Source organism: Streptomyces sp. NPDC002896 (assembly GCF_040295225.1).
In the GTDB taxonomy this organism is placed as follows: domain Bacteria; phylum Actinomycetota; class Actinomycetes; order Streptomycetales; family Streptomycetaceae; genus Streptomyces.
In genome coordinates, this window is record NZ_JBEOVA010000011.1 from 343518 (window position 1) to 388612 (window position 45095).

40 protein-coding genes are annotated in these 45095 nt (G+C 70.9%); 25 read left to right on the forward strand and 15 right to left on the reverse strand.

The window, feature by feature from the left end; all coding sequences use genetic code 11:
- Positions 1-24: 24 nt before the first annotated feature.
- On the reverse strand, positions 25-1062 hold the full coding sequence (locus ABT009_RS23130; protein WP_351297912.1) for an ABC transporter ATP-binding protein: 1038 nt from the start codon (positions 1060-1062) through the stop codon (positions 25-27).
- A gap of 143 nt (positions 1063-1205) precedes the next feature.
- Between ABT009_RS23130 and ABT009_RS23135 the strand changes: the two genes are divergently transcribed.
- Positions 1206-2036, forward strand: a complete 831-nt coding sequence (locus tag ABT009_RS23135) for a FadR/GntR family transcriptional regulator (RefSeq protein ID WP_351297915.1) — start codon at positions 1206-1208, stop codon at positions 2034-2036.
- A 4-nt stretch (positions 2037-2040) separates the two neighbouring features.
- Entirely contained in the window at positions 2041-2796 is a 756-nt protein-coding gene (locus tag ABT009_RS23140) for a cache domain-containing protein (RefSeq protein ID WP_351298057.1), read from the forward strand.
- Between the two features lie 21 nt (positions 2797-2817).
- Here the strand turns inward: ABT009_RS23140 and ABT009_RS23145 are convergent, their stop codons facing one another.
- Complete coding sequence (locus tag ABT009_RS23145) at positions 2818-3969, reverse strand: cation diffusion facilitator family transporter (protein WP_351297918.1); 1152 nt, start codon at positions 3967-3969, stop codon at positions 2818-2820.
- A gap of 107 nt (positions 3970-4076) precedes the next feature.
- Between ABT009_RS23145 and ABT009_RS23150 the strand changes: the two genes are divergently transcribed.
- On the forward strand, positions 4077-4406 hold the full coding sequence (locus tag ABT009_RS23150; RefSeq protein WP_351298060.1) for an ArsR/SmtB family transcription factor: 330 nt from the start codon (positions 4077-4079) through the stop codon (positions 4404-4406).
- 25 nt (positions 4407-4431) lie between these two features.
- Here ABT009_RS23150 and ABT009_RS23155 read toward each other — a convergent pair whose 3' ends face one another.
- Positions 4432-6246 (reverse strand): LamG-like jellyroll fold domain-containing protein, encoded by a 1815-nt coding sequence (locus ABT009_RS23155; protein WP_351297921.1) that lies wholly within the window; start codon positions 6244-6246, stop codon positions 4432-4434.
- 316 nt (positions 6247-6562) lie between these two features.
- On the opposite strand from ABT009_RS23155, the gene ABT009_RS23160 reads away from it, so the two are divergent.
- Positions 6563-8221 carry a PHP domain-containing protein gene (locus ABT009_RS23160; RefSeq protein WP_351297924.1) on the forward strand — a complete coding sequence of 553 codons (1659 nt, stop codon included), beginning with the start codon at positions 6563-6565 and terminating at the stop codon, positions 8219-8221.
- A 77-nt stretch (positions 8222-8298) separates the two neighbouring features.
- Here the strand turns inward: ABT009_RS23160 and ABT009_RS23165 are convergent, their stop codons facing one another.
- Positions 8299-8973 (reverse strand): MmyB family transcriptional regulator, encoded by a 675-nt coding sequence (locus ABT009_RS23165; protein ID WP_351297927.1) that lies wholly within the window; start codon positions 8971-8973, stop codon positions 8299-8301.
- A gap of 372 nt (positions 8974-9345) precedes the next feature.
- On the opposite strand from ABT009_RS23165, the gene ABT009_RS23170 reads away from it, so the two are divergent.
- From ABT009_RS23170 to ABT009_RS23185, 4 genes are all read left to right on the forward strand, one after another.
- Positions 9346-10017 carry a helix-turn-helix domain-containing protein gene (locus tag ABT009_RS23170; RefSeq protein WP_351297930.1) on the forward strand — a complete coding sequence of 224 codons (672 nt, stop codon included), beginning with the start codon at positions 9346-9348 and terminating at the stop codon, positions 10015-10017.
- 51 nt (positions 10018-10068) lie between these two features.
- Positions 10069-10599 carry a toxin-antitoxin system, toxin component gene (locus tag ABT009_RS23175; protein ID WP_351298062.1) on the forward strand — a complete coding sequence of 177 codons (531 nt, stop codon included), beginning with the start codon at positions 10069-10071 and terminating at the stop codon, positions 10597-10599.
- A gap of 4 nt (positions 10600-10603) precedes the next feature.
- Complete coding sequence (locus ABT009_RS23180; protein WP_351297933.1) at positions 10604-11842, forward strand: MAB_1171c family putative transporter; 1239 nt, start codon at positions 10604-10606, stop codon at positions 11840-11842.
- Positions 11843-12090: 248 nt separating this feature from the next.
- Positions 12091-13479 carry an FAD-dependent monooxygenase gene (locus tag ABT009_RS23185; protein ID WP_351297936.1) on the forward strand — a complete coding sequence of 463 codons (1389 nt, stop codon included), beginning with the start codon at positions 12091-12093 and terminating at the stop codon, positions 13477-13479.
- Positions 13480-13495: 16 nt separating this feature from the next.
- Here the strand turns inward: ABT009_RS23185 and ABT009_RS23190 are convergent, their stop codons facing one another.
- On the reverse strand, positions 13496-14470 hold the full coding sequence (locus ABT009_RS23190) for an alpha/beta fold hydrolase (protein ID WP_351298064.1): 975 nt from the start codon (positions 14468-14470) through the stop codon (positions 13496-13498).
- A gap of 416 nt (positions 14471-14886) precedes the next feature.
- Between ABT009_RS23190 and ABT009_RS23195 the strand changes: the two genes are divergently transcribed.
- On the forward strand, positions 14887-15126 hold the full coding sequence (locus ABT009_RS23195) for a hypothetical protein (protein ID WP_351298067.1): 240 nt from the start codon (positions 14887-14889) through the stop codon (positions 15124-15126).
- Positions 15127-15172: 46 nt separating this feature from the next.
- Here ABT009_RS23195 and ABT009_RS23200 read toward each other — a convergent pair whose 3' ends face one another.
- A complete protein-coding gene (locus ABT009_RS23200; protein WP_351297939.1) occupies positions 15173-16096 on the reverse strand; it encodes an Lrp/AsnC family transcriptional regulator in 924 nt (307 codons plus the stop codon).
- 269 nt (positions 16097-16365) lie between these two features.
- On the opposite strand from ABT009_RS23200, the gene ABT009_RS23205 reads away from it, so the two are divergent.
- The 8 genes from ABT009_RS23205 to ABT009_RS23240 all read left to right on the forward strand — a co-directional run bounded on the left by ABT009_RS23205 (position 16366) and on the right by ABT009_RS23240 (position 24189).
- Entirely contained in the window at positions 16366-17505 is a 1140-nt protein-coding gene (locus ABT009_RS23205) for an extracellular solute-binding protein (RefSeq protein WP_351297942.1), read from the forward strand.
- Positions 17502-18404 (forward strand): ABC transporter permease, encoded by a 903-nt coding sequence (locus ABT009_RS23210; RefSeq protein WP_351297945.1) that lies wholly within the window; start codon positions 17502-17504, stop codon positions 18402-18404. The genes ABT009_RS23205 and ABT009_RS23210 overlap by 4 nt, the downstream gene beginning before the upstream one ends.
- Positions 18401-19234: an ABC transporter permease gene (locus ABT009_RS23215; protein ID WP_351297948.1), complete on the forward strand. Its 834-nt coding sequence runs from the start codon at positions 18401-18403 to the stop codon at positions 19232-19234. Before ABT009_RS23210 ends, ABT009_RS23215 begins: the two co-directional genes overlap by 4 nt.
- Positions 19231-20331, forward strand: a complete 1101-nt coding sequence (locus ABT009_RS23220) for an ABC transporter ATP-binding protein (RefSeq protein ID WP_351297951.1) — start codon at positions 19231-19233, stop codon at positions 20329-20331. The genes ABT009_RS23215 and ABT009_RS23220 overlap by 4 nt, the downstream gene beginning before the upstream one ends.
- Positions 20328-21203, forward strand: coding sequence for a sugar phosphate isomerase/epimerase family protein (locus ABT009_RS23225; RefSeq protein ID WP_351297954.1), 876 nt, complete (start codon positions 20328-20330; stop codon positions 21201-21203). The genes ABT009_RS23220 and ABT009_RS23225 overlap by 4 nt, the downstream gene beginning before the upstream one ends.
- A complete protein-coding gene (locus tag ABT009_RS23230; RefSeq protein WP_351297957.1) occupies positions 21200-22405 on the forward strand; it encodes an aromatic ring-hydroxylating oxygenase subunit alpha in 1206 nt (401 codons plus the stop codon). The genes ABT009_RS23225 and ABT009_RS23230 overlap by 4 nt, the downstream gene beginning before the upstream one ends.
- Position 22406: 1 nt before the next feature.
- The gene (locus ABT009_RS23235; RefSeq protein WP_351297960.1) at positions 22407-23432 is read left to right on the forward strand and encodes an isopenicillin N synthase family dioxygenase; all 1026 of its coding nucleotides are present in this window, start codon (positions 22407-22409) and stop codon (positions 23430-23432) included.
- Between the two features lie 121 nt (positions 23433-23553).
- Positions 23554-24189: a helix-turn-helix domain-containing protein gene (locus tag ABT009_RS23240; protein ID WP_351297963.1), complete on the forward strand. Its 636-nt coding sequence runs from the start codon at positions 23554-23556 to the stop codon at positions 24187-24189.
- Between the two features lie 37 nt (positions 24190-24226).
- Here the strand turns inward: ABT009_RS23240 and ABT009_RS23245 are convergent, their stop codons facing one another.
- On the reverse strand, positions 24227-25123 hold the full coding sequence (locus tag ABT009_RS23245) for an IclR family transcriptional regulator (protein ID WP_351297966.1): 897 nt from the start codon (positions 25121-25123) through the stop codon (positions 24227-24229).
- A gap of 351 nt (positions 25124-25474) precedes the next feature.
- On the opposite strand from ABT009_RS23245, the gene ABT009_RS23250 reads away from it, so the two are divergent.
- Entirely contained in the window at positions 25475-27310 is a 1836-nt protein-coding gene (locus ABT009_RS23250) for an AMP-dependent synthetase/ligase (protein WP_351297969.1), read from the forward strand.
- Between the two features lie 212 nt (positions 27311-27522).
- Positions 27523-28689 carry an ATP-grasp domain-containing protein gene (locus tag ABT009_RS23255; RefSeq protein ID WP_351297971.1) on the forward strand — a complete coding sequence of 389 codons (1167 nt, stop codon included), beginning with the start codon at positions 27523-27525 and terminating at the stop codon, positions 28687-28689.
- A 1-nt stretch (position 28690) separates the two neighbouring features.
- On the opposite strand, the gene ABT009_RS23260 is transcribed toward ABT009_RS23255, so the two are convergent.
- Positions 28691-30526 (reverse strand): bifunctional sugar phosphate isomerase/epimerase/4-hydroxyphenylpyruvate dioxygenase family protein, encoded by a 1836-nt coding sequence (locus tag ABT009_RS23260; RefSeq protein ID WP_351297974.1) that lies wholly within the window; start codon positions 30524-30526, stop codon positions 28691-28693.
- 141 nt (positions 30527-30667) lie between these two features.
- Positions 30668-31552, reverse strand: coding sequence for a shikimate dehydrogenase (locus ABT009_RS23265; RefSeq protein WP_351297977.1), 885 nt, complete (start codon positions 31550-31552; stop codon positions 30668-30670).
- Between the two features lie 215 nt (positions 31553-31767).
- Here ABT009_RS23265 and ABT009_RS23270 point away from each other — a divergent pair, with 215 nt between their 5' ends.
- Positions 31768-32433: a TetR family transcriptional regulator gene (locus ABT009_RS23270; protein WP_351297980.1), complete on the forward strand. Its 666-nt coding sequence runs from the start codon at positions 31768-31770 to the stop codon at positions 32431-32433.
- Between the two features lie 226 nt (positions 32434-32659).
- On the forward strand, positions 32660-34000 hold the full coding sequence (locus ABT009_RS23275) for an MFS transporter (RefSeq protein ID WP_351297983.1): 1341 nt from the start codon (positions 32660-32662) through the stop codon (positions 33998-34000).
- A gap of 158 nt (positions 34001-34158) precedes the next feature.
- Here ABT009_RS23275 and chcC2 read toward each other — a convergent pair whose 3' ends face one another.
- The 6 genes from chcC2 to ABT009_RS23305 form a co-directional block, all read right to left on the reverse strand.
- The gene (gene chcC2, locus ABT009_RS23280; protein ID WP_351297986.1) at positions 34159-35889 is read right to left on the reverse strand and encodes a 4-oxocyclohex-2-ene-1-carboxylate 5-dehydrogenase; all 1731 of its coding nucleotides are present in this window, start codon (positions 35887-35889) and stop codon (positions 34159-34161) included.
- 260 nt (positions 35890-36149) lie between these two features.
- The gene (locus ABT009_RS23285; protein WP_351297989.1) at positions 36150-36953 is read right to left on the reverse strand and encodes an IclR family transcriptional regulator; all 804 of its coding nucleotides are present in this window, start codon (positions 36951-36953) and stop codon (positions 36150-36152) included.
- Positions 36954-37075: 122 nt separating this feature from the next.
- On the reverse strand, positions 37076-37372 hold the full coding sequence (locus ABT009_RS23290; RefSeq protein WP_351297992.1) for a YciI family protein: 297 nt from the start codon (positions 37370-37372) through the stop codon (positions 37076-37078).
- A gap of 62 nt (positions 37373-37434) precedes the next feature.
- The gene (locus ABT009_RS23295; RefSeq protein ID WP_351297995.1) at positions 37435-38925 is read right to left on the reverse strand and encodes an FAD-dependent oxidoreductase; all 1491 of its coding nucleotides are present in this window, start codon (positions 38923-38925) and stop codon (positions 37435-37437) included.
- Entirely contained in the window at positions 38922-39668 is a 747-nt protein-coding gene (locus ABT009_RS23300) for an SDR family NAD(P)-dependent oxidoreductase (RefSeq protein WP_351297998.1), read from the reverse strand. The genes ABT009_RS23295 and ABT009_RS23300 overlap by 4 nt, the downstream gene beginning before the upstream one ends.
- A 31-nt stretch (positions 39669-39699) precedes the next feature.
- Complete coding sequence (locus ABT009_RS23305; RefSeq protein ID WP_351298001.1) at positions 39700-41052, reverse strand: MFS transporter; 1353 nt, start codon at positions 41050-41052, stop codon at positions 39700-39702.
- 342 nt (positions 41053-41394) lie between these two features.
- Between ABT009_RS23305 and ABT009_RS23310 the strand changes: the two genes are divergently transcribed.
- From ABT009_RS23310 to ABT009_RS23325, 4 genes are read left to right on the forward strand one after another with little or no spacing between them, the layout of a single operon-like run.
- Positions 41395-42156, forward strand: coding sequence for an SDR family NAD(P)-dependent oxidoreductase (locus ABT009_RS23310; RefSeq protein ID WP_351298003.1), 762 nt, complete (start codon positions 41395-41397; stop codon positions 42154-42156).
- 43 nt (positions 42157-42199) lie between these two features.
- The gene (locus tag ABT009_RS23315) at positions 42200-42988 is read left to right on the forward strand and encodes an IclR family transcriptional regulator (protein ID WP_351298006.1); all 789 of its coding nucleotides are present in this window, start codon (positions 42200-42202) and stop codon (positions 42986-42988) included.
- Between the two features lie 12 nt (positions 42989-43000).
- On the forward strand, positions 43001-44317 hold the full coding sequence (locus tag ABT009_RS23320; RefSeq protein WP_351298009.1) for an FUSC family protein: 1317 nt from the start codon (positions 43001-43003) through the stop codon (positions 44315-44317).
- Positions 44248-44859 carry an FUSC family protein gene (locus tag ABT009_RS23325; RefSeq protein WP_351298012.1) on the forward strand — a complete coding sequence of 204 codons (612 nt, stop codon included), beginning with the start codon at positions 44248-44250 and terminating at the stop codon, positions 44857-44859. The genes ABT009_RS23320 and ABT009_RS23325 overlap by 70 nt, the downstream gene beginning before the upstream one ends.
- Positions 44860-45095 lie beyond the last annotated feature (236 nt).

Below are 45095 nucleotides of genomic sequence, written 5' to 3' on the forward strand. Positions count from 1 at the left end.
TCGCCGCGGCCTGGAACGGCGCGGCTACCGCGGTGCGGGAACCCGGAAGGTGTGGCGGTCGTGCCACAGCAGCCTGACCCGGGCGCCGCGGTAGGCCGCGACGTCCTCGGACGAGGTGTCCAGGTTCTGCTGGAGGGCAGTGAGGCGCCCTCCGGCGTCGAGGTCCACCAGGAACCGGGTGGAGTCGCCGAGGTAGACGACCTCGGCGACGGTTCCGGTGGCGGTGGAGTGCTCCGGCTCGTCCGCCGTGGCGGACTCCTTGAGCACGCGGATCTTCTCGGGCCTGATGCTGTACGTGCCGGGGCTCCCGACAACCTGTTCGGCCGCCTCGCCCTCGAGCAGATTGGAGGTGCCCACGAACCCGGCGACGAACGGGGTCGCGGGCCGCTCGTAGATCTCGGCGGGTGTGCCGGTCTGTTCGATGCGGCCCTGGTGGAAGACGGCGATGCGGTCGCTCATCGTCAGGGCCTCGTCCTGGTCGTGCGTGACGAACACGAACGTGAGGCCGACCTCCCGCTGGATCGCCTTGAGTTCGATCTGCATCTGCTCGCGGAGCTTGAGGTCGAGGGCGCCGAGCGGTTCGTCGAGGAGCAGCACGCGGGGGCGGCCGACCAGAGCGCGGGCAAGGGCCACACGCTGGCGCTGACCGCCGGAGAGCTGCGAGGGCCGTCTCGCGCCGAACCCTTCGAGGCGGACCCGCGCCAGTGCCTGGCGGGCCCGTTCCCGCCGCTCGGCCCTCGGCACCCTGCGGACCTTGAGGGCGTACGCGACGTTCTGCTCGACCGTCATGTGCGGGAACAGCGCGTAGTCCTGGAACACGGTGTGCACATCGCGTTCGAAGGGAGCGAGACGGGTGACGTCGCGGCCTGCGAGTTCGACGGTGCCCGAGGTCGGCGCCTCGAATCCGGCGATCATCCGCAGCACGGTGGTCTTGCCCGATCCCGAGGGGCCCAGCATCGAGAAGAACTCGCCGTCGGCTATCTCCAGGTCGACCCCGGCCACTGCCTCGGTCCGGCCGTACGTCTTGCTCAGTCCCTGCAGCCGGATCGCCATTCCCTGCATGGGCGGGAACCTTTCTGGTGCGGTCGTGCGTTGAACGAGCGCCGCGGTAAAACATATGAAGCCATAGTTCAAATCTCAAGGCCCCCTTGCGGCAAAGGATCGGTCAACACACAAGCTCTGCCAGGCGGTTGTGCGTGAATCCCGTGAGACGAGACGAGAAAGGCGCAGGCGGCGCCCGCAGAGCCGTCTTCACCCCGGTCGACACCCGGGCCCGGGTCGACAAGGTCGTGCGGCGACTCGGCGACGCCATCGAGCTCGGCCTGCTCTCCGACGGTGAGCAGCTGCCTGGCGAGAGCGAGCTCGCGGCGCAGCTCGGCGTCTCCACGGTGACGCTGCGCGAGGCACTCATGGCCCTGCGGCAGCGAGGGCTGGTCACCACCCGACGCGGACGCGGCGGCGGCAGCTTCGTGACGCTTCCCGAAGGGCCCGCCGATGCCCGGCTGTTCGCGCGGCTGACCGACTGGTCCACCGAGGAGCTGCGGGACCTGGGCGATCACTGGGCCGCGGTCTCGGGGGCGGCCGCCCGGCTCGCGACTCAACGCACAGATCCTGGCGATTTGCGCCAACTGACCAGGAGTGTCGACGAGTTGACGCAGGCCGACGACCCCACCGCCCGCAGCCGGATCTACGGGCGCTTCCATGTGGAGCTGGCGGCGGCCGCCCAGTCCCCCCGCCTGACACGGGAGGAGATCGCGCTCCAGACAGAGGTCGGGGCGCTGCTGTGTCTCGTCCTCGCGGACACCTCCTACCTCAAGGAGGTGACGGACCGTCACCGAGCCGTAATCTCGGCCGTGCAGGATGGGGCGGAAGACCGGGCCAGATCGCTAGCCGAGCGCTGTGTGCAGGCGTCGATGACGCGGTTGATCGAACTCCGGCTGGGCGCCGCGGACACGGCGCACGGTCCCGGACCCGAGGAGGGCACCCATGGGCGGCAGGAGCACCGGTCTCGTCGGCGCCGCGGACACCCCGGCTGACGCGATGACGCACGCAACGGCGGTGATCAAGGGTGAAGCCGTAGCGGCGCATGTCCGGGACACTCTCGAGGACGTCTTCGACACCGTGGCGGAGACACGCACGGATATCGTGGCGCTCCTCGAACAGGCGTCCGCCGGTGAGGACGGCCCGGTCACGTCCGACATGGCCGCACTCCGCCCAGGTCTGCAGGCCCGGCTCGCAGCCCACGCGCTCGTCTCGGGGGTTGGCTTCGTCGCCACCCCGGGCCTGCTGACCGACGTACCGGCCTGGCTGGAGTGGTGGCAGGCCGGCAGCGACGGCACGGTGCGCCCACTGCTGCTCGATCTCGACCCGGAGCACTCCGCGTACTCGGACTACACCCACTGGGACTGGTTCGCCCTCCCCCGCGACACCGGACAGCGCGCGGTCGCCGGGCCCTACGTCGACTACCTCTGCTCCGACGAGTACTCCCTCACCCTGTCCGCACCCGTGACCGTGGGCGGCCGGTTCGCCGGCGTGGCCGCCGCGGACGTGTACCTGCGGCACTTCGAGGCAGCCGTGATGCCTCTCTTGAAGCGCCTACCGGGCTCCGCCCACCTGGTCAACGCGCGCGGCCGGGTGGCCGCGTCGACCGATCCGCACCACCTGGTCGGCTCGCTCACCAAGGGCCCCGACTTCGCGGCCCTGGTGGCCGGCACGTCAGAGCCCGGCCGGTTCGGCGGGCTGCGGCTGTACCCGTGCGACGGCGTGCCGTTGGTCTTGCTGGTCTCCGACGGCTGAAAGCCGTATGACGGTGTCCCGTCAGCTCGACGATGGCCGGTGATGCGCCAGCACGGCGTGCGGATCGTCGTCCGTCCCCGCTGCCCTCGCCGGCGCCGGATCGGCGTGGACCAGCGCGGCGGACAGCCGCGGTACGGCGTGCAGCAGGGCGTGTTCGGCGGCCACCGCCACCGCGTGTGCGGCCCGCGCGGTGAGCTCGCCGTCGACCACGACGGCCACTTCGGCGCGCAGCCGGTGGCCGATCCAGCGCAGCCGCAGCTCCCCCACGTCGCGTACGCCCGGCACCTCGCGCAGCGCGAGTTCGGCCGCGTCGACCAGCGTCGGATCGACGGCGTCCATCATGCGCCGGAACACCTCGCGGGCGGCGTCGCGCAGGGCGAACAGGATGGCGACGGTGATCAGCAGGCCGACCACTGGGTCGGCGACCGGCAGCCCGGCGGCCACTCCGCCCGCGCCTACCAGCACGGCGAGCGAGGTGAATCCGTCCGTCCGTGCGTGCAGACCGTCGGCGACGAGGGCCGCGGAGCCGATGCGGCGGCCGGTGCGGATGCGGTAGCGGGCCACCCATTCGTTGCCGAGGAAGCCGATCAGCGCGGCGGCGGCGACGGCCGGGAGATGGTCGACGTCGCGCGGGTGCAGCAGCCGGTCCACGGCGGTCCAGGCCGCGAAGGCGGCCGAGAGCCCGATGGTCAGCACGATGACGAGGCCTGCCAGGTCCTCGGCGCGGCCGTATCCGTAGGTGAAGCGGCGGTTGGCGGCGCGCCGGCCGAGCGCGAAGGCGATCGCGAGCGGTACGGCGGTGAGGGCGTCGCCGGCGTTGTGCAGGGTGTCGCCGAGCAGCGCCACCGATCCTGAGAGCGCGACCACGGCTCCCTGAAGGCAGGCGGTGGCGCCCAGCACGGCGAGCGAGATCCAGAGCGTGCGCATGCCGGCCGCGGAGCTCTCCATCGCGCTGTCGACCTTGTCGGCCGCCTCGTGGGAGTGCGGGGTGACCAGGTGGGCGATGCGGTGGCGGAGCCGGGACCATCGGGAACGTCCGTGCCTATGATCGTGCTCACGGCTGTGCCCATGATCGTGCCCAGGGCCGTACTCATGGCCGTGCCCATGGCCATGCTGATGGCCGTGTTCGTGGCTGTGCCCGTGCTCGTGGTTGTGCGCGCGGCTACCGTTCACGTGTGCATACTAATGCACGCATCAGGGCTTGGCATCCGTTGAGCGCGCCCTACGATGGCTCCATGACCGCCACCGAGGACCGTCCCGCACCTGCGCACAAGACGCAGATGCAGGAGCAGGCACACCCCAGCGGCGCGGCCCAGTTCGCCGCCGCTGCGAACGTCTTCGGGATGCTCTCGGACCCGACCCGGCTGCACCTGGTCTGGACGCTCGCCCAGGGCGAGGCGGACGTCAACACGCTGACGGCGGCCAGCGGCGCCGCCCGGCCCGCGGTCAGCCAGCATCTTGCGAAGCTGCGGCTCGCCGGTCTCGTGCAGGTGCGCAAGGAGGGTCGGCGCTCGGTCTACGCGCTGCACGACGGGCATCTGCGGCGGTTCGTCACCGAGGCGCTCAACCACGCCGACCACCTGGTGACGGGCACACCGCCGCACGACTGACCGCCGCGCCTGCAGCGCACCTGGCCTACGCGTTCATGAACTCCCGTACGGCCAGCGCATGATCGACGACCCGGACGTCCCCGACCCAGGCGTTGAGCAGCTGGTCGAGGACGCCCGCGTACTCGTAACCGCCCAGCAGCCAGGGCAGACCCCGCGTGGCGAGACCCGTGGACACCGCTGCCGGATTGCGCACTACCGGGCAGCCCTCGATGTACATCGTGGTGTGCCGCCCGTCGTTGACGACCGCCACGTGCTGCCACTGCCCGAGCGGTGTCTCGTGGCCCCAGTTGGTGATGGCGTCGCCGCCCGCGGGCGGGAAGACCGCCCACTGCGCCTCGCGGTTGTTGGAGAGCGAGAGGGTGGCCGGAGGTTCGTCGGAGCCCTCTGCCGCGCCCGCCCTGCCGAGGATCCCGGACCAGGCGTCGCGTGAGGCGTCCCAGTCGGCCGGGAGCCGGAAGAAGGCCTCGATGGTGTAGCCGCGCGGGAAGGTGGCCCCGTTCAGCGGGGCGTCGTCGGCGGTACGCAGGTATCCGCCGCGCAGCGGCGGCTTGCCGCCGTCCAGGCGCAGGCTGCCGTGGCCGGGCTGATCCGGGTGGTGCGCGTCGGACCAGGTGAGTGCTCCTGAGGGGCTGCCGGGCACGCGTACGGCGGTGAGGTCGTTGCCGTGTCCGGACAGATCACGGACACGGGCCGCGTCGGGGAGCGCCGACCCGTCCTCGCCGGAGTCGAAGCGCCAGTAGGCGACTGTGCCGGGTACCAGCAGGGCGGAGGCCGGGCGGGCGGGGCGCGGCGGCACCGGGGCGAAGCCCGAGAAGCGCTGCTCGAAGTCGATCGCGAGGGAGAACCGGTCGTCGGGGCCGGTGAGTTCGATCTCCTCGCGTTCCAGCTCGTTCAGGTCGTCGGCGGCCTTGCTCAGCAGCCAGGGCGAGAAGGTCTCGACGTCGATCGTGCCGCGGGCGAGGTCGAAGTGGTACAGGCGGATCATCGCGGAGCCGCCGTAGTAGCGGTTCTGGTAGTTGGTGAGGTGCAGATGGACCTCGCGTCCGGCGGAGTTCTTGCGGACGGTACGGGCGGCGGGCCAGTCGTGGCCGTTGAGGGTCAGGAATATCTGGTCGTGGGACTCGATGAGCCTGTCCCACAGCTCCTGTCCGTGCCCGCTGAGTTCACTGTCGCCCTCCACGAGCTGGTGGGTGGTGAGGATGACGGGCGTCCTGGGGTGCTCGGCCAGGACCTTCTTCGCCCAGTCGTACGCCCCGGCCGACGGCCGCCAGTCCAGTGCGAGGACCAGCCACTCGCGTCCGGCGGCCCGGAACACGTGGTATGTGTTGTAGCCGTCCGCGGTCGCACCGCGGAAGGTGGGCGAGGAGCCGAAGCGGTCCGGACCGAACGCGTCGAGGTAGGCGCTGTCGCCGCGCTGGTCGTCGGTGCCGGAGTCGATGTCGTGGTTGCCGGCCAGCACGCTGTAACCGACGCGCCGGTCGTCCAGCAGCTCGAACGCCTTGCCGATCGCGGCGAACTCCTCCGGGCGCCCGTTCTGTGTCAGGTCGCCCAGGTGGGAGAGGAACACGATGTTCTCGTCACGGCCCCGCTGGAGCAGATAGCGCAGCGAGGCCTCGACGGGCGCGGCCTGGAGGCTCGGGCCGTCGAAGAGGTACTGCGTGTCGGGCATGACGGCGACCGTGAATCTGGGGCTGTCCGGGTCGGTAGCCCATCTCTCGGCGGCCGCCTGGGCGGGTGCGGCCGCCACTGCGGTGGCGGCACCCGCAAGTGCCGTGGCGGAGAGGAACGTACGGCGGTTGAACCCCGGGCGCGGACCCGGTCCCTGGTGCTCTCGGCACATGGCCGACTCCGATCTGCCGTTCTGGGGGTGGCGGAGTTGCGCGTACGGGCGCTGTGGACGCCCGCGACAAGGCGGAGGCCCGCGCTGTGTCAAGCAGAGAGGTACGCGGGTCTGCTGTCGCACAGATTTACACCCGGGAACGGGGAGGTGTCAGGGGTCCGAAGTGGCACTGGCAAAGTCTTGAATCTCTGCTCCGGCGCGTACGGCCGGCCTCGGCCCGGCCGCACGCCTTGAGTGTTCACCTCCGCTTCGCCCGGCCGCTCCGCGTCACCGATTACGGTGCGCGACATCGCGCCTCGTCGAAGGAGATTCCGTCATGTCAAGACCGCTGCCCGTATGGGCCGACCCGCGGGTGTCCGCGGACTCTCTCGACCCCCAGGGCCTCAGCCGACGCGGGCTGCTGCGCCGGGCAGGGCTGTTCGGCGCCGCGTTCGCGGCGGGTGCGGTGCTGCCCGCGGGCCAGGCGTACGCCGCCACCGGCGGGAACGACCCCGAGCTGGCCTACCTGGTGGGCGACCACCACAACCACTCGGTCTACAGCCACGACGCCAAGTACACGTTCTCCCAGATCGCCGCGGCCGCTGCCGAGTACGGCCTGGACTGGATGGTGTTCACCGAGCACAGCAACTTCGGACACGCGAAGTACGGCGCACAGCTGGAGCACGAGCAGATCCTCCAGGCCCGCGCCGACAACCCCCGGCAGCTCATCTTCCAGGGCCTGGAGTGGTACATCCCGGGCGCCGAACACTGCACCGTCTTCACCCCGCCTGGCCCGAACGAGGTCGACGTACTGACCCGCTTCGAGATGGCGTACGACGGGAAGCTGCTCGGGTACACCGCGGGCGCGCCGGGCAACCCCGACACCGCCCGCAACGAGGCGCATGCTGTGGGCGCTCTCAAGTGGCTCGCCGAACAGCGCCGCACCGGCTACGTCGACGACGTGCTCGTCCTCGCCAACCACCCGATGCGGCTGGGCATCGACTCCCCGCACGAGATACGCAACTGGCGTGACGCAGCGCCCGGCATCATGATCGGCATGGAGGGTGCACCGGGTGCGCAGGGCGCGGCGCTGCCCGGCTGGCGGGGTGCGAACAGCATCCGCGGCGAGTACGAGAACGCTCCCTCCGCCGACTCCTGGGCCGGCTACCCGCGCGACGCCTATCGCACCTACGGCGGCTTCGACTGGGCGACGGCGACGGTCGGCGGCCTGTGGGACGCGATGCTCGCCGAGGGCAGGCTGTTCACGATCACCTCCAACTCGGACGTTCACCGGGTGGTGTTCGACACCTGGAAGAACGGCGACTGGGCGCCCGGCCAGAACTTCGACAACACGGGCCGCCTCCCGGACCCGGTGAACACCACCGAGCCGCAGCCCGGTTCCGACTTCTGGCCGGGCCAGTTCAGCCGGACGCACGTGGGCGTGACCCGCTACGGCTACCGCAGTGTGATGGCCGGGCTGCGGGCGGGCCGGGTCTGGGTCGACCACGGCCATCTCCTCGACGGCATCGACGTACGCGTGCAGGGTGCGGACGGCCGGGGCCGGGGTGCCACGCTCGGCGGGCGCCTGCACGTACGGCGCGGTGAGAGGCTCACCCTCTCGGTGACCGTGACGACGGCGTCCCGCCGCAATCCGTACGACATCCTGCCCGAACTCGCGCATGTCGACGTGATCCGGGGAGCGGTGACCGGCCCCGTGGCCGACCGCGACGCGTGGCGGGCTCCCGACACCGGGGTGACCCACACGTGGGATGTGTCGGGCCGCACCGGCACGTACACGCTCACGCTCCCGGTGGACGCGGCCGATGAGTCCTTCTACCTGCGGCTGCGCGGCAGCGACGGCAATCGCAACGGCGCCGGTTACCTGGGCGCCGCGATCGACCCGCACGGGCCGGTGGTACACGAGCCGGGCAACGGCAATCCGTGGCTGGACACGTGGTTCTACACGAATCCGGTCTTCGTCGAGGTCGAGGTCTGACCAGCGCGAACCGGCAGGCGTGGCCTCGTCAGGCGGGTGCCGGCCAGGCGCGGAGCCACCAGGCGCCAGGCGTGCGACTACGCCTCCGCCGCCGGCACCACCCGCAGGTGCGCGCCGCTCCCCCCGGTGCGCAGCCCCCCGTGCGTCCGCGCGCGGGGGGCGCGGCGTGCCTCGCGCAGCACCAGCGTCATCCGCGAATAGCCCAGGTTCTGCAGGGTCCTGGGCGTCTCGCCGACGATGCGGCAGTCGGTGCGGCCCCAGCGCGGGTCGGGATGCCACAGTGGGCGTACGGCGCCGTCGTGGTGCACGGCCTCCTCGCCGGCCTGGCGGATCCAGCGTGGCAGTCCCTGCTGGTAGGCGGCGTCCATGATGGGGTCCTGTGCGATGTCCCGGCGGATGGACTGCAGGCCCCTGTCCTGGCCGTGGCGTTCGACGGCGGCGGCGAAGTCGGCCAGCATCGGCAGGCACCACCTCGACTCGTGTTCGGCGAGCACGGTGGCAGCGTCCGGGTGGAACAGGACGAACCGCAGGAAGTTGTCGCGCGGCATGGCCGTGGGATGCGGGCGGACGCCGCCGAACAGGGCGTCGAAGGCGGAGTTGGCGAGGACGACGTCCCACCGGTGGTCGAAGACGACGGAGGGGAAGGCGACGGCTTCCAGCAGCACGGCGTAGTCCTGCAGATACGCCTGCGCTTCGAGGCTCGCTGGTTCGGGCTCGGGTGTGGGCCGCGGCCCTCCGGCGTGATGTGGCATCGGAAGGTGTCACCCCTCTTGCGAATGCGGCCTTCAGGGCCTTCACGCCGCGTGGCGATCCTGCTACGCAGGCACAACCGTGTCAACTATCGTGGCATTTGGCGGCTGTTGACGACTGATTCTCGCCACAGTTGTGGCGACGTCTGGCTGCGGAACGCGCGAGCCGCTAGCCTCCGGGCAGATCATGGGGTGTCGCGATTCTGTGCGTGACCTGTGATGCAGTCGCGGTCTCCGTCGGGGTGGCTGCGGGAGACGTGCGCAGGCGTCAGTGGCGGTTGCGCCGACGTCCGCGGCGGTCGTCAACGGCGGTGCGGAAGCGCCGTACGGCCGTGCGGGCGCGGGCAGTTCGGAAGAGATGCAGGAGACCGATCGGTGACGGAAGACCTCCCCGTCGCGGACGGCGCGGGCACCGCTCCGTTGCGGGCCGTCGTCGCCCGCGTCTCAGCCCTGGCCGACCGGCTCGGCGTACCGCACGCCGAGGTCTTCGACGTCCAGCGGCTGTCCGTGGCCTCGGGTGTGCCGGACGACGTGGTGAAGCTGCTGCTGAGCGGTCAGCCGGCCGGCGAGCCGGATCTTCAGGCGCGCTTTCTGCAGCGCCTCGATCTGCTGCGCCGTACTCGGCTGAAAAGCAACGGACGCCGCTACACCCAGCAGCAGATCGCCGACGGTGCGGGCATGTCGCGCCAGCAGGCGGGGGCCCTCATCAACGGCGACCGGCGCCCCACGATGGAGCACTGCGACGCCATCCAGCGGTTCTTCAAGGTCCATGCCGGTTTCCTCACGGCCGAGGACCCCGAGGCGCTCGCCGGCGCCCTGCAGCGCACCGAGCAGGCGCTGCTGCAGCGGCTCGCCGACCGCGACCGGGCATCGTCGCCCGCATCTGCCGCCACCGTGGAGGACGATCCGCTGGAGCGGCTGCTGCAGGACCACGGTGTGCGCGGCATCGCCTGGCGAGCCGCGCAGTTGCCGACCGACGAGCACCGGGACAAGGTGGCCGAGTGGCTCGACATGCTCCTGGAGAGCGTCAAGCGGCCCGAGTCGTGATCCGGGGGAGAGTCAGTGGGCATGGGCATGGGCATCGGCATGGGTAAGGAAATGCGCAGGCTGTGCGCCGAACTGGTCTCGGGGATCAGCCTTCAGGCGCCTGCGGAGCCGGCCGAGCTGTACGCCGCCCTGTGCGACGGCATGAGCAGACGCCGCGGCCGACCGGTCCAGCTGCGCACGGCCGCCTTTCCGCCCGGAACGGCCAGCGGGCTGTGGCTCGACATGGCGGACCAGGATCTCGTCGTCATCGAGGAACGCACCGCCCCCGACCACCAGTTGGTGATCCTGGGCCATGAGCTGTGGCACATGAACGCGGGGCACTGCAGCCACCATGTCGAGGGCGCCGCCGTCGCCGCCCGACTGCTGTCGGACGACGCCGATCTGCAGGCGACCGTACTGAAGGTGGCGGCCCGCACCCGGTTCGACCTGGCCGACGAGAAGGCGGCCGAGGGCTTCGGGCTGCTGCTGGCGAGCAAGTGCCGTTCCTGGCTTGCCGGTTCGTCGCTGCGCGGACCGGTGCGGCGCGAGGGGCTGGCCGCCCGGATCGAGGCGTCGCTCGGCTACCGCGGGCCGCAGGGCTGAGGACGTGGACGGTCCCGACTACTACGTACCGGCCGTGGCACTGGGCGTCGCTCTCGCCTCCAAGGCCCCCGCGCTGGTGCGCGCCTGGCGTGACCCGTTGCTGCGGTCCGTCTGCGCGCTGCTCGCCCTCGGTGCGGCGGTGTTCTTCTTCGCCGCCCCGCCGACGATCGCCACGGTGAACCGCATCACCGGCGTCCCGAACGTCTCCGGGCCCCTCGTCTACTGTCTCCTGAGCGCTTTCAGCGCCTCCTGTCTCGTCCTGATGGTCAACTGGCGCGGCGGGCCGCCCGAGGTGACGCAGCGTGTGTCGCGCCGCTGGATCGCCGGATACGGCGTGGTGATCGTGGCGGTGGCGGTGCTGTTCGCACTGGGCGACGCCCCCGACGAGCGGCTGCGGGACCTGGACACCTACTACGCGAACACGCCGTACATGCGCGAGATGATCGTGCTCTACCTCGTCGCGCTCACTGTCGCGGGTGTCACGATGTCCGTGCTGTGCTGGCGCTGGTCACTGAAGGTGCAGGGCTGGCTGAGGGCCGGACTGCTGGTCATCGTGTTCGGCTATCTGTTCAATCTCGCTTACCTGGTCGCCAAGTTCGCCGCGGTGTTCGCCCGGTGGGCCGGCCGCGACTGGGACGATCTCAGCACCTACACGGCTCCGCTGCTGGCCTCCGTCGGTGCCCAGATCAGCGCGGTCGGGTTCTGCCTGCCGCTGGTCTGCCAGCGGCTCGCGAACACCTGGAGCACCTGGGACACGTACCGGCGGCTGGGGCCGCTCTGGCGGGAACTGCGCCCCGCCATGCCGCAGCACGACGCCCGGGCCCTGCGCCTGTCCTGGTGGCCCTCAGCGGAACTGCTGGTCACCCAGCGGGAGTCGGACATCCACGACGGCATGCTGAGCCTGTACCCCTACTTCGACGCGGACGTACGCGCGAGCGCCTACGGCGCGGCGGTGGCGAGGGGATCCGATCCGGAGCAGGCGCACGCCGTGGCCGACGCGGTGATGGTGACCGCGGCGCTCCTGGCCCGCGCCGCCGATCCGGAGGGCAGGGTCATCAGTTCGGCGAAGGCGACCGCTTCCGCCTCCGCCTCCGCCTCCGCATCCACATCCGGCTCCGTGCGGACCCCCAGCAGGGCCGAGGGGCCGCGTGATCTGGTGCGGATGTCCATCGCGTTGCGTCAGTCACCCGTCGTCGCGGCCGCCCGTGGGCGCACCGCCAGGCCAGAGAGCGATCTCCGATGAGCGAATCCGACGACAGCCACCCGGATCCCGACCGGACGCGGCGCCCGGGGGCCGATGGTGATTCTCCGGGGCCTGGCAGCAGCGGCGAGGGTGCGGCGGCACGCCCGGGGCCACGCGACCCCCGCGGCAGCGGCCGGGGTGCAGTGGCGCGCCCGGGGACGGTGGCCCGCCAATGTGAGGCGGCCCGCCCGAGGGCGGCGGAGCGCCGGGCGACGGCGAGCCACCGAGGTACGGCGCCGCTCCGGGCCGTGGTCATCGGCGGTGGCATGGCCGGCATGCAGGCCGCCGCCGCCCTGTGCCGGTACACCGACGTCACCATCGTGGAGCGCGACGCCCTTCCGGACGGGCCCGAGCCGCGCAAGGGACTCCCGCAGGCACGCCACGTCCATGTGCTGTGGTCCGGCGGGGCCCGGGCGATGGAGGACCTGCTGCCCGGCATCACCCAGCGCTGGCTCGCGGCCGGCGCGCGCCGCGTCCCGCTGCCGACGGGCCTGGTCTCCATGCAGGCACAGGGATGGATCCGCCGCTGGCCCGAGATGCAGTTCATGATCGCCTGCAGCCGCGATCTGCTGGACTGGGTGGTACGCGAGAAGGTCACCGCTCATCCCCGGGTCACCGTGCTCCCGCGCACCGAGCTGCTGTCCCTGGTGGGCAGTGCGGGCCGCGTCACGGGGGTACGGGTCCGTACCGTCGGGACCGAGGGCGGGGACGCCGGAGAGCGCGTCCTCGACGCGGACCTGGTCGTGGACGCCTCCGGCCGCGGATCCCGTGCGCCCGCCTGGCTCGGCGCGCTCGGCGTCCCCGAGGCGCCCCGGGAGGAGGTCGACTCGGGTCTGGTCTATGCGAGCCGGCTGTTCCGCGCGCCGGCCGGAACCGAGGACTTCCCGGTGGTCAATGTGCAGGCGAACGCGCGGGAACCCCGGCCCGGGCAGACGACGACCATCGTGCCCATCGAGGGCGGACGGTGGCTGGTGACTGTCTCCGGTACCAGGGGCGGCTGGCCCACGGCGGAGGCCGCCGAGTTCGAGAGGTTCGCGCGCGGCGTCCGGCATCCCGTCGTGGGTGAACTGATCGCCCACGCGGAGCCGTTGTCGGACGTCGTGGTCACGCGCAGCACCGTCAACCGGCGGAACTTCTTCGAAAAGGTCACCGCATGGCCGGACGGGTTCGTCGCGCTCGGCGACGCGGTCGCCACGTACAACCCGGTCTACGGGCACGGGATGTCGGTCTCGGCACAGAGCGCCGTGGCCCTGCGTGACAACGTCGCCGCCCATGGCCTCACCGCGCCGGGCCTGGCCCGCCGCGTCCAGCGCGCCGTGTCCCGCCCGGTCTCCGTGGCCTGGGACCTGGCCACCGGCCAGGACATCCTCTATCCCGGAGCAACCGGCAGACAGCCCGGTTCCACGGCACGGCTTCTACGCGGATACGTCGACCGCCTGCTCTTCTCGGCAACGGGCCGCCCGCTGCTCACGAAGGCCTTCCTCGACGTGATCACTCTGTCGGCCCCCCTCACCGAGCTGGTGAAACCAGAGATGATCACAGCCACCGTGCGCGGCCCCGTCCGTACCCCCCTGACGGACCCACCACTGACGGAGCGGGAGAGGAAGGCGGGGTTGGGGGCGGAGGGAGCTCGGTAAGGGCAGGGGCGCGATGTCACGTCGCACTACGCTCACTGGCCTCCTTCAACTCCCGCTCCCCGGCTGGCGAAAGGCCGGCTTCACCCTGCCCCCCACCGGGAGGCAGGCCGTCCCTCAACAGCTCACGCCACCGCTCCCGGCTCCAGTCCGTCGGCCGCGTCGTCGCCATGAAGTCCTCGACGAGCGAGAGAAACCGCACGGGATCGGCGTGGAACGGAAAGTGCCCGGCCCCCTCGAAGATCTCCAGTCGGCTCCCGGGCATCGCGGCGTGCGCCCCGTACGCATGCCGCACCGGCACCACGCTGTCTCGCGACCCCCACATGAGCATGGTGGGCATGCCCTCCGTCAGGTAGCAGCGGTCGAGCATGGTCACGACCTGACCGCGCCAGTCGACGACGGCCCGCAGCGTACGGATGAACGCGCTGCGCGACGTGGCGTCGGGCAGTGCGTCGACGAGCGTGAACAACTCACCGGCGTCCTGCCCGAGATCGGTGTCGAGCAGCCGCATGAGGCGCGCGAAGATGCCTGCCTGCAGCCGCATACCGGGCAGCCGCAGCGTCGACAGCAGCAGATCCGCACCGGGCAGGGACACCGCCCGCAGCACGGGGTTGACCTCGCGCCCGACACCGCCCGCGCTGACCAGGATGAGCCGGTCGGTGCGCTCGGGGAACTGGTAGGCGAACTGCATCGCCACACCGCCGCCGAGCGAGTGGCCGATGAGCGTGGCTCGTTCGATTCCGAGTACGCCGAGGAGATCCCGCATGCCGTTCGCGTAGGCCGCCACCGAATAGTCTGCGCGCGGCTTGTCCGACGCTCCGTGGCCGAGGAGGTCGGGGGCGATGACGGTGTGGCTCCGCGCCAGGGCGGGGATGACGTCCGCCCAGGTGGCGGAGGAGTCTCCTATGCCGTGGATGAGCAGGATCGCGGGGCCTTCGCCGGCGATCCGGTACGCGCGGCGGTAGCCGTGCACGACGCGATGGTGCAGCCGCATGTCTTCGTCGTCGACGGAGCGCAGCCGCCCCGTGCGCTGCTGCGGGCCCCGGCCTGGTTCGCCGAACACGGGCTCGCCTCCGTTCCTTGCAAGTCCCCGAAAAGGCGGTTCTGTTCGGCGGACGGTGGTCGGTCCGCCCGCCTGCCTCGAGCGTAGAGGCCTTACTGCACAAGGGATTTCCGTGAGGTTTCACCTCGGATAAGGCGCCTCCTCCGCCGGGCTTGGTCCGTTGGAGCGGCGGCGGGAACCGGCTGGTCACCAGGTGCATCCCGGGGATTGTCAGTGGTGCAGGGCAAGCTGGGCGGTGACAGAGAGCTGTGCGCCGTTTCGGTACGTCACCGCCCCGGGCTGCGGTACGTCACCTCGGCGGCGCACGGCCGATAGCGACGCGATTCGGGGAGAGCCGACCCATGCAGATGTCCACAGCAGTCCTGACGGGCCACGAGCGCGCCGCAGTCCAGGCCTACCTGCGCCTGCTGCACACCGTCCGCGCCACTCTCGACGCCCCGGCGACCGCGCCGCGGCCGGTGATGGTCCCGGCTGCCGCGCTGGCCGAGGCCGATCATGCGCTGGAGCTGGCCGGGCTCGCGGGGAACGAAAAGGAGTTCTTCGCGTTGGTACGCGGCTGGTGCACCGAGGGTTCCGAGGGCGGCTGACAGGGCGTCACCGGGCAGGTTCCGGGACTCGGCGGCACCTGGCGGTTCACGCCGATGCCTTCGCCGCCGCGTCCACCGGAGCATAGTCCTCCTTCAGCAACCTCAGGTGGGCCCACGACTCGACGGACCGCACGCCCGGGACGGCCCGCAGGGTCTCCAGGAAGGCCAGTTCGCCGTCGGCCGACGGACACGCGGCGGTACCGATGGCGTCGCAGCGCCCGATGCTGCTGGCGAGGTACTCCACCTCCCGCAGGTCGCGGACGGCGGCGAGCGCCTTGTCCGCCAGCTGACCGTCGAGCGTGAGCTGAAAGCCGCACATACGGGTGGCGCCGAGCGCGTCGGGCTGGACGAGCGCACCGATGTGCACCGCGCCCGATTCGAGGAGGCGCAGGACCCGGGTGCGCGTGGCGCTCGTGGACAGGCCGACGGCGGCGCCGAGTTCGGCGAACGGCGTGCGCCCGTCGCGCTGCAGCCGATCCAGCAGGGCGCGGTCGGTGTCGTCGATGGCGGTCGGCTGGTACGGGCCCGGGGGGAAGTGGGCGTGCTGGAGTATCTCGGTGTAAACGGCGGTGTGGGCCTCGCGGACGCCGGGGAGTGCGGCGATCCGGCGTACCGCGCCGGCGAGTGCGGCCTGATCGGCGCTGCGCAGTTCGGTGACGAGCGGGAAGCGGCCGACGACCGCCGAGACGTAGACGGCGTCACGCATGGCGCAGACCTGCTCGGCGACGGGGAGCACGGGGCCGTCGACCGCGACCGCGACGTGGGCGTATGCGGCGAGGCCGAAGACGGAAGGGTGCACGACGCCGGCGATGCTGAGGACCTGGGCGTCGAGCAGCCGCTGCAAGCGGGCGCGGGCGGCCGGGCGGGAGAGCCCGAGCGCCAGCGAGAGCGACTCATAGGTGGCCCGGCCGTCCCGGCGGACCTCTGCGAGCAGCGCCTGGTCGGTGTCGTCGAGCTCGATCTGCGCCATTCGGTCCTCACCTTGTAGGGTCCCCGCGCTCGTGGGCTCCCCACGCTCGTGGGGTCCCCGCCTCCGTAGCCGTGGGGACGGGTCTACATCTTTCAGACACACATGTTTCATCCACGTAAGGATCTGCGGCTGAATTATTTCACCACCGCAACTTCGGAAGTTCACCTCCTACTGTGCTTACGCATCGACTGCAGAACCCGCCTCGAAGAGCCAATCCGGATCACGGGCGGGGCAGTCGGCCCATGGAGCGCACGTCCGTCGGAGGCCTCATGTCACGCTCGCCCGTCCCCTTCTCACGGCGCCAGATCATCTCCCGGGCCTTCTGGGCAGCGGGCGGTGCGCTGGCGGCCCCCGCGCTGCTCACCGCCTGCGGTTCGGGCGGCGGCGACAGCGGCGGCAGCAAGTCCGGCTCGAAGTCGGCCCCCGCGGACGTCGACGCCAAGTGGCCCCGGATCAGATCGCGTCAGGTCGTCGTCTCCGGCTTCGGGGGCGAGACGTACGAGATACGACAGAAGGAGTGTTTCGACCCGTACTCCGAGGTCGCGGGGGCGCGCGTCGTCCAGGCGGCCTGGGACTACGGCAAGTTCCTGTCCATGCTGGAGAGTTCGAGCCCGGAATGGGACCTGATCGACTTCGACGGGTACTCCGTCGCCGGCCTGATCACCTCCGGGAAGGCGCCGGGCAAGCTGGCCGACTGGGTGCGCCGCTGCGACCTGGTGCCGAAGGCCTACCAGGACTACTGCGCGGGCGGCTACGCATGGAGCCAGGTCATGGGCTGGTCGACCAAGCTCGACGCTACGCCGAGCAGTTGGGCCGACTTCTTCGACACCAAGAAGTTCCCGGGCAAGCGCGCCTTCCCCAAGTCCCTCTACATGGGGGTCTTCGAACTGGCCCTGCTCGCGGACGGGGTACCCAAGGACAAGATCTATCCCCTCGACTTCGAGCGCGCCATCGCGAAGCTGAACGAGCTCAAGCCGCACATGGTCTTCTACGACACCTACGCGCAGGGCCAGCAGTACATGGCCCAGGGCAGCACGTCGATGATCGCCACCTCCAGCGCGCGCATGATCCAGCTGAAGAACGACGGCAAGCCGGTGGACTTCACCTTCCAGGACGCGATGCTCTACCCCTGGAGCTCGTTCACGATGCCGCAGAAGCCGCAGCACGCGGACGCCGCGAACGCCCTGCTCGACTACATGTCGACACCCGAGCAGCAGGCCCTGATGTCGAAGAAGATCTACCTCGGCCCGGTCGTCTCCAAGGCTCTCGACCTGCTCACCGACAAGGAGCTCGAGCTCACCCCGAGCGCCCCGGACAACGTGGCCAAACAGCTCAGCGTCGACGTCGACTACCTCGGCAAGAAGGACGCCGAGTACGTGGAGAAGTTCACGAACTGGGTGGGCGCATGACGACCGTACTCGACAAGCCACCCCAGCCGTCCGCTTCCCCTTCCCCGGACACCAGGCGCCCACGCGCGCGTGGTGCAGGGGGCAGCGGTGCGCGATGGCTCTTCCTGCCGCCGCTCGCCCTGCTGCTGCTCGGGCTCGCCGGTCCGCTGGTCGCCGTGGTCGTCGCGGGCAGCGAGGACCACGGCCCCGCCGGGATGTTCACGGAGCCGTTCCGCAACGCCCTGTTCCTGCGCGCGGCGTGGCGCACGCTGTGGATGGCGGCGCTCGTGACCCTGTGCACGGGCGTCTTCGGTGTGCTGTACGCCCTCGCGCTGGGCCTGGCTCGCAGGGCGCTGAGCCATGTCCTGTTCGGCGTGCTCTTCCTGACGTTCTGGATATCGCTGCTCGTCAGGACGTACGGCTGGGTGCTGATGCTGCAGCCGCAGGGCGTACTGGACGGGCTGGCGAAGACGCTCGGGCTTTCGGAGGACGGGCTCGGCCTCTACCAGACCCTGCCCGGACTGATCCCGGCGATGGTGCACATCATGCTGCCGTACATGGTGCTGCCCGTGTACGCGGGCCTGCGCTCCCTGGATCCCGCGCAGCTGCGGGCCGCGCGCAGTCTGGGCGCGGGAGAGTGGCTGGTCATGCGCACGGTGGTGCTGCCCGCGCTGCGGCCGGGGGCTGCGGCCGGGGCGGTCATCGTCTTCGTGATGTCGCTGGGCTTCTATGTGACGCCCGCGTTCCTCGGCGGTCCGGGCAGCCAGGTGACGGCGACCGTCATCGGCACGGAGTTCGGCCGGATGCAGAGCCTCGGCGGGGCGGCGGCGATGGGTGTGGTGCTGCTGGTGGCGACGCTGGGGCTGTATGTCGTGGCCGACCGGTTCCTCAGGATCAGCGAGCAGTGGGAGCGGGTGTGACGGACGACGAACTGCGCACCGCCTTCCGCCGACTGTCACCGTGGGTGAACGGCGCCGGAGTGCTCATCGCGATCTTCCTGATCGCGCCGCTGCTTGCGATCCTCCCGATCGCGTTCAGCGCGGACCGCTATCTGACCTTTCCGCCGTCCGGACTGTCGACGCGCTGGCTGACGGAGGTGTTCACCAGTTCCGACTGGCAGGCGGCGTTCACGCAGTCGCTCTCCACCGCGGGGACGGCGACCGTGATCGCTGTGGTGGCGGGTACCGGCGCCGCGCTGGCACTGCCCCGCATGCGCCACGGTGCGCGACTGCTGCGGACCGCCATGCTGGCCCCGATGGTCGTGCCGCCGCTGGTGCTGGCGCTCGGCCTGTATCTGGCGATCGACGACCTGGGCGGCAGTGCGGGCATCCGCACCCTGATCCTGGGCCAGGCCACTCTCGCGGCACCGCTGGTATGCCTGTCCGTGTCGGCGGGGCTCGCCAAGATCGACCCCGCACTGTCGCGCGCCGCGCGGAGCCTGGGCCACGGCTGGCCCTCGGTACTGCTGCGGGTCGAACTGCCCCTGGTGGCACGGAGCATCGCCGGGTCCGCGGTGCTGTCCTTCGGGCTCTGCTTCGACGAGTCCGTCCTGTCCTACTACCTGAGCCCGCCGGGCGAGGAGACCCTCCCCACGCTGCTGTGGCTCGAGGCGGGCCAGCAGGCCTCGCCCGCCATCGCCGCCGTCAGCACGCTCGTGATGGGCATGGCCGTGGCGCTGCTCGGCCTCATGGTGCTGCTGACCGGCACGCGGAGCACGAGGACTGCGAAGAGTAAGAGGAGGATGTCATGAGCGTGTCCGTCGAGATCGACGCCCTGAACGTGCACCTGGGGGGCGCACCGATCCTGCGTGACGTCACCCTCACCGTCCCCGCAGGTTCGTTCGTCACTCTGCTCGGCCCCAGCGGCAGCGGCAAGACGACCACACTGAACGTGCTCGCCGGGTTCACCGCACCCACCTCGGGCAGCGTGCTGCTCGGCGGCCGCCCGCTGACCGGCGTACCGCCCGAGAAGCGCGACATCGGCGTGGTGTTCCAGAACTACGCGCTGTTCCCGCACCGAACCGTGGCGCAGAACGTCGAATTCCCCCTGCTCGCCCGAAGGATGCCCAAGGAGCAGCGGCGCGAGCGGGTGGCGCGGGCGTTGGAGCTGGTGCGCCTGCCCGAGGTGGGTGGGCGCCGGGTGCAGTCGCTCAGCGGTGGCCAGCAGCAGCGCATCGCCCTGGCCCGCGCGCTGGTGTACGAGCCTGCGCTGCTGCTCCTCGACGAGCCGCTCGCCGCGCTCGACAAGCAGCTGCGGGAGGCCATGCAGTACGAACTCGGGCGCATCCAGCGGGAGACCGGCACCACCACCGTGGCCGTCACCCACGACCAGACGGAAGCGCTCTCCATGTCCGACCTGGTGGCCATCATGAACGGCGGCCGCATCGAGCAGATCGGCACGCCGGAGGAGGTCTACCACCGTCCGGCGACGCCGTTCGTGGCGCAGTTCCTGGGCGAGGCCAATCTGCTGCCCGTCAGTGGTGGTCGGGTGGAAGCGCTCTCGCTGCCGGTGGACGGAGCATCCGACGGCTCCACGGTGATCCGCCCGGAGGACCTGGCGCTCACCAGTGATCCCGACGCGGCGGGTGCGGTGCCGGCGACGGTGGACGGCGTGGTCTTCCAGGGGCCGCGCAGCCGGGTCACGGTGACGGTGGCCGGGTGCGCGGAGCCGCTGGTGGTGACGGTCCCGGCCGGTACGGACGTACCGGGTGCGGGGGACGAGGTCGGCGTGCGGTACTGCGGCGGCGGTGCGCGCACTCTCATGGAGCCGCCCCCGCCCACCGAACCGCCGGAACCGTCCAAGTCCGCGAGCGAGGCGATCTCCGCAGCTCCGGGGGCCGCCCTGTGACCCGGACGCTGTCCGTCTTCCAGTCGCTGTGGGCGATGGAGGGCCTGCCCTGGCGCGCCTCGCGTCCCTGGACCCTCCCGGAGCGCATCCAGCGGATCGCGGACGCCGGTTTCGCGGGTGTAGGCCTCGACCTGTACGCACGTGAGGCACCGGCCGCGGCGGAGGTGGCACCCCTGCTGCGCACGGCAGGACTGCGCTCCCTGGTCACCGCGTTCGTCAACGACCGGACACCGCTCGCCGCGAGCCTGGAGTACGCGGCCGAGGTGGGCGCCGAACTCGTGGTGGTCTGCGGCCAGGTGTTCCCCGACGATCCCGCCGAGGCCGCCGAACTCGTACGCGGCTGGCGGAAGGAGACGGAGGCGGCGGGTTTCGCCTTCCACCTGGAGACGCACCGCTACACGCTCACCAACGATCTCGCCTTCACCCACCGGCTCGTAGCGGAGCTGCCGGATGTCGCGCTCTCCCTGGACCTGTCGCACTACGTCGTCGGCAACGAACTTCCGGACACGTCCGACGCGCGCGTGGACGGCATGATCGGCCGCCTGCTGGGCCAGGGCGCCTCGCTGCAGGGCCGGGTCGCCACCCGCGAACAGGTGCAGGTCCCGCTGGAGTTCACGCAGCACGCGGCGCAGGTGGAGCGGTTCCGCGGCTGGTGGCTGCAGGCCATGCGGTCCTGGCGCACACGCGCGGGAGACGCGGACGATCTGGTCTTCCTCTGCGAGCTCGGTACGACTCCGTACGCCATCACCGGCGCGGACGGCGAGGAGCTGTCCGACCGCTGGCACGAGGCGCTGCTGCTGAAAGCGTGGGCGGAGGAGCTGTTCGCCGCATCGGCTTCGAAGAGTTCGGCTGCTGCAGAGGAGGCATCGTGAGCGTACGCGAGGCGTCGGGCCCTCTCGACGGGCGGCCGGTGGGCAGCAGCATCCTTCCCGCCTCCGCCTACACCGACCAGGAGGTCTTCGACACCGAACGGCGGCTGATCTTCGAACGGCAGTGGGTGTGGGCCGGTTTCACGCACTGGGTGGCCGAACCGGGCAGCTCCCGGCCGGTCAGCGTGGCGGGCCGCCCCCTCCTGCTGGTCCGTGACCGCGAAGGCACCCTGCGGGTCTTCCACAACATCTGCCGGCACCGCGGCATCGTGCTGTCCGAGCAGCCGAGCACCCGCGGTCGGCTGCGCTGCCCGTACCACTTCTGGACGTACAACCTGGACGGTTCTCTGTGCGGCACGCCGTACTGGGACCGTACGAAGGGCTCGGGCCCGGAACCGGAGGTGCGGGACCGCCTCGGCCTGCTGCCGGTGCCGCACAGCGAGTGGGCCGGGATGGTGTTCGTGCATCTCGGCGAACCCGCCGAGTCGGCCGAGGACCTGCTCGCCCCGCTGGCCGACCGGTGGGCGCCGTACGACCTCGCCTCGCTGCATCTCGCCGAGGAGCGGCGCTACGACGTCGATGCCAACTGGAAGCTGGTGGTGGAGAACTTCCTGGACTTCTACCATCTGCCGTTCGTCCATCCGCAGGTCGGACCGGCGGCGACGCTCCTCGACATCGAGGACCAGGTGCTGTCGGAGACGGTCGTCGGCGGCTACTACCCGCGGGGCGCGAGCGCCAAGGCGTCCGGGCAGGCCGCGGCGGGCGGCTCGGGCGAGCCGGCGCTGCCGCTGCTCGGCGAGGTCCCGGAGGGCTTGCGGGACCGGCAGGACATCTTCTGCGTGTTCCCGAATGCCCTGCTGTTCATCGAGCCGGACTTCTACCAGGTCATCGCCCTGGAGCCGGTGGCGCCCGACCGGACAGTGGAGCACATGGCGGTGTTCGTGGCGGCGCAGGCCGCCGACGCGGCGTATGACACGGCCCGCAAGAAGCTGTGCGACGTGCTCTTCGAGGTCAACGACCAGGACCTGCCGGTGCTGCGCTCGCTCCAGCAGGGCCGCCACTCCCCCGCCGCGGACCGCAACCACCTCGTACCGCACTGGGACCAGATCACCGCCCGCTTCCAGCATCTGATCGCCGACGCCGTGGCGAAGGGAGCCACGGCGAACGCCCCCATGGCAAGCACCCTGGCGAAGAAGGAGCCCTGACATGGATACGGACTTCACCGAGCTGCCCGTCGTCGACGCGTCCGGACTGTTCCACGGTGACCCGGCCGGGCAGCGCGAGGTCGCCGGACAGCTGGGCCGCGCCGCCCGCGAGGTCGGGTTCATGTACGTCTCGGGGCACGGCATCGCCCCGGAGCTCTTCGACGGTCTCCTCGACGCCGCCCGCCGCTTCTTCGCCCTCTCCCACGAGGAGAAGATGCGCAGCTGGATCGGCCACTCGCGCAACCACCGCGGTTATGTCCCGGAGGGCGAGGAGGTGTTCGCGCAGGGCACCGCCGACCGCAAGGAGGTCTTCGGGCTGGCCCTGGATCTGCCGCTCGACGATCCGGACGTCCGGGCGGGCACCCCGCTGCTCGGCCCCAACGTGTGGCCGGAGCTCGACGGCTTCCGCGAGGCCGCGACGGCGTACTACGAAGCGGTGCTGGCCTTCGGGCAGCTGCTGTTCCGGGCCTTCGCGGTGGCGCTGGGCGAGGAGCCGGACACCTTCAGCCGGTACGCGACGAAGGCGCCGAGCGGGCTGCGGCTGATCCACTATCCGTACGACGAGACCGCCGTGGACCGGCCGGGCATCGGCGCGCACACGGACTACGAGTGCTTCACGCTGCTGCGACCGACAGGCCCCGGCCTCGAGGTACTCAACGGCGCGGGCGAGTGGATCGACGTACCGCCGCTCGGGGACGCGTTCGTCGTCAACATCGGCGACATGCTGGAGCTGTGGACCAACGGTGAGTTCGTCTCCACCACCCACCGGGTGCGGCGGGTCAGCGAGGAGCGGTACTCCTTCCCGCTCTTCTTCAACGTCGACTACCACACGCGCGTCGATCCGCTGCCGCGCTTCGTCACCCCGGACCGTCCTGCCCGCCCGGGCCTGGTGGCCGGGGAGCACCTGTGGTCGCAAGTGCTGCAGATCTACGGCTATTTGAAGGACCGCAGGGCGGCGGGCGAGCTGACGCTGCCTGAGAGCGCTCTCGCCCTGTCCTCGGGATTCGGGCGCGAGTTGGGTGACTGAGCCGGTGCTGGAGCCGGGTGACTGAGCCGGTGCGGTCCGCGCCTCCGCTCCGTCGCCCCCTGACGTGCCACGAGGCGGAACTCGATCTTCGTCGCACAGGGTGCTGGCCTAGAGTGGTGCCGTGTCATCCGGAAACGCCGTGGTCGCGCGCAACGTGCGCATCCTCAGAGAGCAGCGGGGCCTGTCGCTGGCCGAGCTGGCCCGTCAGGCCGGCCTGGCCAAGCAGACGCTGTCGAAGCTGGAGCAGGGCACCGGAAACCCCACCGTCGACACGCTGTTCTCCATCGCCGGCGCCCTCGGTGTTCCCGTGACCCGGCTGGTCGCCGACCGCGAGCAGGTCATGACGGTGCAGCGGGCCGACACCGTGGTCTGGCATGAGCACACCGGATACGAGAGCCGGAGCCTGGACCATGTGTACGGCTCCGGTGTGATCGAGAACTACCTGGTGCGCATCGGTTCCGGCCGTAGTGGCGAGTCGGGCGGCCGGTCCGATGCGCACCCCGTGGGCACGCTGGAGCATCTCTACGTGATCAGCGGTCGCGTACGGGTGGGTCCGGTGGACAGCCCGGTCGAACTCTCCGCCGGTGACTTCGTCCGCTATCCCGGCGACCGGCCGCACCTCTACGAGTCCCTGAGCGGGGAAAGCCTCGTGCACATCGTGGTCAGCGTGCCGCGCGTGCAGCCCGGCACCGGCGGGAACGGCGTCGCGGGCACCCACGGCAGTGAGCAGCACACCGAGGAGCGCGCGGAGCACTGAGTGCCGGGCGCGCCCCCGCGTTCGCCGTGCCGAGAGATCACCCGGCCAACGACCGCTCGGACACCGAACGGCATCCACCGCGGGCCTTGTCCTTCCGGCCCTGGTCCACCGCCTGCGCGCTGCGGGCCCTGCCCGCCGCCTGCGCACCGGCCAGGGCCCGCGACGCTTCGTAGGCGACCCGGCGGAGCGCCGGGGCGAGGCGGTGCACCTCGAAGCGGTGCGCGGCGCCCGCGACGGAGAGCGCGGCCACCGGACGTCCGGCGGCCCCCATGACGGGCACCGCGACGCAGGCCAGACCGTGTACCGCTTCCTCGCGGTCGTAGGCGATCCCGTCCCGCCTGACACGCGCGAGCTCCGCGCGCAGGAGCTCGGGGTCGGTGATGGTGTGGTCGGTATGGGCCGTCAGTCCCTGCGCGATGGCCCGCTCGGCCGCGTCGTGGTCGAAGGCGAGCAGCGCCTTGCCGACGCCCGTGCAGGACGCCGGCATCCGCGCGCCGATCCTCGAGGGGGTGTGCGTCGGGCGGTGCCCCTGGATCTTGTTGACGTACACGATCTCGGTGTCGTGGAGGACGGCCAGGTGCACGGTTTCGTGCGTCAGCTCGTACAGGTCCGCGAGGTAGGGCAGCAGCCGTTCGCGCACTACGAGCGTGGTGGGGCCGTAGACGCGCGTACCGATGTCGAAGAGCCGGGGGGCCAGCCGGTAGTTGCTGCCCACCCGCTCGACCACGTCGTTGCGCTGCAGGATGCCGAGCAGCCGGAACGCCGTGGACTTGGTCAGCTGCGTGCGCCGGGCCAGTTCGCTGACGCCGATCCCGTCGTCGTACTCGGCCATCGATGTCAGGAGGGTGAGGGCCTTGTCCACGGCGGTCTGCTGGTCCGGCTCCCCCTCCATGGGGCGTTCGGCCGGCTGGGTGGTGGTGGTGTGGTCAAGCATGTGTGCGGCCTCCGGTGCTGCGGCTCCGACCATCTCAGTGGACGTGCGTCCACTTTAGGTGACTCACGGCACTCTGTATAGGGAGTGTGGCCTGACACACGCAAACCGGACCGCGAGGAAGATCGCACAGTGCGCCCGCTGCCACCGCCAGGCCGCAGGCAGCGCTCTTTGCGTCTTCCTATCGATTCGGACGCGAGTTGAGTGACCGCACCAGTGCGGACCGTATTCTTCCTGTAGGCATCACCCATACGCATTGCGGGTGTTCTGCGCTGCCTTTCGTCCGGCGCAGGGCGGCCGCTGTGCGGGAGGTCTGACGCACGGCGCCGCCGTGCGCGGGAAGGAGGCGGGCGAGTGCAGGAGGTCAGCCTCCCGCGTCTGGTGGAGCCCCTGCGCTCGGGCGGACTCGCGGACTCCGTCTTCCAAGTCGCCGAACAAACGCCGGAGTTCGTGCAGTTATCGCGCCGCTCGGAGAGGTGGCCGCACGAGTGGTACCCGGTGACGTCGGCCGAGTTCCGCGACGAGGTGCTGGCCGTCGCCAAGGGGTTCATCGCCAGCGGCATCCGCTCCGGCGACCGGGTCGCGCTGATGTCCCGCACACGCTACGAGTGGACGCTGCTGACGTACGCCCTGTGGACCATCGGCGCCCGCGTCGTACCCGTCTATCCGACCTCGTCGTCGGAGCAGGTGCGCTGGATCCTGGACGACACGCAGGCGACGGCGATCGTGGTCGAGCACGAGGACCATGCGATGACGGTCGGTGCGATCTGCGGCTCCGTGCCGCGGCTGGCCCACATGTGGCAGCTGGACGCCGGCGGAGTGCGCCGGCTGGTCGAGGCCGGTCAGGACATCCCGGACGACATGGTCACCCGGCAGCGCGCATCGGTCCAGCCGCAGCACATCGCCGCGATCCTCTACACGTCCGGCACCACGGGACGCCCCCGAGGCTGCCTGCTCACCCATGCGAACCTGGCCGCCGAGTGCGACACGCTCATCACGGGCTGGCGCGAGCTCGTCGCCGAGCCGGGCGAGGAGCCGTCGATCCTCACCTTCCTGCCGGTCGCGCACTGCTACGGGATCATGGTGGTGGCCTGCTGCCTGCGCGGCGGCATCCGGCTCGGCCACCAGCCCGACATGGCGCCCGAGGCACTACTGGCCGCGCTCGAGTCGTTCCGCCCGACGTTCCTGTTCGCCGTCCCTTACATCTTCGAGAAGATCTTCCAGCGCGCCCGGCTCACCGCCGAGGAGGCGGGCAGGCTCGCCGTGTTCGACAAGGCCGCGGACGTCGCCGCCCGCTACGCGGAGGCCCTGGAGCGGCAGGCCCTCGGCAAGGGGCATGGCCCCGGCCCGGCGCTGAGAATGCAGCACGCGCTGTACGAGCACGCGGTCTACGCGCGGATAAGGGCCGTGCTCGGCGGCCGCGTGCGGTACGCCGTGTCCGGCGGTTCGACGCTGCACCGCCACCTGGGCCTGTTCTTCGCCGGTGCCGGCATCACGGTCTACGAAGGCTACGGCCTCACCGAGACGTCCGCCGCGGTGACCGCACAGCCCGTGCACCGCGTCAGATTCGGCACCGTCGGCAAGCCGATGCCGGGCAACACGGTGCACATCGCGCCGGACGGCGAGGTGTGGGTGCGCGGCGACGTCGTCTTCCTCGGCTACCTCAACAACCGCGAGACCACGGAGCAGATGCTCCGGGACGGCTGGCTCGCGACCGGTGACGTGGGATACCTCGACGAGGACGGCTACCTCGTCATCACGGGCCGCAAGAAGGACATCATCATCACCAGCGGCGGCAAGAGCGTGGCCCCGCTGGCCCTGGAGGAGCAGCTGCGGGAAGACCCGATGGTCTCCCAGTGCCTGGTCGTCGGCGACAACCAGCCGTACGTCGCGGCGCTCATCACGCTCGACCCGCAGGCCGTGACCAACTGGCGGAAGCTGGCGGGCAAAACACCGGCGAGTCCCGAAACGATGACGGACGACGCCGACCTGCGGGCACTGATCCAGCGAACCGTCACGCGCGTCAACACCGGGGTCTCGCGGGCGGAGTCCATCCGCGCATTCCGCATCCTGCCGCAGGAGTTCAGTGCCTCGAACGGCTTCATGACGCCGTCTCTGAAGCTGCGGCGCAGCGCGATCGTGACCGCGTTCAAGCGGGAGATCGACGACCTGTACGCCCGGAACCGGTGACTCCGCCCTGCTCCCTGAAGAACGGACCGTGGCCAGCGATTTCTTAACATGCACGTAGCAGCACGACGGGCGCCGGAGCCCTATGATCGCCCCAACACACACGGGCTGCCGCGACACCTCCTCTTCATGCGACGGTTCCGTGCCCCTCATCTCCCCTGGCCGGGTTCGGCCCGCTGCGCCGTGCCCTGCCCTGCCCCTGGAAGGCGGCCTGAATGATCTCTCGCGTACGCGTCTGGCTCAACCGCACGTACGCGGAGAACGCCTTCTTCATGGATCAGCTACGGTCCAATCCGCATGGCACACGGGTCGAGATCCATGCCACCCACGGCGACCCCGACTCGCCGGTCCTGGCCGCCGCGGACACCGCTGCACTCGAGCCCGAGGGCCTGTCCCGCGCCGCATACGTCGAATACGCGCTGGCGCAGTGCGCTCAGCACGCGATCGACGTCTTCGTGCCGGTGCTGCACCAGGGGGTCATCGCGGCGCACCGCGAGGAGTTCGCCGCCCTCGGCACCGTGCTGCTTACCCCGCCGGCCGAGGCGATCGCCACCTTCCAGGACAAGGCCGCCGCCTATGAAGCGGCGTCGACCGCGGGGGTTCCGGTGCCGCCGTGGTGGCGGGTGCGCACCGAGGACGAGCTGGTCGCGGCCGTCGAGGCGATCGAGGCGACGGGCCACAAGGCATGCTTCAAGCCCGCGGCAGGGGCGGGCGGAGTCGGCTTCCGCGTGATCACGCGCTCCCCGTTCTCGCTGATGCACCTGACCGGTTTCCCCAGCTCGTACGTCCCGCTGAACCTGGTCGTCGACGCCCTGCGGCACGCGGACGAGCCCGTGGACTGGCTGGTGATGCCGCGCTTGGACGAGCCCGAGGTGTCCGTCGACTGCCTCACCGGTCCTGACGGCCGGGTCCGTATGGCGGTGGGCCGCACCAAGCACGGGCGGCGCCGCGGCTTCACGCTCCACCCGTCGTGGATCGAGCCGTCCCGCCGCCTCGCCGAGACCTTCGGGCTGCACTGGCTCACCAACATCCAGTACCGCCTTTATGACGGCGATCCGGTCCTCATGGACGTCAACACCCGCCCGGCGGGCGGCCTGCACCAGCTCTCCCAGTGCGGGCTGAACGTCCCGTGGTCCGCGGTCCGCCTGGCGCTCGGCGAGGACCCCGGCGATCTGACGCCGGACTTCCTGGGCCCGGACTACGCGGTGGTCGCCGGGCCCCGGCCGCTGCGTCCGGTGACGATCCCTCAGCAGCGGACGGACTCGCTGCCGGTGGTACCGGCGCCCTCGGGGCCGGTTGCCGATGAGGCACCGGCTGCCGCTGCCGCGGTGGCACCGGCTGCCGCCGTCACCCCGGCGGACGCGGGTCTGCCGATCGCCTGAGTCAGCGCCCCGGCCGCAGAGCGTGCTGCGCGGCCAGGCGTACGGGGGCGTTCTGGGCGCCGTAGCCGCGGTAGCCCCCGTCGCGCTGGACGAGCTCGAAGAAGACGCGCCCGACGGTCTCGGTGTAGCAGTGGCGGAATTCGCCGTGCTCGTCACGGTCGTAGAGGATGCCGAGTTCGCGGAAGGTCTCCAGCTCGCCGGGGGCGAACTCGTAGCGGGCCGCCAGGTCGTCGTAGTAGTTGGCGGGCACCGGCAGGAGCCGGCCTCCGGCCTCCCGGGTCCGGCGGACGGCGGTGACGATGTCGTCGACGGCGAACGCGATGTGCTGCGCGCGCCCGCCCTCCTCGGTGGGGGCGGGTCCAACGCCGAGCGCGATCCGCACGCTGCCGTCGGGGGTGGTAACGGCGCGGCTGCGCAGCAGTCCGTACGGGTCGGCGACGTCGACGCTCTCCTGCGCCTGGAGCCCGAGCACGCTGCGGTGGAAGAGGGCGGCCTCGTCGAACTGGTGCCAGGGCTGGGTGAGCGCCAGATGGTCGATGCCGCGGACCCCTCTGCCCGCCGCGGGGGCGTGGTCGACGGGCGTGAAGTCATCGATCCAGCTGGGGAGTTCGGGCTGGATGGGGGTACCTCCCTGCTCGAGCGAAGCCGAGAGCTTGGGGGAGGCGCAGAAGAACAGCTGTGTGCCGTCGGGGACGGCCACCGCGTCGAGCGGCGCGTCCTCGGGCGCGCGGCGGCGCGGCAGCACGGGAGCGAGGAGGGCCTCGGCGCGCCGGGCGGCGGCGGCCGGGTCCGGGGACTCCAGGCCGATGGCGGCGAGTGAGAGCGCTTCCCGCCTGCCGCCGGTGGTTCCGGTGTTGAGAAGAATGCGGGCGTCGCCCTGCTGCCACAGCTCCACCGGCTTGCTGCGGTGCCTGGCGGTGCGGGTGAAGCCCAGCGCGCCGAGCAGCGCGGAGGCCGGTTCGGCATCGGGCGTGACGAGTTCGGCGAAGGCGACTCCGGTGGGCACGACCGGGGCCGGCGGGGCGGCCAGACCGGTGGCCTCCTGCAGGACGATCAGTGAGCGCTGCGCGTCGATCGCGGTCGGGCGCGCGTCGGCCTGCCGGAAGACGTCGTTGAACACCTCCAGCGAGAGCGGCCCCTGATAACCGGCACGCACCACATGGCCGAGGAACCCGGCGACGTCGAAGCCGCCCTGCCCCGGGAAGCAGCGGTAGTGGCGGCTCCACTGCAGCACGTCCATGGCCATCAGCGGGGCGTCGGCCAGCTGCAGAAAGAAGATCTTGTCACCCGGGATGTCCTCGATTGCCTTGGGGTCGGAGCCGCGGGCGAGGATGTGGAAGCTGTCCAGGCAGGTGCCGAGCGCCGGGTGGTCGGCGGCCTCGACGATGCGCCAGGCGTGGTCGTACGTGTTGACGTGGCGGCCCCATGCGAGCGCCTCGTAGGCGACGCGGATGCCGTACTCGTCCGCCAGCTCGGCGAGCCGGCGCAGCTGGGCGGCGGCGAGCGCGTCGTCGTCCACGGCGAGCGGCGAGACGTTGGAGCACACGAGCACCGTGTCGGCGCCCAGCCGCCGCATCAGCCGGAACTTGTGCTCGGCCCGGCGCAGGTTGCGGTCGAACTCCTCCTCCGGGACGGCCTCGATGTCGCGCATCGGCTGGTAGAGGTCGATGGTGAGGCCGAGGTCGGCCGTGCGGGCGCGGATCTCCTCCGGCGTGAGGGGGCTGGCGAGCAGATCGTTCTCGAAGATCTCCACGCCGTCGAAGCCGGCGCGTGCCGCCGCGGTGAGTTTCTCGGTGAGGGGGCCGCTGAGCGAGACGGTGGCGATGGACGTGCGCACGGCGGTGCTCCTTCGGGGTCGGTGCTGTGTCGGGTCTGCCGCGGAAGCCGTGTCGGGGTTGGCTGGGAGCCGTGTCGGGTTTGCCTGGGAGCCGTGTCGGGTTCGCCGTGTAAGCCGGGTCGGGTTCGCCTGGCTGCCGTGTCAGGCGTGGGCTTCGGCGGCGCCCGCCAGCTCCGCGATGTCGGCGAGCATCCGGGCGCTGTCGGGCTCCCTGCCGGTGAACAGCCGGAACGCGTCGACGGCCTGGAAGACGGCCATGCCGCCGCCGTCGAGCGTGGCGCAGCCGAGCGCACGGGCGGTGCGCAGCAGCTCCGTCTCCAGCGGCCGGTAGACCACCTCGGCGATCCACAGACCGGGGTGGAGCAGCTCGGCCGCGAACGGCAGTCCGGGGTGCGCGGCCATGCCGGTGGGGGTGGCGTGCACGAGGCCGTCGCTGCCCGCGACGAGTGCCCGGAGGCTGTCCGGGGCGGCGGCCGTCGCGCGCCCCTCACCGAAGTGGCGGTTGAGGGAGGCCGCCAGGTCGGCCGCCCGGTCCGGCAGCGCGTCGACGACGGTGAGCTGTCCGGCTCCCAAGGTCAGCACGGCGTGCGCCACTGCGGCGCCCGCGCCACCCGCACCCAGCTGCACGACCCGGTCGAGCGAGGCGTCCGGCAGGCCACGGGCGAACGAGGCGGCGAAACCCGTGACGTCGGTGTTGTGCCCGACGGCGCGGCCTTCCTCGAAGACGACGGTGTTGACCGCGCCGAGGGCCTCGGCCCCCGGTGAGAGCGCGTCGAGGTGCTCGATGACGAGCTGCTTGCACGGGTGGGTGATGTTCAGCCCGTCGTAGCCCAGGTCGCGGGCGGCCCGGAGCAGGTCGCCGACCTTGTCGGGCGTGACACCGAGTACGTCGATGTCGATCAGGCGGTAGAGGTAGCGCAGGCCTTGGCGGTCGGCCTCACGCTCATGGAGGGCGGGGCTGAGCGAGGGCCCGATGCCGGCGCCGATCAGGCCGATGAGGAAGGAGTCCTGGGTCCTGGGTGCCATCGCTGGTGCCTCTCGCCTTCCGACGTAATGTACGAACTGGTTCGTTAGTCATATCAGGCAGCCGTCCCGACAGGAAGACCTCTCCGGAAACCCACGAGGCTCCGCGGACGGGAGATCTCCACAACCCACGGGCCGGGACCGGCTTCTACAATCGCCAGCATCGGACGGTCCAAGCCCGCCCCGCACCGGCGCCTCACCCCGAAGGAACCAACCCGATGACCACTGTCGAAGAACCGGCCCGACCCGACGGACGCATCCGCGACGCCGCCCGCACCAAGGCCGAGATCCTCGATGTGGCGACCCAGGAGTTCGCCCGCGTCGGGTACGCAGGGGCCCGCGTGGACGAGATCGCGGCCCGCACCCGCACCACGAAGCGGATGATCTACTACTACTTCGGCGGCAAGGAGCAGCTGTTCACGGCCGTACTGGAGCGCGCGTACTCGGTGATCCGGCAGGCCGAGCAGGAACTCGACGTCGAGCATCTCGACCCGGTCGCGGCCATCCGCCGGCTGGCCGAGCTCACCTTCGACCACCACGAGGCGCACCCCGACTTCATCCGGCTTGTCAGCATCGAGAACATCCACGAGGCCGAGCACATCGCGTCATCCGAGGCGCTCGGCAAGCTCAGCTCGCCCGCGATCGAGGTGATCGCGCGGATCCTCGACTCGGGCCGCAAGTCGGGCCTGTTCACCGCCGACGTCGACGCGGTGGACCTGCACGCGATGATCAGCTCGTTCTGCTTCTTCCGGGTCGCCAACCGGCACACGTTCGGCGCCCTCTTCGGCCGCGACCTGGTCGCCGCGGACCAGCGGGAGCACTACCGGAACATGCTCGGCGACATGGTCATCGCCTACCTCACGGCGGACCGCTCGGCGGGCTGAGCACCGGATCTGCACCCGGCCGGCACGGGACCAGTTTCTGCCGGGCCCCTTGACAGGCGCGATACACGGGCGCAACATCCGTAGCCACTCGCTATTAACTATCCAGTGAGTTAATCACCCGCCTTCCGACCGGAGCGCCGGTGACAGCCGACCCCAGACCCTCAGGGCCCGGCAACTTTCCCCTCACCCGCTCTACCCTTCTCCCGGAAGCCCCCAAGGAGCCGCCGTGACCGTCCCCGACGCCCACCAGGGCCAGCCGCGTAAGGCAGCACTCGCTGCCTGGATAGGCAGCGCCCTGGAGTACTACGACTTCTTCATCTACGGCAGCGCCGCCGCGCTGATCTTCCCGAAGGTCTTCTTCGACGAGTCGGACCCGGCCACCGCGACCCTGCTGTCGCTGGCCACCTTCGGCGTCGCGTACGCGGCCCGGCCGATCGGCGCGCTCTTCCTGGGCCATTTCGGAGACCGCCTGGGCCGCAAGAAGATCATGGTCTTCACGCTGATCCTGATGGGCCTGTCCACGTTCCTCATCGGCTGTCTGCCGACGAGGGCGCAGGTCGGCACCCTCGCCCCCGTCCTCCTCGTGCTGTGCCGCGTCCTGCAGGGCATCTCGGCCGCGGGCGAGCAGGCGAGCGCGAACTCCATGACCTTGGAACACGCACCGGCACACCGCCGCGGCTACTTCACCAGCTTCACGCTCAACGGCACCCAGGCGGGCCAGCTCCTCGCCACCCTCGCCTTCATCCCGATCGCCGCCCTGCCCGAGGACCAGCTGCTGAGCTGGGGCTGGCGCATCCCGTTCTGGCTCAGCGTCGTCGTCGCCGTGGTCGGCTACGTCATTCGCCGCACGCTCGAGGAGACGCCCGCCTTCACCCAGCAGGCCGCGACCGAGGGCGTGGTCAAGCTTCCGCTGCTTGTGCTGTTGCGCGAGCACTGGGCGGATGTGCTGCGTGTGATCGCCGGCGCCCTGGTCGCCTCGGTCAGCACGATCTTCACCGTCTGGGCACTCGCCTACGCGACCAGCGACTCCGTCGGTCTGGACCGCTCGAACATGCTGTGGGTGAGCGCGCTCGCCAACCTGGTCGCCCTCGCCGCCATCCCGCTGTGGGCCAAGCTCTCCGACCGCATCGGCCGCAAGCCCGTGTTCCTGACCGGCGCGGCCGGCAGCGCGATCATGATGTTCGCCTACCTCTGGGCCATCTCCACCGGCTCGTACCCGCTGGTCCTGATCCTCGGCGTCGCCACCTTCGGCATCGTCTACAGCGCCGCCAACGGCATCTGGCCGTCCTTCTACGGCGAGATGTTCTCCACCCGCGTACGGCTGTCGGGCATGGCCATCGGTACGCAGATCGGGTTCGCCGTCGCCGGGTTCGCCGTGACGTTCGCGGCCGAGATCGCCGGCCCGAACGGCGACGACTGGTCGGCCGTGGCCCTCTTCACGGCCGCGCTCTGCGTCCCGCCGGTGCTCGCCGCGCTCACCGCGCGCGAGACGCACAAGGTCCCGACGGAGCAGCTCGGCCTGCGCGAGCCGCAGGGGGCACCCGGCCGCGAGACCGTGGCCGCCTGACCCCGCAGCTCCCCCGTAACGGCGCGACGCCCAGCGCCCCGCATCGCCGGGGGCTGGGCGTCGCGCCGCGCATCAGTCACCTCGCGGCGCGGAGCTGGGCGTGACGTCGTACGTCGGTCACCTCGCTACGCGGAACCGGGCGTCGCACCGCGCACCGGTCACCTCGCGGCGCGCCCGGGGCTCAGCTCCCCGGCCCGCTGCGCGGCGTGGGCGGCGATGTCGCGTCCGACCTGGTGGCCGAAGACCATGGCGGGCCCGATGTTCGAACCGTAGCCGGGGTAGCCGCCGCCGAAGACACTGACGGCCGCCGTGCCGACCGCGTACAGACCGGGGACCGCCTCTCCGCTCTCCGTCACGACCTCACTCCGTGTGTTGACCGCGAGCCCCGCGTACGTGCCGAGGTCGCCCATCTGGATCTTCACCGCGTAGTAGGGCGCCTTGTCGATGGGCGCCAGGTTCGGGTTCGGCTTGTGCTCCATGTCGCCCTTGAAGTGGTGGAACCAGTTGGAGCCGCGCTGGAACTTCGGGTCCTCGCCGTGGGCCGCGTGGCGGTTGAACTCTGCAAGGGTGCGCTGGAGACCGGCCTCCGGTACGCCGATCCGGGCGGCGAGCTCGGCGACCGTCCTGCCCTCGACCAGGTACCCGACCTTCTTGTAGTACCAGGTCGGCAGCGGCCAGGGCTTCGCGTAGCCGATGCCGTACGTGTGCATCGCCTTGCGGTCGGCGATGATCCAGCCGAACGTGTCGCGCTCCGCGCTGTTCTCGTTGATCATCTCCACGCCGAAGTCGTGGTAGGAGTACGACTCGTTGGCGAACCGCTCACCCTTGCGGTTGACGGCGATCAGACCGGGCAGGCCGAACGCGCGCAGGTGCGGGAAGACGCGCTGCCGCCCGCGCAGGTTCTTCCAGACCGTGACCGGGCCCCAGGACGCCGGCTGGTGCGGGCGGGTGTCGAGGACGCCGCCGTGCTCCTGCGCCAGCAGATAGCTGTCGCCCTGGTGGCCGATGGTCGGCGTGACGTGGTTGTCGCCGCGCGGATCGTGCCCGAAGACCTGGGAGCGCAGTTCCGGGTTGCCGGAGAATCCGCCCGCCGCCAGGACAACTCCGAGCCTCGCCCGCACGGCGCCCGTGTGCGCACCGGCGATCTCCGCACCGGTGACCACGCCCTGGTCGTCCTTGAGGATGCGGGTGGCGCGGGTCTCGGTCCACATGGGGATGTCCCAGTCGGTCGCGACCGCGAGCATCCGGGTCATCAGCGCGTTGCCGTTCGTACGCACCAGCGAGCGCCGGAAGAGGAGCTTCTCCGCCCAGGTCCTGAGGATCTTCCGCTGGACGTAGGCGAATGCTTTCAGGGAGCGGTTGGCCTTGATGAACGTGGCGATGTCCGGGCCGATCTCCGGCATGTACCCGAAGACCGTGTACGTGTAGAGGTAGGGCTGGATGCGCAGCCGGTTGTGCTTCAGGATCCGGCCGTTGGTCCGTGCCACGGTCAGCGCACGGCCCGACTTTCGGGCACCGGGGGTGTCCATCTGGTAGTCCGGTGCCATCTCGGGATAGTGGAACTCGATGCCCGCGTCCTTCTCGAAGAAGTCCAGGGCGCCGGGCACCTCGTCGAGGAAGGTGCGGACCGCGTCCTCGTCGTACGACTCACCGGCCAGGGCCTTGATGTAGCGCTCGGCCTCCTCGCGGGTGTCGCCTTCGGCGATGCCCTGCTTGTTGCCGGGCACCCAGAGCCAGCCGCCGGAGACGGCGGTGGTTCCGCCCAGGTACGGCTCCTTGTCCACCACCAGGACGTCGAGTCCCTGCTGTTTCGCCTTGAGCGCGGCGGAGATTCCGGCGGCTCCGGAGCCGATGACGAGCACGTCGTACTCGAATGTGGTCTTGCCCATGTCAGTCCAATCTCCGAGGCTGTGCGGCGGCCGGGCAGCACACACCAAGGGCATGCGTGAGGGGTGGTTCGGCGGTCGGCCCGGCGGGCAGCGGGCGCTGGACGCGAACGGCCACCCACTCCAGGCGTCGTCCGTCCTGGGAGCGCCTCCCGGCGGTAGCCGTCGGCGGCAGTCGGGGAGGCCGCGGCCCGGGCCCGGGCGCTGTGCTTCAAGCGCCGTGAACAGCCTGCTGGCGCTCGGAGTCGGTCACAACGCGGGTTTCATTCAATGGAAAGGCGCGCTCCGCGGGTGCGCACCGGATGTTCTCCGGGTGACGGGGCGCCGAGCGTTCGGGAGATGCCACGGGCGGCGGCGAGCAGTGCGGGGACCTGGGCACGGGGTTGGACGTCGGTGGACGGAATGACGACCGAGAGCGCGGCGACCGCCTGACCGTGGGCGTCCCGGACGGGGGCGGCGAGGCCGGTGGAACCCGGAGTGATCATCTCCGGAGCGATGACGAAGCCGTCCTGCCGGATCTGCGCAAGCAGCCGGCGCAGCTCCGAGGGGTCGGTGACGGTACGGGGCGTGTAGCGCTCCAGGGGACGCGACAGAACGTCCTCCCACTGCTCCCCAGGTCCGTGGGCGAGCAGCACGAGACCGATGGAGATGGCGTGGACGGGAAGCCGGCCTGCGATGCGGGCGATGTTCGTGACCGCGCCGCGGGCGGACAGCCGCTCCAGGACCAGCACGTCCGATCCCTCGAGCACCCCGATCTGCGTGTGGTGCCTGACCACGGACAGCAGGTCCTCCATGAACGGCATCGCGGCCTGCCGCAGATCGAGTGTGCGGGAGGAGCGGGAGGCCAGCTCCCAGAGTTGGACACCTATGCGGACCCGCTTGTCCTCGGCCCGGTCGAGGGCGCCCAGCTCGACTAGTTCCGCCACGAGTCGGTGGGCCGTCGCGACCGGCAGATCGGCGCGGCGCGCGATCTCGGAAACGGTCAGGTCGGGGGACGCGGAGGTGAACAACCGCAGGATGCGCATCACGCGCGTAAGTACCGACTCACCGGAATCCGATCTGGCCATAGGCGCCATCTTCGGCAGCGGCACTGAGCCTGCCAAGACACAGAACGGAAACAAATGCACTGGTCCGCCGCATGTCAGGGACGTACGGCGGACCGGCGGGACAGAGCGGAACCGCTCGGGAATCAGCCCATCTCGGGGGCGAGCCGGCCGAGCATGGGCGTCCAGGCGCGGGCGCTCACATCGGCGACCAGGCCCTGCCGCCGGAAGGGGTCTCCTTCCGTGGCGTCGAGCGCATCGGCCTTGGTGGCCGCGCTGATCAGCAGCAGCGCACCGGGCGTCTCGTCCGCGCCGAAGGGGCCCGAGCACAGGTTGACGCCCTGCACGGCAAGGGAGTTGAGGTACTCCTTGTGTGCGGGGCGGTGCTCGTCACGCCCGGCGGTGTCGTCGGTGTAGGTGTAGGTGACGGCGAAGACCGGCATGGTGGTGTGTGCTTCCTTTCCGGGTGGGTTAACAAGGTTCTCCGACGCGGCTGAACGGTCCGTCAGCGGGGCGGTGGCGCGGCCTGCCGTCCCGCGATGCGGCCCGACGTGAACGCCCAGCCGAGATGATGGCCGTGCCCGTACAGTGCGAGACCGCCCTGGCCCGCGTTGCCCGCCGCATACAGTCCGGGGATCGGATCGCCCGAGGCGCTCAGTACCTCCATCCGCTCGGAGATCCGCAGGCCACCGTTCGTCTGGATCAGATAGGCGCGGACGGGGCCTAGTGCGAAGTACGGCGGTTGGTCGAGTTCCCGGCCCGCCGCACAGCTGCCCGCCTTGCGGACGGCGGCGGTGAGGGCGTCGGCCGGCACGCCGATCCGGCGGGCCAGCCCGTCGAGCGTGGGCGCCTCCGCGTAGACGTCCTTGCGCGCGCGGCGGAAGTCGGGCAGGTAGGCGTGGGCGACTCCGGGAGCGGTGGCGACGTAGTGGGGATCGCGGGAGAAGCGCTCGTACAGAGCCCTGTCGCCGATGATGTAGCCGCCGTCGACGCCGAGCCGTGCGACGGTCAGGTTGATGTTCTCGTCGGCGCCCGAGCGCAGCGCGCCCGCCGCGTCGACGAGGATCGCGCCGTGCTCGAACAGCGCCTCACGCGGCGACAGATACGTGGTGACGAAGCCCATCATCAGCGACCGCACCAGCCACCCGGGCAGATGGCGCAGCCCCCAGCGGATCGGCAGGGTGAGAGCCCGGCTCGGCGGGAGCCGCTGAAGCAGCCCGAACAGTCCGTCCGAGGGCGGCGGTGCCAGCCGCATGCTCGGTACGTCGAAGACCTCGGCGTTGAGCATCTGCGCACCCAGGTCCATCGCCATGCGCTGGGCGTCACCGGTGGCATACGGGTTGACGGGGACGAACGACGCCACCGTGTCGTCGATCCAGGTGCGTTTCATGTCTGCGCTGGCCGAGAAGTCCCCGGTGGCGAGGACCACCCCACACCTAGCCGCGTAGGTTTGCCCGCGGCCGTCGGCGGTGCCGGCCTCGACGCCCGTGACGCGGCCGCGTTCGGTCAGCAACCGGCGCGCCTCCGTGTTCAGACGGATCGTCACCCCGAGACGGCGGGCCCGCTTGTGCAGGTGGTGGATGTACGCCCTGGAGCCCGGCAGCACATTGTGCAGACGAGGAGCGGTGTGCGGAGGTTCGCCGACCGGGCCGTAGAACTCGACGCCGAGGGAGCGCAGCCACGCCGTCGTGGCCGTGGCGTTGTCGGTGAGTACCCGCGCCAGCTCCGGGTCCTCGATGTCGGCGAGGGCGCCGGACAGCTTTCGATAGTCGGCGAGATGGCGATCGGCCGAGTCGTCGATGCCCAGTCGGTGCTGGTCCGGGGTGCGGGACGCGGCGATCGAGCCGACCGAGCGGCCGGTGGATCCCCGTAGTTCGCCCGCCTTCTCCAGGACGACGACGCGGGCCCCCGCGGCGGCGGCCTCGATCGCCGCCGCCAGCCCTGCGCCTCCGCCTCCGGCCACCACCACGTCGTACGCCTCGTCGGGTGCGGTCATCCGGCCCATGTGTATCCCCCATCGACGTACAGGGTCTGGCCGGTGACGAAGCCGGACCGCCCGCGGTCGAGCAGGAACAGCACCGACTCGGCGACGTCCTCCACGGTGCACAGGCGCCCCAGCGGTACCTGGCCCTTCAGCTCGTCGAGGTCAATCGCGCCCTGGGCGACCATGCCTCGGACCAGCGGCGTGTCGACCCAGGCGGGGCCCACCGCGTTGACCCGGATGCCGGCCGGGGCCCATTCGGCGGCGAGCGACCGGGTCAGGCCGACCACGCCCGCCTTGGCCGCGGAGTACGCCGAGCGCCGCGGCAGACCACGTGTGGCGGCGATGGAGGCGATGTTGACGATCGCGGCGCCGTCGGCGAGGTGCTCGTACGCCGCCTGGCAGGCATAGAACGTGCCGCTGAGGTCCACGTCTACGACGGTCCGCCAGTCGTCGACGGGCAGGGTCTGCGACGGGCCGGGGCGGGTCAGCCCGGCGCTGTTGACCAGACCGTCGACGGGTCCCAGGCGTGTGGTGACGGTCGCGAAGGCCTCGGTCAGCTCCTCGGGCCGCGTGACGTCGGCGATGACGGCCAGTGCGCCGAGCTCCGCGGCGGCCTCGGTGACGGCCCCCTCGTCACGGTCGAGCAAAGCGACCGCCCAGTGGTCCTTGAGCGCCCGGGCCGCGAGGGCACGGCCCAGGCCGGAGGCGCCGCCGGTGACAACGGCGACTCGATGTCCGGTGGTGTGCGTGTTCACCTGATGCTCCCTGAAGTCTGCTCGTTGGGTGTCAGCGGAGGGCCTTTGCCGGGCCGAGGTCCTCCAGGGGGACGTCGTGGGTCTCGCGGGCCAACAGAACGGCGACCGCGGACACGACGCCGCAGGCGGCAGCGAACACGGCGACGGGCAGCCAGCCGTAAGGGCCTTCGCGCAGCAGGGCGACGCTGATGGCAGGGGCGAAGCCGGCCAGCAGGAAGCCGAACTGGCTGCCCACGGCGAACCCCGAGTAGCGGACCCGGGCGGCGAACAACTCGGAGAAGTACACGGGCCACAGGCCGTTCATGCCCGAGTAGCACACGCCGTTGAACAGGATGCCCGTCACGAAGACGAGGGGCACGTTGCCCACCGATACCGCCCAGAGGTAGGCGACGCAGCACACCACACAGCCCACGGCCGAGCCGATCCACACGGGGCGCCGGCCGATGCGGTCGGACAGGGCGGCCGCCAGCGGGATCGCGGGCACCGCGACCAGGTTGCCGAGGACGAGGGCCCAGAGCACGGTCGGCCTGTCCATCCCCACCTCGGAGGAGGTGGCGTAGGCAAGGCCGAACACCATGAACACCGTCTGGAACACGGCGAACAGGGAGGCACCGACCACCCTGAGCACATCCGCCCATTGGGTCCGGAAGAGGTCCGCGAGCGGCAGCGGGGGCAGCGCACCCGTGTCTGCTTGGGCCTCGAAGACGGGTGTCTCGTCCAGACGCCGGCGTACCGCGTAGGCCAGCGCGATCATCACCAGACTGGCGAGGAACGGGATACGCCAGCCCCACGCCATCAGCTGGTCTTCGGGCAGGGCCGCGACGGGCAGGAAGACCAGGTTCGCGAGGACGATGCCGGCCGAGCACCCCGACATGGTGAAGCTGGTGAAGAAGCCACGCCGGCCCTGGGGCGAGTGCTCCAGCGTGAGGGTGCTGGCACCCGCGGCCTCGCCCCCGGCGGAGAAGCCCTGGCCGAGACGGGCGAGAACCAGCAGGATCGGCGCGGCGACTCCGGCCTCCTGGTAGGTCGGCAGCAACCCGACGGCCAGGCTGGAGACGCCCATCAGCAGCAGGGTGAAGATCATGACCTTCTTGCGGCCGATCCGGTCTCCGAAGTGCCCAAGGACGATGCCGCCCAGCGGCCGGGCGGCGTAGCCGACGCCGAACGTGGCTAGGGCGGCGAGAGTACCGGCCGCGGCGTTCCCCGCCGGGAAGAACAGCTCGGGAAAGACCAGGGCGGCCGCTGATCCGTAGATGAAGAAGTCGTAGTACTCGAGCATGCTGCCGAGGAACGCGGCGAGCGCCGCCCTTCGGCCACCGGTATGCGTCCGTGAGGTGGCGGGGCTCTGGAGCCGGGGAGCGACGGGGGACGGCGGAGCGCTCATGGGGACCTCCGGGACATCTGGCGGGGACGGGACATGCGGGTGAGGGGCACGGCTCCGCGGCGACAAAGGCAGCGGCTCCGCGCGATGGCCCGAGTCTGGGAGGGGCGCCCATGGCCGGCATACGGCTATTCCGCTCAATGAGAATGTTCTGTGTTTGTTGCAGGCGACCTCAATATTGTCCCGTAGAGAAGGACAAAAAGGGGACGCTCTCCCGAATCCAGCAAGGGAAGGTGTAGGTTAAATGCAGATATTGCTTCGAGCTCTTCGCTGACCATGCCCACATCTGTCCCGGAGAGCAGGACAAAATCAAAGACACGCAGAAGATAGAAGGGGCCTTTTCCCATGGGCGCAGGACGAGTGCACGGAAAGATCGCCGTTGTGACGGGCGGCGCGCGCGGTATCGGCGCGGAGATCGGACGGCTCCTCGCCGAGGAGGGTGCGACCGTCGTGGTGGCCGACCTGGCGCCGGCCGACACGGTCACGAGCGGCGACGGCGGCCGTGCCGATTACCGGCAGGTCGACGTGACCTCCGAGCAGTCCGTGCGGGCGGCGTTCGACGACATAGCCGCGGCATACGGGCGCATCGACATCCTGGTCAACAACGCGGGCGTGGCGGGCCCGATCAAGCCCGCTCACGAGGTGGAGGAGAAGGAGTTCGACCTGCTCTTCGCCGTCGACGTCAAGGGTGTGTGGCTGTGCACCAAGCACGCCGTTCGCCACATGCTCGAGAGCGGCGGCGGCAGCATCGTCAATCTTTCGTCCATCTACGGATTGGTCGGCGGTGCCCGTATCCCGCTCTACCACGCCGCCAAGGGCGCCGTCCGTCTGATGACCAAGGCCGACGCCGCCACGTATGCGAAGTCCGGAATCCGCGTCAATTCCGTTCACCCCGGCTCGATCGAGACGGAGATGAGCAAGTCCCTGTCGGCCGATCCGTCACCGGAGGCCGCGGCCTACTCCCAGCGCATGCTGGACTCCACACCGATGGGCCACCGAGGTTCCCCGCAGGACATCGCCTACGGCGTGCTGTACCTCGCCTCCGACGAGTCCCGGTTCGTCACCGGCACGGAACTCGTCGTCGACGGCGGCTACACAGCCGTCTAGTCGTACCAGGAAGCAGGAGTCAGGAAGCAGGAACACAGACGCCATGGCCGAGCCGAAGAGCTACATCATCGAGTCGCTGGACACCGGCCTGCGGCTGATGCGCCTGTTCCTCGACCACGACACGCTGTCCGTCACCGACGCGGCGCGCCGACTGGGCGTGGCCCGCTCGACCGCCCACCGGGTGCTCAGCACCCTGGAGGCGCGCGGCTTCGCGACCCGCGACGAGTCCGGCCGCGGCTACTCGGCGGGCCCCGAGCTCGTACGCCTGGGTCGGCCCGCGGGGTACGGCCCGGAGATCCGGCAACGACTGCAGTCCGTTCTGGACGACGCGGCCGCCCGCACCGGAGAGACCGTCACCAGCGTCGCCCTCATCGGCGACCAGGTGATCCTCACGGACGGCCGGGAGTCCCAGCACCCGGTGCGGGTGATGCTGGAGGTCGGCCGCACGCACCCGGCCCATGCCACCTCCGCCGGCAAGGTGCTGCTCTCCCGCATGACGACCGAGCAGGTGTGTGCCCTCTATCCCGAGGAACGGCTGCCCGAGGTCACCCCGCACACCATCACGTCCCGGAAGCACCTCCTCGAGGAGCTGGCCTGGGTCCGCGAGCGCGGCTACGCGGTCAGCCGGGGCGAGTCCGTCTGGGGCATGCACGCCGTCGCCGTGCCGCTGGCCGGTACCAGCTGGCGGGACCGGCTCGCCCTGATGGCATCCGCCCCCGCCGACCGCGGAGACGAGGCCGCGCTGGTGGACCGGGCCGAGAAGCTGCGGCACTCCGCGGAGCTTTTCCGCTCCGCCCCGAAGAAGTCGCCGGGCAGCAAGTCCGGCAGTTAGGAGAACCACCTGATGCCGCCCGGCGCAGTCCCGGCCAGCGCGGAAGTCCACCGTCGGCTCGACAAGTTCCTCCGGCAACTCACGCACTCCTTCTTCCGGCAGCTCAAGGACTTCTTCCGGTTCACGCCCGCCCCCGGCCAATGGCGTACGGCGCTGCGCACCAGCCTGGTGATGGCGGCGTCCGTCCTCACCATCACGGCCGTGGCCGGAATGGACGTCGGCCCCATGGCGCTGTTCGGCTCGCTCCTGGCGCTGTGGAACACGGGCCGGCCGCTGCGTTCCCGTCTGATCACCTTCGCCGTGGTGGGCCTCGTGTTCACCGGGTCGATGGCCCTGGGCGTGCTGGTGGCCCCGGTGCCATGGCTGATCGTGCCCACCATCACGGCCGTCGTCCTGATCTCCGTACTCACCTACTACGCGTTCGTCATCTCTCCCGGACCCGGGCCGCTGAACCTGTTCTTCGCCTGCGCCCTCGGCACCTACCTGGGCGGCCACACGGACAAGGGCTGGGAGATCGTCGCGGTCACCGCGGCGTCCTGCACCCTGACGTCGCTGCTGTCGCTGAGCGACCTCGTACGCCGCCCGCGCGGCCCGGAGGAAACGGCGGTCAGCTCCGCGCACGCGGCAGTCGAGGGCTACCTCGGGCACCCGTCGAACGGCGGGCCGCCCGCCGGTGAGAACGAGCTCCGCGCCCTGCGGGACGGCGCCTCCACCGCCGTGCACCGCGCGTGGGCCACACTGCACGCGGCACATGGCTCCACCGCCAGATCCGCAGTCCACCGGCGCCTGGAGACAAGGCTCCTGGAGACCGAGGAGCGCCTGGCAGCCCGGCTCGTCGCCGACCACTTCCCCGGAAGACCAGCCGCGGCACACGCTGTACGCGAGCAGGCCGTCGTTCTCGGCCGGCCACCCGCGCGCTATCTGCTGCGCCACGCCCTCAGCCGCCACTCCCGCGCCCGGCTCACGGCCGTACGCAACGCGCTGGCCGCGGGCATCGCCGCACTCGCAGCCCAACTCACGTCGATCGGCCACCCCTACTGGGCCGTTCTGTCCTCGACGGTCGTGCTGCACGCGGGCGCCGACCGGGGATCCACCACCCGGCGCGCCGTGCACCGCCTGCTCGGCACGTGCGCGGGAGTCCTCGTCGTGGCCGGCGTGTACGCCCTGCACCCGGGGCGTCCGCTGGAGCTCGCGATCATGCTGATCGGCGTGTACGGGATGAACCTGCTGCTCGTCCGCCAGTACTCGCTCGCCGTGGTGTGTGTGACCGCGATGGCCATGATGGCGAACACGACGACCTCGCCCGGACTCAGCGGTCCCGGCTGCTGACAGACCGTCTCCAGGAGACCGCCATCGGCGTCTGCACCGCCGTGGTGGTCCTGTGGGCGACAGGGCGCCGCACCCCGCTGCGTACCGTCCACCGGCAGGTGCGCCGCACCGTCGCCGCCGTGGCGCGGGTGCTCGACCTCGTCGACCTCGGCGAGACCCCCACCGGGCACGGCCGACGAGCCCGGCGCGACCTGCAGTTCGAACTCGGCCGCCTCACGGCCGTCCACGCGGCCGCCACCGCCGACAACGCCGAACTCACCACCTGGCGACACGTCGAGAGCGCTCTCGGGCAGCTGGCTCATGAGGCCCTCGCCGCCTGCTGGCACACCGGCGCCCGCAGGGCCCTGTCGGCCGGCGCCACCCGCGACGCCTTGCAACTGCTGCTGGAGAACCTCGGATCGCAGCCGGCCGGCCGGAACGACGGCGCGACGATCGCAGGCGAGCTGGAACGCGCCCGCAGTCTCCTGGCGGAGTCCGGGCAGCCAGCCGGGCATCCAGATGTTCCGGCCACCGATCGGACACTGGTGCAGCCCGGGGCGTGAGATGACAACGATCCGGGCCACCCCGGTGAACGGGGTGGCCCGGACCCGGTCCTGAGGGACCTCAGGCAGCTCTACCTTTCTGGATCGGGCCGGTCCTCCCGTTCGTAGGGTGAGGACGCCCAGGGGAGCCGGGTGTGGCTATCAGGCAGCTGCCGATCATGGCTTTGATGGCTTGGCCGCCCGGTTCCCCACGACGACTCGGCCGCCGATTAGGAAGTGCGAACAAGTCGCTGCGT

Coding starts and splice junctions, on each gene's coding strand:
- ABT009_RS23130 (WP_351297912.1), bottom strand. CDS start 1,062: ATGCAGGGAATGGCGATCCGGCTGCAGGGACTGAGCAAGACGTACGGC.
- ABT009_RS23140 (WP_351298057.1), top strand. CDS start 2,041: ATGACGCACGCAACGGCGGTGATCAAGGGTGAAGCCGTAGCGGCGCAT.
- ABT009_RS23150 (WP_351298060.1), top strand. CDS start 4,077: ATGCAGGAGCAGGCACACCCCAGCGGCGCGGCCCAGTTCGCCGCCGCT.
- ABT009_RS23155 (WP_351297921.1), bottom strand. CDS start 6,246: ATGTGCCGAGAGCACCAGGGACCGGGTCCGCGCCCGGGGTTCAACCGC.
- ABT009_RS23160 (WP_351297924.1), top strand. CDS start 6,563: ATGTCAAGACCGCTGCCCGTATGGGCCGACCCGCGGGTGTCCGCGGAC.
- ABT009_RS23165 (WP_351297927.1), bottom strand. CDS start 8,973: ATGCCACATCACGCCGGAGGGCCGCGGCCCACACCCGAGCCCGAACCA.
- ABT009_RS23175 (WP_351298062.1), top strand. CDS start 10,069: ATGCGCAGGCTGTGCGCCGAACTGGTCTCGGGGATCAGCCTTCAGGCG.
- ABT009_RS23190 (WP_351298064.1), bottom strand. CDS start 14,470: ATGCGGCTGCACCATCGCGTCGTGCACGGCTACCGCCGCGCGTACCGG.
- ABT009_RS23195 (WP_351298067.1), top strand. CDS start 14,887: ATGTCCACAGCAGTCCTGACGGGCCACGAGCGCGCCGCAGTCCAGGCC.
- ABT009_RS23200 (WP_351297939.1), bottom strand. CDS start 16,096: ATGGCGCAGATCGAGCTCGACGACACCGACCAGGCGCTGCTCGCAGAG.
- ABT009_RS23205 (WP_351297942.1), top strand. CDS start 16,366: ATGTCACGCTCGCCCGTCCCCTTCTCACGGCGCCAGATCATCTCCCGG.
- ABT009_RS23210 (WP_351297945.1), top strand. CDS start 17,502: ATGACGACCGTACTCGACAAGCCACCCCAGCCGTCCGCTTCCCCTTCC.
- ABT009_RS23220 (WP_351297951.1), top strand. CDS start 19,231: ATGAGCGTGTCCGTCGAGATCGACGCCCTGAACGTGCACCTGGGGGGC.
- ABT009_RS23235 (WP_351297960.1), top strand. CDS start 22,407: ATGGATACGGACTTCACCGAGCTGCCCGTCGTCGACGCGTCCGGACTG.
- ABT009_RS23245 (WP_351297966.1), bottom strand. CDS start 25,123: ATGCTTGACCACACCACCACCACCCAGCCGGCCGAACGCCCCATGGAG.
- ABT009_RS23255 (WP_351297971.1), top strand. CDS start 27,523: ATGATCTCTCGCGTACGCGTCTGGCTCAACCGCACGTACGCGGAGAAC.
- ABT009_RS23265 (WP_351297977.1), bottom strand. CDS start 31,552: ATGGCACCCAGGACCCAGGACTCCTTCCTCATCGGCCTGATCGGCGCC.
- ABT009_RS23270 (WP_351297980.1), top strand. CDS start 31,768: ATGACCACTGTCGAAGAACCGGCCCGACCCGACGGACGCATCCGCGAC.
- chcC2 (WP_351297986.1), bottom strand. CDS start 35,889: ATGGGCAAGACCACATTCGAGTACGACGTGCTCGTCATCGGCTCCGGA.
- ABT009_RS23285 (WP_351297989.1), bottom strand. CDS start 36,953: ATGGCCAGATCGGATTCCGGTGAGTCGGTACTTACGCGCGTGATGCGC.
- ABT009_RS23290 (WP_351297992.1), bottom strand. CDS start 37,372: ATGCCGGTCTTCGCCGTCACCTACACCTACACCGACGACACCGCCGGG.
- ABT009_RS23295 (WP_351297995.1), bottom strand. CDS start 38,925: ATGACCGCACCCGACGAGGCGTACGACGTGGTGGTGGCCGGAGGCGGA.
- ABT009_RS23305 (WP_351298001.1), bottom strand. CDS start 41,052: ATGAGCGCTCCGCCGTCCCCCGTCGCTCCCCGGCTCCAGAGCCCCGCC.
- ABT009_RS23310 (WP_351298003.1), top strand. CDS start 41,395: ATGGGCGCAGGACGAGTGCACGGAAAGATCGCCGTTGTGACGGGCGGC.
- ABT009_RS23315 (WP_351298006.1), top strand. CDS start 42,200: ATGGCCGAGCCGAAGAGCTACATCATCGAGTCGCTGGACACCGGCCTG.
- ABT009_RS23320 (WP_351298009.1), top strand. CDS start 43,001: ATGCCGCCCGGCGCAGTCCCGGCCAGCGCGGAAGTCCACCGTCGGCTC.